This is a genomic window from Escherichia sp. E14S1, from assembly GCF_004211995.1.
Lineage (GTDB): Bacteria > Pseudomonadota > Gammaproteobacteria > Enterobacterales > Enterobacteriaceae > Escherichia.
Window position 1 is genome coordinate 403,700 of record NZ_RHJQ01000008.1, and the last position, 57,671, is coordinate 461,370.

A 57,671-nucleotide genomic window follows, 5' to 3' on the forward strand; every position below is an offset into this window, starting at 1 on the left:
TTTGGATTGCTCACGCATAAAGCGTGACACGCCGGTAATGGTGCCAGTTGTCCCCATGCTGGAGACAAAATGAGTGATACGCCCGCCGGTTTGCTGCCAGATTTCCGGCCCAGTGGTGGTGTAATGCGCATAAGGGTTATCGGGATTATTGAACTGATCGAGCAGCTTGCCTTCACCACGATTTGCCATTTCAAGCGCCAGATCGCGCGCTCCTTCCATGCCCTGTTCTTTGGTAACCAGAATCAGTTCCGCGCCGTAAGCCAACATCGCCGCACGACGTTCCTGACTCATGTTGTCGGGCATCAGCAACTTCATGCGATAGCCTTTTAGCGCGGCAATCATCGCCAGCGCAATGCCAGTATTGCCACTGGTGGCTTCAATCAGCACGTCGCCCGGTTTAATTTCCCCGCGCTTTTCCGCCTCGGCGATCATCGATAGCGCCGCACGATCTTTCACCGAGCCTGCCGGGTTATTGCCTTCCAGTTTTAACCACACTTCACTGCCGTTATCCGGCCCCATTCGCTGCAACTTCACCAGAGGCGTATTGCCAATTGTTTGTTCTAATGTACTCACGATCTCTGTCCATACGTGGTGTTGCCTGATGCGACGCTTGCGCGTCTTATCAGGCCTACAGGTTACAAACCTTGCCATTAAAAAGCCCGGATCGCGGGAAGCGCCTCCGGGCGTTTAACATTCACTCAACCTATCAGGCGCTTTGTGCGAGAGCAAGTTCCTCATCGCGGGTTTCAATACGCTCGTCGCCGTTATACAGCCGCGCATGTTGCAGGCCAACGAATAAACGCTCGCCACGCTGCGGGGCATCGTCGCCATGCATCACGACCGTCAGCGGATCTTCATACCACCCCAGTGGCTGCACGACTAATTGGGTGTAGTGGCCTTTCGGGCTGGCTTCCAGCACCTGTACCGGCAGCGGCGATTCAAGGCTGGTGCGGCGGCTGATATCCACTTCCCACGGGCGCAGGAAGAGATCCACCGGCCCCTGATACGCAGGTGTATACCCCAGCGGCCAGCGGTGCGCGCCAACGTGGAACTGCCCGCCGCGAATCGTTCCCTGCAGGCGGTTCACTTCGCCCATAAATTCGAGCACAAAACGGGTCGCCGGTTCGCGCCATACCTGATCCGGTTCATCGGCCTGTTCGATATTGCCCTGACTCATCACCACCACGCGGTTGGCGACTTCCATCGCCTCTTCCTGGTCGTGGGTAACGAATACACTGGTGAATTTCAGCTCTTCGTGCAGCTGACGCAGCCAGCGACGCAGTTCTTTACGCACCTGCGCATCCAGCGCGCCAAACGGTTCATCGAGCAGCAGAATTTGCGGTTCCACGGCAAGCGCACGCGCCAGCGCCACGCGCTGTTTCTGGCCGCCGGAAAGCTGGGCCGGATAACGATCCGCCAGATGGGCAAGCTGCACCATCTCCAGCAATTTTGTCACTTTCGCTTTGATCGCCGCGGCATTCGGGCGCTCGCGGCGCGGCAGCACCGTCAGGCCAAAGGCGATATTGTCGAACACCGTCATATGACGGAACAGCGCGTAATGCTGAAACACGAAACCGACTTTACGATCGCGCGCGTGCAGGCGGCTGACGTCGGTGCCGTGGAAGCGAATATGCCCACTGGTTTGATGCTCCAGCCCGGCAATAATGCGCAGCAGCGTGGTTTTCCCGGAACCGGACGGCCCCAGCAATGCGACCATCTGACCAGAAGGAATATCCAGTGAGATATCGTTCAGCACCTGGGTGCGACCAAACGACTTCTTAATATTGGCAATCTCAATGCTCATGATGTTCCTCCTGCTGCGCGCGTTTTTCCTGATTTTCCAGGCGCCACTGCAACATACTCTTTAAAAACAGGGTGATAATCGCCATCAGCGTCAACAGCGCAGCAGCGGTAAAGGAGCCGACGGTGTTGTAGTCCTGCTCCAGCAATTCAATCTGTAACGGCAGCGACAGGGTTTCGCCGCGAATCGAGCCGGAAACCACCGATACCGCGCCAAACTCGCCAATCGCGCGGGCGTTGGTCAGCACCACGCCATAAAGCAGCGCCCAGCGAATATTCGGCAATGTGACGCGGCGGAACATCTGCCAGCCAGACGCGCCAAGCAAAATCGCCGCTTCGTCTTCCTGGCTGCCCTGGCTTAACATCACCGGCACCAGTTCGCGCACCACAAACGGACAGGTGACGAAGATGGTGACCAGCACCATTCCCGGCCAGGAGAACATAATTTGCAGATTATGTTCATCCAGCCAGCCGCCCAGCGGGCCGTTAGAGCCGTAGAACAGCAGATACACCAGGCCTGCGACCACCGGAGAGACGGCAAACGGGATATCCAGCAGCGTCAGCAGCAACTGACGCCCAGGAAAATCAAAACGTGTTACCAGCCAGGCCAGCAGGATGCCGAACACCAGGTTTACCGGCACGGCAATCAGCGCAATCATCACCGTTAGCCAGATGGCGTGCAGCATGTCCGGGTCAGCCAGATTCTGTAAAACTGGCATCAGCCCTTTGCTGAATGCCTGCACGAAGATGTAAATCATCGGCACCAGCAGGATGAACGCCGAAACCAGCATCCCGATGCCAATCAGAAACCATTTGCCCCAGTTAATCGGGCGCGCGTCATAACGCTTCAATTGGGTAACTTCCGCCATTAATGACCTACCACACGCTGACCAAAGCGACTTTGCAGAGTATTAATTGAGAACAGCAGCAGCAGGGATGCCGCGAGGATCACCGAAGCAATCGCGCTCGCCGCCGGGTAATCAAACTCCTGTAAGCGAACAAAAATCATCAGCGACGTCACTTCCGTCTTCCAGGCGATGTTCCCGGCGATAAATATCACCGCGCCAAACTCACCGAGGCTGCGGGTAAACGACAGCGCCACGCCCGCCACCAGCGCCGGAGAGAGTTCCGGCAGCACCACTTTGCAGAAACTCTGCCAGCGCGTTGCACCGAGCGTTTCCGCCGCTTCTTCATATTCCGGGCCTAACTCTTCCAGCACCGGCTGCACGGTACGCACCACAAACGGAATGCTGGTAAAGGCCATCGCCACCGCAATCCCAAGCCAGGTGTAGGTGACTTTGATATCAAACTTCGCCAGCCATTCGCCGTAAAAACCGTTCACAGAAAAGAGCGAAGCCAGCGTCAAACCGGCAACTGCCGTTGGCAGCGCAAAGGGTAAATCCATCAGTGCATCAAGCAGCGTGCGGCCAGGGAAGCGATAACGGGTTAAAATCCACGCCATCAGCAGGCCGAAAACGCCGTTAAAAATCGAAGCCACAAACGCCGACAGCAGCGTCACTTTGTAGGCCGCGACCACCTGCGGGTTGGTGATCACTTCCCAGTACTGCGCCCAGCTCATCTCAGAGAGCTGCATCACCAGCGCGGAGAGCGGCAGCAATAAAATCAGGCACACAAACAGCAGACTGGTGCCGAGGCTTAAGGTAAAGCCCGGCAGCACGCGTCTTGATGAAACTGCAAACATCAGTTACGCCCCGCAGCTAACAGCTTGTCTAACTCGCCGCCGCTGGTGAAGTGGGTTTTCATCACTTCCGGCCAGGAGCCAAATTTGTCTTCCACGCGGAACAGCTCGGTCTGCGGGAATTTATCTTTCAGTTTGTCCATGACTTCCGGGTTATTCACGCGGTAGTAATAGTCGGTGATAATGGTCTGCGCCTGCGGGCTGTAGAGCCAGTTCAGGTAGGCTTTTGCGGCTTTTTCTGTGCCGTTGGCCTGCACGTTTTTATCGACCCATGCCACCGGAAATTCCGCCAGAATATTGGTTTTCGGAATCACCACTTCGAAGCCCTGCGCTTCATACTGTTTACGGATGTTGTTCACTTCCGATTCAAAGCTAATCAGCACATCGCCCAGGCCGCGCTCGGCAAAGGTGGTAGTTGCGCCACGACCGCCGGTATCGAACACTTCAACGTTTTTCAGGAACTGCGTCATAAACTGTTCGGTTTTGGCTTTATCGCCACCGTCGGCTTTATCCGCTGCGCCCCACGCGGCTAAATAGGTGTAACGCGCGTTACCGGACGTTTTCGGGTTCGGGAAAATCAGCTTCACGTCGGAGCGCACCAGATCGTTCCAGTCGTGGATATTCTTCGGGTTGCCCTTACGCACCAGGAAGCCCATGGTGGAGTAGAACGGCGAGCTATTATTCGGCAGGCGCGACTGCCAGTCTGCCGGGATCAGCTTGCCTTTGTCGTGCAGGATTTGTACGTCGGTCACCTGGTTATAAGTGACAACGTCTGCTTTTAAGCCCTGTAAAATCGCCAGCGCCTGTTTTGATGACCCGGCATGAGATTGTTTAATCGTCAGTTTGTCGCCGCCGTTATCTTTTGCCCATTGCTGTTCAAACGGCGGGTTCAGGGCGGCAAACAGCTCGCGGGAGACGTCATAAGAACTGTTCAGCAGTTCTGTTGCCTGTACATGGCCTGCCAGCAGCAGAGAAGCGACCAGCGCGAGTGAGTTCTTTTTCAGTAAGTTAACGGCCATTGCGCACCCTTATATATTTAATGACTTTCTAATAGCCATCATATTTATAACGGGCATGAAAGGAGTAACGGTTTTATATACCGTTTGGTGATTTGGAAGTTGAAAAGGGAATAAGAACCGGGTTCAAAACGAAATCCTCCCCACACAAATGCAGGGAGGAAACAGAGGTGAATCAGATGCCGACGCTAACCGTCTCCGGCAGTGTGCTGCCGCCATCGATCACATTCTGTGTACCGGTTAAATAGCTGGATTCATCGGATGCGAGGAAGGCCGCGAGTTCGCCGACTTCCAGCGGATCGGCGAGGCGACGCATCGGGATTGCTTTTGCCATTTCAGTCAACACCGATTCTGGATCTTCCGGGTTCGACTGACGGGCAATACTTTCTGCCATTGGCGTGCGCACGTAGCCCGGACAAATCGCATTTACGCGAATACCAGACTGCGCGTACTCCACCGCCAGCGATTTAGTCAGGCCAACAATCGCCGCTTTCGTTAAGGCATACGCCGTTTCGCCAGGATCGGCCACCATATCGCCAGTGACCGAAGACATCATCACAATGCGGCCATCTTTGCGGGCAATCATCTCCGGCAGCACCGCCTTTGTGACGTTCCATACGCCTTTAATATTGATATCAATATGGAAATCGCGATCGTCATCGCTCATATCGAGGAAACTGCCCAGGCGACAAACGCCTGCGTTATTCACCAGGATATCAATGCGCCCTTCTTTTTCCTTCGCGCGCTTGATAGCAGCGGCTACCGACGCCGGGTCTCGCACATCGGCGACAACCGCCGTACAGCGATGACCACGACCACACAGTTCGTCCGCCAGCTTTTCGATCTCAGGGGAGATATCCAGCAAGATTAGATTCGCGCCATGACGTGCAAAAGTTCTGGCAATTCCTTCGCCAATTCCCTGCAATGCGCCTGTAATCAGTGCTGTCTTGCCCGTGAGTTTACCCATTTTAATGCTCTCCTTGTTAATACAGAGCGTTACACTCCATTCCCTCTGAAAATACAGGATAAACAAAATATTGCTGCGTATCAGCTCACTAATTCAGGAAAATCTCAATCCAGTCGCTGCTTTATGCATCATTTCAGGCGTTGTGTTAGCTCACTGCTGCGCTCAATCATTTTCAATGACTCCACATCATTGAGTTGCACAAGGCCAACAAACAGTAAATCGGTAACAGAATTTTGCGCCGTGCGGGTCGACATTGACGAGCTACGCCATTCGGTTTCGCCGGAAACGGTATCGAGCGTGAAATGCGCCAGCCGCCGCAGCGGAGAGTCAGTCAGAGAAGTAATGGCAATCACCGTTGCCCCCTGCTTTCGTGCCGCTTCTGCGCACAAGACAATCTCTTTTTTACTGCCGCTGTAAGAGATAGCGATTTGTACATCGCCTTTTTTTAACGCCTGGGAAACGGTGGCTTGTACGTGCGTGTCGGCTTCGCAGGCCACGCGATAGCCAATTTTCATCAGTTTGAACGACAGATCGCGCCCCACCAGCGCCGATCCGCCCAGGCCCGTTATCTGGATAAACGGTGCTTTACTGATGACATCAATGATTTTTTGCAGCCGCGCGTAATCGAGCAACGCGCAGGTTTGCTCCAGCGCCAGCTCTTTTTCGCGATTCAGTTTGCGCGCGATCACTTCCAGCGAATCATCACTGGTAATCGAACTGTGCAGGTGTAGTGCCGTGGCATTCGTTTTCTCCCGGCTGGCACTGTATTCGCCAATTAACGCCATACGCAATTCAGTAAACCCTTGCGCGCCGAGTTTCTGAGCGAACTTCACAATACTCGACTGGCTAATACCGAGCTGTTTCGCCATATTTCGTGAAGAAACAGATTTCAGTTCGCTCACCCTGGCCTGCAGAAAGTCGGCTATCTTTTGCTCATTTTCAGTAAAGCCACTTTCTGCATTGCGTAATTTTGTCAGGTACAACATCTTCCACTCCCTCACCACATCCTGCGCGCAGCATAGCACACGGATTTTGCCCTTTGACGCTCTTCACACTCTGTGATTTCAGACTCAATGATTCCTTTAAAACTAGCAAATTGAGATATATGATTCCATCAATATGCAATTATTTGATTGTGAATACTAAGGTCACCACTGATGCAACTTGAAAAGATGATTACAGAAGGCTCGAATGCCGCCTCGGCTGAAATTGACCGCGTTTCGACACTGGAGATGTGCCGGATTATCAACGATGAAGATAAAACCGTACCACTCGCCGTTGAGCGCGTACTGCCAGATATTGCAGCGGCGATCGATGTTATTCACGCCCAGGTGAGCGGCGGCGGCCGTCTGATTTACATCGGTGCGGGGACCTCTGGTCGTCTGGGTATTCTTGATGCCAGTGAATGTCCGCCGACCTACGGCGTGAAACCGGGCCTGGTAGTTGGTTTGATTGCTGGCGGCGAATATGCCATTCAGCACGCGGTGGAAGGCGCGGAAGATAGCCGGGAAGGCGGCGTTAACGATCTGAAAAGTATTAATTTAACGGCACAGGATGTGGTGGTTGGTATTGCCGCCAGCGGTCGTACGCCGTATGTGATTGCCGGACTGGAATACGCCCGCCAGCTCGGTTGCCGCACAGTGGGAATTTCCTGTAATCCGGGGAGCGCCGTTTCAACCACCGCAGAGTTTGCTATTACGCCGATTGTTGGGGCCGAAGTGGTCACGGGTTCTTCGCGAATGAAAGCTGGCACGGCGCAGAAACTGGTGCTCAATATGCTCTCCACCGGGTTGATGATTAAGTCAGGCAAAGTGTTCGGTAACCTGATGGTCGATGTGGTCGCCACCAATGAAAAACTGCATGTACGCCAGGTCAATATCGTCAAAAACGCCACCGGATGTAGCGCTGAGCAAGCGGAAGCGGCATTGGTTGCCTGCGACCGCCACTGTAAAACGGCTATTGTGATGGTGCTGAAAAATCTCGATGCCGCAGAAGCTAAAAAACGCCTGGATCAACATGGCGGCTTTATTCGCAAAGCTCTGGAAAAGGAATAACCCATGGCTAAAGAGATCAGCAGTGAACTTCTGAACACCATTCTTACCCGGGTCGGTGGCCCGGGAAACATCGCCAGCTGTGGTAACTGTATGACGCGTCTGCGTCTGGGTGTACATGACAGTTCACTGGTTGATCCCGATATCAAAACCCTGGAAGGTGTAAAGGGCGTCATTTTGACCAGCGATCAGGTGCAAGTGGTCTTTGGGCCGGGCAAAGCGCATCGTGCCGCAAAAGCCATGAGCGAGTTGCTGGGCGAAGCACCCGTGCAGGATGCCGCGGAGATCGCCGCCCAGAATAAACGCCAGTTAAAAGCCAGACAAACTTCCGGCGTGCAACAATTTCTCGCCAAATTCGCCACCATCTTTACACCGCTGATCCCCGGTTTTATTGCTGCGGGTCTGTTGCTGGGGATAGCGACGCTAATCGCCACGGTGATGCACGTTCCGGCAGATGCTCAGGGAACGCTGCCCGATGCGCTGAATTTTATGAAGGTGTTCAGCAAAGGCTTGTTCACCTTCCTGGTAATTCTGGTGGGCTATAACGCGGCCCAGGCGTTCGGCGGCACGGGCGTCAATGGCGCAATTATTGCCGCGCTCTTTTTGCTCGGTTATAACCCTGCTGCCACCACTGGTTACTACGCCGGATTTCACGATTTCTTCGGTCTGCCCATCGATCCGCGCGGCAATATTATCGGCGTGTTGATTGCCGCTTGGGCCTGCGCCCGCATTGAAGGCATGGTGCGCCGCTTTATGCCGGACGATCTCGACATGCTGCTGACCTCGTTAATCACTCTGTTGATCACCGCTACGCTTGCGTACCTGATCATTATGCCGCTGGGCGGCTGGTTATTCGAAGGTATGTCGTGGCTGTTTATGCACTTGAATAGTAATCCGCTCGGTTGTGCGGTTTTAGCCGGGCTGTTCCTGATCGCCGTGGTGTTTGGCGTGCATCAGGGCTTCATTCCTGTTTATCTGGCTTTAATGGACAGTCAGGGATTCAACAGCTTATTTCCCATCCTTTCGATGGCGGGCGCGGGCCAGGTGGGCGCGGCGTTGGCGCTCTACTGGCGAGCGCAACCGCACAGTGCACTACGCAGTCAGGTGCGCGGGGCGATAATTCCCGGTCTGCTGGGCGTTGGTGAACCGTTGATTTACGGCGTCACCCTGCCCCGCATGAAGCCGTTTGTTACCGCCTGTTTAGGCGGCGCGGCGGGCGGTTTGTTTATCGGGCTGATAGCCTGGTGGGGTCTGCCAATGGGCTTAAACAGCGCCTTCGGACCGTCTGGCCTGGTGGCACTACCGCTGATGACTTCCGCTCAAGGTATCCTTCCGGCAATGGCGGTATATGCAGGTGGGATTCTGGTGGCATGGGTTAGTGGGTTTATTTTCACCACGTTCTTTGGCTGCCGTAACGTCAATCTGGACTGATTATGAAACGGACAATGCTCTATCTTTCTCTGCTGGCTGTCAGCTGTAGCGTCAGCGCCGCAAAATACCCTGTTCTGACAGAAAGTTCGCCAGAGAAAGCAGGGTTCAATGTCGAACGGCTTAACCAGATGGATCGCTGGATTAACCAGCAAGTTGATGCCGGTTATCCCGGCGTAAACCTACTGATTATTAAAGATAATCAGATTGTGTATCGCAAAGCCTGGGGGATGGCGAAAAAGTACGATGGCAGCGTGTTGATGGCGCAGCCTGTAAAAGCCACCACCGAGACGCTGTATGACCTGGCCTCAAATACCAAAATGTACGCCACTAACTTCGCTCTGCAAAAGCTGATGAGCGAAGGCAAACTACATCCTGACGATCTGATTGCGAAATATATTCCAGGGTTTGCCGACAGTCCAAATGACACCATCAAAGGCAAAAACACGTTGCGGATTTCTGATCTGCTGCATCACAGCGGCGGTTTCCCGGCGGACCCACAATACCCGAATAAAGCGGTCGCGGGCGCGTTATATTCCCAGGATAAAGGCCAGACGCTGGAGATGATCAAGCGCACGCCGCTGGAGTATCAGCCCGGCAGCAAACATATCTACAGCGATGTCGATTATATGTTGCTTGGATTTATCGTCGAGTCAGTTACTGGCCAGCCGCTTGACCGCTATGTTGAAGAGTCGATTTATCGACCACTCGGCCTGACGCATACGGTATTTAACCCGCTGCTGAAAGGCTTTAAACCGCAGCAAATTGCCGCGACGGAACTGAACGGCAATACCCGCGATGGCGTGATCCACTTTCCGAATATCCGCACCTCCACTATCTGGGGTCAGGTGCACGATGAAAAAGCGTTCTATTCGATGGGCGGCGTTTCCGGACACGCAGGTTTGTTTTCCAATACCGGCGATATTGCGGTGTTAATGCAAACGATGCTGAACGGCGGTGGCTATGGTGATGTGAAGCTGTTCAGTGCGGAAACGGTGAAGATGTTCACCACCAGCTCAAAGGAGGACGCCACTTTTGGCCTTGGCTGGCGCGTGAATGGTAATGCCACCATGACGCCGACGTTTGGCACGCTGGCAAGCCCGCAAACGTACGGTCACACGGGCTGGACCGGGACGGTAACCGTTATCGATCCGGTCAATCATATAGCGATTGTGATGTTAAGCAACAAGCCCCATTCGCCAGTTGCCGATCCACAAAAAAATCCCAATATGTTCGAAAGCGGTCAGTTACCGATTGCAACTTATGGTTGGGTGGTTGATCAGGTGTATGCGGCGTTAAAGCAGAAGTAATAAAAAGGCCAGTCAGTTTTGTTACTGGCTGGCCTGAGACTGCTGACAAACGCAATACTGCCTGATGCGCTACGCTTATCAGGCCTACGCGGCCCCTGCAATGTATTGAATTCGCACGATTTGTAGGCCGGATAAGACGTTTACGTCGCATCCGGCGTGTACAACGCGTACTTTATCAACAATCTGAGGCCAGTCAGTAATGCTATTGGCTGGCCTTTAATCATCGAATCAGAAACGCTTACAACGCCATCAACTTGTCCAGCGACGGCGCGAAGTAGTAGCCGCCAGTGACCGGTTTGGTAAAACGCAACATCGCATCACGCTTACCATCGGTATCGCCAAACATGCTCAGCAGTTGCTGCTCAATGTTATGCAGACGCGCACAGTAGGCGCAGAAGTACAGACCGTGAGTGCCACTGGCGGTGCCGTACGGCAGGCTCTGGCGAACAATCTTCAGTCCTTTGCCATCTTCTTTCAGATCAACACGGGTCAGGTGAGAAGTTTCCGGACGTTCGTCGCCATCAATCTCTTCGTTGGCTTCTTTGGTACGGCCGATCATCATCTCTTGATCGTGAACGCTCATCCGGTTGAGCTGCTTCAGGTTGTGCTCCCAACGCTGCACAAACACATAGCTGCCGCCCGCATCCACGCCGTCTTTGATAACCGCAACTTCGCGACGCGTCTCTTCACCCGCCGGGTTTTCTGTGCCGTCAACAAAGCCGCTCAGGTCACGCTCTTCCACCCAACGGAAGCCGTGGATCTCTTCTTTCACTTCAATGCAGTCGCCAAAGGCTTCCATCGCCGCCTGGGCGACAGAAAAGTTTACGTCATGACGCAGAGAAAGAATGTGGATTAACACATCGAACTGAGTGGTCGGCGCAAGACCTTTGCCGTAGCCCGGAAAATCTTTCAGCTCTTCGGCACCAACGCCACCGCTCAGAGCGCGCCAGGTGTTGTTACCAAAGGCAACGACTGCACCAAGATGTGCGTCCGGGAATTTCGCTTCAAAAGTCGCCAGTTTGTCGGCAAATGTTTTACTGGCCGCACGCAGGGCATCAACTTCCCCTTTTACGTTGGCTTCGATCCAAATCGCCGCGCGGCAATGTTCTGGCAAAATGCCACTCTGAACCTGAGACATTGTTCCTCCTGAAAATAATAATGCCACGCAATCCGTGGCATTGTTGGGCGCTATTTTACGTGTTTTTTGTGATTAGCGGTTTGCTCAGACGCAAATTAACGTCGCCAGATAATTTTACTGACTTTCCAGTTTTTCAAGGTATCGTCCGAAGGCATTAACCCTTCAGGACCACTCCATTCACCGCTGAACTGGTAGCTAATATGTTGACTGCCTTCAGCTTTACATTCGACAGCACGATCATCACCATCTGCTTTTTGGCAATTGCCAAATGCTTTGCTGTAAAGGTCGCTAAACGGTGTACCGATTTTAACACCGGAGTCCGCAGGAATATCGCTATCTGAAACGTCAATGCGGCTGATTGTACCTTGATCACCATTGATGACCATCGCCACGCTGTCGCCTTTCATCACTTCAAAAAAGCGCACTACATTACCGTTAGCGGTTTTCATTCCGCTGCGCAGGCGATAATCACCATCAAGCGCATCGGCAATAGCTTGTTCTTGTAATGGTGTGGACGCCGTTAATTCACCCACGCCCTGCTCGCTCACTTTGGTAGATGAACCAAACCAGTTCCACGGATTAGCGGCAGACCAGTTAACTGACGACATAGTGGAACAGCCGGTCAGCATCAACGGCATAGCGCATAACATTAAACGCAGCGATTTCATCTCACTTCCTTTGGTTATTCAATAACGTTGCTTGGAGTGCAAATTTGCAAAAAAGTGCCGTTAGAGGTAGATGACAAACACAAAATTGCCTGATGCGCTACGCTTATCAGGCCTGCTTTTTCCTGCAATATCTTGAATTTTCGATGTTTTGTAGGCCGGATAAGGCGTTCACGCCGCATCCGGCATAAACAAAGTGCACCTCTGCGTTATTCTTTTTCTTCATTAAAACAAGCGCGTAAACGTCGATTAGTCAGCAGCCAGATTAACGCCACAATATCCGCCACTACCAGCGCCAGACCGATTCCGCTAACCGATTCACCGTTCAACCACAGCCACGGTTGCCAGCAAAGTAAAACCACTTGCGCCAACAGCAACAGAAAATAGAGCCCATGCCAGATACGGGGAAACGTAGCCCGCCGACCACTCAGCAAAAACGCCAGCACTGCTGGAATGCCGGGAATTAACCCCAGCCAGAAATTATCATGATCGGGATAAAACAGATTCAGCAGCGCAGTACCCTGCTCACGCGACGCACCGGCAATCACAAACAGCACCCAGGTTCGCGCCTGAAGCAGTAGCACAAGCCAGAAAAGGAAGGGTAAACGCAAGCGTCCGTGCGCATCATAATGGACAGGATGAAACTCAGTACTCTTCATCTTCAATCAAACGCTTACCCAGACTCAGCACATCAGCGTGTTCATATCCCAGGCGTTCGTACATTCCGAGCACCATGTCATTGTCTTCCGGCACGTTGATCTGAATTTTCGGGCAACCGCGGGCAATCAGCTTTTTCTCCAGCCGATTAAGCAAGGCGTTAGCAATGCCGCGCCCGCGAAACTCCGGATGCACGCCAAGATAATAAGCAGACCCACGATGCCCGTCATAACCGCCCATCACCGTTCCCACCACTTCACCATTCACTTCCGCGACCAGGAACAAACTAACGTCATGGTTCATCTTGCGTTCGATGTCCATTTCCGGATCGTTCCACGGACGCAGCAAGTCGCAACGCTCCCAAAGGGTGATGACCTCTTCGAAATCTTCCTGGCGAAATACGCGTATCTCCATGGTATGAGTTACCTTTTTGGGGGTTAAAAGGGTGATTATGGCGTGAACGACCGAATTAGCCAATATCTGACGAAAATCGGTTGAAAAAGTGGCATAATGACGCGTTGTCATTTATTGAAATGAAAAGTAAAACAATTCTCACCAGCAAACCGTCGTAACGGATTACGCGATACGATATAACATCTGGAACTTCATTATTACAACTCAGGCCGTATGAGCACTTTTAAACCACTAAAAACACTCACTTCGCGCCGCCAGGTGCTGAAAGCCGGATTGGCTGCCCTGACGTTGTCAGGAATGTCACAAGCCATCGCCAAAGAAGAACCTTTAAAAACCAGCAACGGACACACTAAGCCGAAAGCCAAAAAAGCTGGGGGCAAGCGGATAGTCGTTCTCGATCCGGGTCACGGCGGGATTGATACCGGTGCGATTGGCCGCAACGGGTCAAAAGAAAAACACGTGGTGCTGGCAATCGCCAAAAACGTCCGTTCAATTTTGCGCAATCATGGCATTGATGCGCGGCTGACGCGTTCTGGCGATACCTTTATTCCACTGTACGATCGCGTTGAAATCGCCCATAAACATGGCGCTGACCTGTTTATGTCAATTCACGCCGACGGCTTTACCAACCCGAAAGCCGCTGGTGCATCGGTCTTTGCCCTCTCTAACCGTGGCGCAAGTAGCGCGATGGCAAAATATTTGTCGGAACGCGAAAACCGTGCTGATGAAGTTGCCGGGAAAAAGGCGACCGACAGGGATCACCTATTGCAACAAGTGCTGTTTGATCTGGTGCAAACAGATACCATTAAAAATAGTCTGACGCTCGGCTCGCATATTCTGAAGAAGATTAAGCCGGTGCATAAACTGCACAGCCGCAACACCGAACAAGCGGCATTTGTGGTGTTGAAATCACCGTCGGTTCCTTCGGTGCTGGTGGAAACTTCGTTTATCACCAACCCGGAAGAAGAACGGCTATTAGGCACGGCGGCGTTTCGTCAGAAAATCGCCACAGCGATTGCTGAAGGCGTGATCAGTTATTTCCACTGGTTTGATAACCAGAAAGCACACTCGAAAAAGCGGTAAGTTATGAAACCCGACGCACACCAGGTTAGACAGTTCCTCCTCGACCTTCAGGATACAATTTGCCAGCAACTGGCCGCCGTAGATGGCGCAGAGTTTGTCGAAGATAGCTGGCAACGTGAAGCTGGTGGCGGCGGGCGTAGTCGGGTGTTGCGTAATGGTGGTGTTTTCGAACAGGCGGGCGTCAACTTTTCTCACGTCCACGGCAACGCGATGCCCGCTTCCGCGACCGCTCATCGCCCGGAACTTGCCGGGCGCAGTTTCGAGGCGATGGGCGTATCGCTGGTAGTGCATCCGCATAATCCGTACGTTCCCACCAGCCACGCGAATGTGCGGTTTTTTATTGCCGAAAAACCGGGGGCCGATCCCGTCTGGTGGTTTGGCGGCGGCTTCGACTTAACTCCATTCTATGGTTTTGAAGACGACGCCATTCACTGGCATCGCACCGCCCGTGACCTGTGCCTGCCATTTGGTGAAGACGTTTATCCCCGTTACAAAAAGTGGTGCGACGATTACTTCTACCTCAAACATCGCAACGAACAGCGCGGCATTGGCGGGCTGTTCTTTGATGATCTGAACACGCCAGATTTCGACCACTGTTTTGCCTTTATGCAGGCGGTAGGCAAAGGCTACACCGACGCTTACTTACCGATTGTTGAACGGCGTAAAGCAATGGAATACGGCGAACGCGAGCGCAATTTCCAGTTGTACCGCCGCGGGCGCTATGTCGAGTTCAACCTGGTATGGGATCGCGGGACGCTGTTTGGCTTACAAACCGGCGGGCGCACCGAGTCTATTCTGATGTCGATGCCGCCACTGGTACGCTGGGAGTATGATTATCAGCCAGAAGCAGGCAGCCCGGAAGCAGCGTTGAGTGAGTTTATTAAGGTCAGGGATTGGGTGTAACTCCCTCATCCCAACTCCTGCATCCGCTGATGCAGTGTCAGTGACGGCTTCTCGGCAAACAGTTGCTGATAATCCGTGGCGAATTGCCCCAGATGCCAGAATCCCCACTGCATGGCGGCGTCTTTTACCGTCATACTTTGCGACCACGGACTAATCAGCTCACGGCGCACGGCGTTCAGGCGAATGCGTTTTAGCCACGCATTCGGGCCAATGCCCAAAATAGCGTGAAATGCGTTTTGTAAGGTGCGGCGGCTGACGTGCAGTTGATTACACAAGTCCAGTACGGTTACCGGTTCGGACATGTTTTCCAGCACATATTCACGGGCGCGGGAAAGCAAACGTCGGTAACTCTGATGACTAATACTTTCCGCTGTCACCATTGGTTGCGCTTCTTCCAGCATCGCCCCCATCGCCATCAGCAAATTATCCCCCAGCACTTTACGCACCGCAGGCTGATGAAGATTCTCCGGGTTCTCGCAAAATGTCGCCAACGCCTGTTGGACAAAGCCCCACAGCGCGGCTTTATGCTGATCTTTCACTTCCAGCGCCGACTGGTTACGTAACATATGCAGCACCCTTTCCGGGTTATGCAAAAAGTTAGCCTGCCGGGTAATGACATCTTCAGAAAGCACTACGCCAAGGATCGTATAATCATCTGGTGTACTCAGTTCAAACTCGGTGCCGCCAGGGCGCGTGGCAATTTCCGCGCGTCCCAGGCATTGTGAGCCGATAAATCCCTGTTCGCCGCGTGTCGCCGGAATACCAAACCAGAAAGAGTTCGGCCAGACCAGGCACGACTGACGCAGTGCCAGACCGGTGTATTCACGGAAAACCTGAATATCATCAAGCAGAATTTCCGTAAATTCACCATGAAACTTGCCCGGATGCAGCTGATCGTAAATCTGCTGCCAGGCGGTAATCGTCAAAGCATGTTCATAGACATCCGTTGTCTGTCGTTGATGAACATTATCCACTTCGACCTTCGGCGTAAGCTTCAGGTTTTCGGATAAGGGTTCATGATAAAGATGGTGCAAATTAGCTGTACGGGGCTTTTTCATGATGTTAATGCCGGGTGTTATATGACACCCGGCACCTCCGACAGATTAATGGGGCTTGAGACGATAACGACTACTGCGTTTACGTAACGTCCCGGCAGAAAAGAGCTGTTCGAGCGCATTTCTGGCTTTTTCCAACGGCCAGCCAAAGTGGGCAGCCACTTCTCCTGCCGTCATTCCCTGACGTACTGATGTTAACAGCGCCAACAACTCGTCAGCAGATTCCGCAACGATAGCTGGCACGCAGGGTTCCTTTACAGCTTGCTTCGGCTGGCGGTTAAAGCCAGTAACCAGCCACTGGGTGTCATCGTCTGGCCGACCGATCTCCTTGCGGCTAATGACGCGCCCGGTACGCATCGCAGCAGCACAACCTGCGTCCAGCGCCGCACGACACGCCGCCAGATCGCCTTCCACCACCAGCGTCAACCTGCCAGGGTCAAGTACTTCATGACTGAGCAGACGTACGTTGGCCGCTTTCAGCATCGCATCCGCCGCATCGATTGCTGCGACCATGCCGTCCACTTCCAGCAATCCCAGTGCATTGATCATCGGCAACCTCCGTTACGCACGCTGGATTGGATTCCGCGCGATTTCCAGCACTGCATCGGTAAAGGCATTACAGGCCGCTTTACACGCCGCCTGGCTTCCCGTTAAGAATGCGGCGGAATAGTTGGTTTCTGACGGCGGCGGGACATAAGTCACCAGTTGCACGTCGGCAGATTTTAACGCTGCATCAATGCCATAAGTCGCTTCCAGCGGCGGCGCCACCAGATACGCCATCGGATCGCCAAGCGTAATACCCGCAGTGGAAGAGAGATAAGAACCAGTGCGCGAAACCACATGTGCAAGGAATGCCGTATCTTGCGCATCGTTGGCCCACTGGAAGGCCGCACCGTTTTCAATATGCGCAACCATTGCATCCAGACCAGCACGCACTTCCGCCGGGTTTGGCCCGCCCAGCATAATCAGCACTTCACCGGCAGTCGGTGACGGGCCGTGTGCGGCTCCTGCATACAGCGAGCGGCCATACACCACTTCCACCATCGCCTGTTTGGTCGCTTCATCAGCGGCAATGTAGGTGACGTCATCGGAGTCGGCGGAAATCAGCCCAAGGCTACGAATATGCGGTGGCAATTTCAGCTCACGCGCAAAATCGGCGTTAACGGAGGCAATCACCCGCATGGCGGTGACCGACGGTCGAATCAAATCTAAAGCTGGCATGATGCCTCCTTATCGGGTCATGTTGATGCCGGATGCTTTCTGCTCCAGCATACGTTTCGCCAAATCCACAATAACTGCTGCGGCTTCAACTGGCGGCGTGCCGCCCTGGTGAATGTTAGAGATACAGGTGCGATCGGCCTCAACGGTGGTCGCCATACGCGGCGAGTAAACGGCGTAGCAGGAGAGACTTTCTGACTGCCCTAACCCCGGGCGTTCGCCCACCAGCAGGATCACCACTTTCGCGCCGAGGATCTCACCGATCTGATCTTCAATTTTCACGCGACCGTAACGCACAAAGAACGGCGTGCCGACTTTCAAACCAGCCTGTTTCAGGCCCGCCATCAGCGGTGGCAGGATCTCTTCATAGTTCACGGTGATCGCGTCAGTAGACAGGCCATCAGAAATAACGACCTGTACGTCCGGACTGGCGACACACTGTGATTTCAGGGCTTCAACAGCTTCTGCACACAGGCGGCGACCCATATCCGGGCGAGTCAGGTAGAGATTTTTGTCGCTAATTTCAGAGCGCACTTCCAGCAAGCCCTGCGCTTTCACCCACTCTTCCGGCACTTCTTTCAGTACGGTATCTTTCGAACGAGAGTGATCGGCCAGGAAACGCAGCAGCGCCTGGGTACGCGGACGCGGACCAGCACGACCGGTACAGACGCGGGCCACGGTGCTGCGGCGCAGTTCTGTTAATACGTCTGCGCGATGCGGATTTTCAACGCCAATCCACGCCTTCGCTTCAGCGGAACCTAAATCCAGCACACAGCTTTCCGAGGTCACCGGTGCCGAACAGGCTGTGGTGGTGCATTTGGCTTCTGATGGCGCGGGGGCTGCTTGTCCCATTGACGCCATCACGCTGCGTACAATTTCTTCAATCTGTTTTTGATCCATGATGTGTTATCTCCGCGTCATCAGAAGAACAGTGACGGATCGCCCGCCCGTTTGGTCAGGCGACCGTTTGCCATAATGCCCATGCTTTCCAGCCAGCGTTCAAACTCCGGTGACGGACGCAGGTTGAGTAACTGACGCACAGTGGCGGTATCGTGGAACGCCGTGGTCTGGTAGTTGAGCATGATGTCATCGCCCAGCGGCATCCCCATGATGTAGTTGCAGCCTGCGGTGGCGAGCAGGATCATCAGGTTTTCGTTGAGGTTCTGGTCAGCGTCAGCGTGGTTGGTGTAGCAGCAGTCACAGCCCATAGAGATGCCGCTCAGCTTGCCCATAAAGTGATCTTCTAAGCCCGCACGAATAATCTGGCGGTCGTTGTAGAGATACTCCGGCCCAATAAAGCCGACCACGGTGTTGACGATAAACGGATCGTAATGACGCGCCAGCCCATAGTTACGCGCTTCCATCGTCACCTGGTCAGCGCCGAAGTTAGCACCTGCGGACAGCGCAGAACCTTGTCCGGTTTCGAAGTAGAGGCAGTTTTCCCCGGCGATACGGTTGAACTCCGCGCCCACTGCGCGCGCTTCATCAAGCATCGCAAGTTCCACGCCAAACTCTTTCAGCCCTTTTTCGCTGCCGCAAATACTCTGGAAAATCAGCCCGCCCGGCGCGCCGCGACGAATCGCTTCAATCTGGGTAGTGACGTGCGCCAGCACGCAGCCCTGGGTCGGAATGTTGTATTTGTCGATCACGCCATAGATGGTATCCAACACGCGGCTTAAGTTTTCCACGTCGTCAGTCACTGGGTTAACGCCGATCACCGCATCGCCCACCCCGAAGGAAAGCCCTTCGTAGATTTGCGCGGCGATACTTTGCACGTCGTCACGGGTATCGTTCGGCTGCAAACGGGCGCTAAAGGTGCCCGGAATACCGATGGTGGTATTGGCCTTTTTGATCACCGGCATTTTCTTCGCGCCGTAGATCAGGTCCGCGTTGGAGCAAATCTTCGCTACCGCCGCGACCACTTCCGAGGTCAGCCCTTTGCGGGTAAAGGCAATGTCATCCACGCTGGTTTCATCGCTCAGCACATACTCACGCAGTTCGCTGATGCTCCAGTTTTTAATCTGGTTGTAGGCCGTTTCGTTAACGTCGTCCTGAATCAGCCGCGTGACGCAGTCATCTTCATAGGCAATCACCGGATTATTGCGGATGTCCGCTACGGTCATTTCCGACAACACCTGCTTTGCCGCCACGCGCTCCTGTGAGCTTGCCGCTGCAACGCCCGCCAGCACATCCCCCGAACGCAGTTCGTTGGCTTTAGCCAGCACCTCTTTTACATCCTTAAACTGATATACATTGCCGAACAATGTGGTCTTTAGTTTCATAAGTCGTTCCCTCAGGAAGGAAATGCGAGTGATTTCACCGTCACCGGCACAACCGATCCGCCAAAAAGAGGCGTACCAATGTCGATATAGTCCCCCGCGCGGACAATCACTTCGTCAATGACTGCCAACGGGAGTTGTTGTAGCTGTGGGCGCAACAACATGCCCAGAGCTTTACCAAAGTCCTGCCCGGCCACCACCAGCAGGGGATGCGGATTCGGAAAACGCGCGACGAAATCGACCAGCGCGTTGATGACCGTCAGTACCGCGGCGTAACGCACAGGCAGCGAGGCGGGAAGCGCCAGCACGTACGCGTCAGTTTTGGGATCAAGATCCAGCTGAATCAGCGCCTGTTGCCAGGCACTCACCAGATCCGTTTCATCAATTGGGATCGCCACCGGCAAATTACGCAGCGGCAGTTGTACGCCCTCCAGCCAGATTGTGCTGCCAGAGAGCGAAAGAGTATGTGCGCCCGCGCCAATCACCGTGGCGCGCACGGTTTGCGCCGGAAACTGCACGTTCATCTCACGCAGGCGCGGATGGTCATGCAGCGCCGTTGCCAGCAGCGGGCCAATATCGGCAAAACAGAACGGATCGGCGGGCTGGTGGCGATAACATTCGCCCACGCCGCCAGAAAGCGTAATGATTTCGGGCGTAACACCTGCGGGCAGTAAACCGGTTTGCATCAATGCCTGCGCGAGCGGCGAGAGCGTTCCGTCAATCACTTCGACAATCAGTTCCGCCATCCGCCGGGTAACCTGCACCAGCTGCGCGCCAGTCAGCGAACGGGCGTCAGTGCCTGCGCCGAAACACTCATCCACAATCATCTGCCCCGGTTTATGGGCGTACACCACGCGACCCTGGCTGTCGGTTTCCAGCAGGCGACCGCCAACGTTGAGGCAGGCAGTACCGCTGATTTTTCCGGCATCGAACAGGGCGTAGTTCGCCGTGCCGCCGCCGATATCGATATTCAGTACCCGACACAGCCGTTGTTCAGAGAGGGTTTGCGCCCCGGCACCGTGACCCGCAATCACGGATTCGAGATGCGGTCCGGCGCTGGCGACCACAAAATCGCCCAGCGACTGGGAGAGCGTCATCACCGCCAGACGAGCATTGCGGGTTTTTGCACTTTCGCCGGTGATGATGATGGCACCGGAATCAACGCTTTCCGGTGCAATGCCCGCAGCCTGATATTGCTCGAGGATTAAAGTTTTCAGCTCCGCTTCTTTTAAACCGCCCTGTTTATCGACAGGGGTAAAGAACACCGGACTTTGCCAGCTAATTTCGCGTTTGATGAATTCGTAGCGCGGCACCTGCGACACTGCCGCACGGTTAACCAGCTCCAGGTGGGAGAAAATCACCTGGGTGGTGGTGGTGCCGATATCGATACCGACGCTTAGTAGCTGGCGAGTGTTCACGATTGCGCCTCCGCTTCGGTTTTAGCCGCAGTCGCGTCTTCTTTTGGTACCAGCATCATCGCCACGCCAATCGCCGTTACGCCGCCGATCAACTTGCCGACAATCATTGGGAAGATCATGGCGTTCATGTTGGCAGCGGCGAAGCCTAAGTGGTCGCCCAGAGCGAAGGCTGCGGAAACGGCGAAGGCGCAGTTGATGACTTTGCCGCGAGTATCCATCTGCTTCATCATGCCGAACATCGGGATGTTGTTAGCAAGCGTTGCCACCATGCCAGCTGCCGCGATATTGTTCATATTCAGCACTTTACCGACGCTCATCAGCGGTTTTTCAAACCAGCGGGTCAGCAGCAGCACCATCGGATACGCACCTAACAGCACGCAGGAGATAGAGCCGATAACTTCAATGGCGCGCATCACCTCACCTGGTTTATCGCCAGGGGCCATGAAGATCGGATCCAGGCCCGGGATCAGTTCCCAGCCAAGCAGGAATTTCACCACCGCGGCAGCAAGGCCGAGGGTAATCAATACAACGAGGAATTTGGCGAAGATCTGGAAGCCGTTGATCATTTTTTCCGGGATGAATTTCAGCCCCAGCGCCACCAGTACCGCGACGATCAGTACCGGGATCATGTTCATCAGGATCAGGGCAAAGGTGAATTCCACAGGCTGGCCGTTGATTTGTACGCCGGAATACATAGCTACCAGACCACCAGCAATACAGCCAATTGGAATGGTCACAATGCCGGCCAGCACACCGAGCGCCAGATAACGACGGTCAGAAGGTTCGATAATGCCGAGCGCCACCGGAATGGAAAACACAATCGTTGGCCCCATCATCGACCCGAGAATTAACCCAGAGTATAGCCACGCTGCTACGTCGCCGCCCGCCAGCTCTTTGGCGAGGAAGAAGCCGCCCATATCGCACGCCAGCAGCGTTCCGGCGAACATTGACGGGTTGGCGCCGAGCATTTCGTAAACCGGGATGATCACCGGCCCGAGTACGTGGGCCAGTACCGGTGCCAGCGCGGTCATACCGACCATCGCCAGGCCCAGTGCGCCCATTGCCATAAAGCCTTCTTCGAACTGCCCGCCGGATCCTTCGATACTTTTACCGAACTTACCGAGGAAACGTGCAGAACCGCCGAACTGCGACAGGATCCTGTCTACGGCAGCTATCAGCATAAAGAACATCATGATGTACATGATGATTTCGTTAATTCCCATCGCCTTTACTCCCTGTTAGTTGTTATTTATTGGCGGATGTGGCGTAAACGCCTTATCCGCCCTACATGTGCAATCCTGTAGACCGGATAAGACGCGACAAGCGTCGCATCCGGCATTTATTGCGCCGCTGCGTACAGGCCGACAATCTGCTCCAGGCTGGCGGTACGCGGGTTGCTGCGCAGACAAATATCTTCCTGCGCGGCCTGCGCCCATGCACCGTAATGCGCAGATGTCGCACCAACATCGCCCAGTCGTTTACCAATCCCAACTTCCGCTATCAGCTCGCTTACCGCATTAATAGCGTCACGATCGTCGGATTTTTTAGTTCGCAGCGCCCGACCAACCTGGCTAAAGCGTTCGCGACAAACCATCCGGTTAAATTCCATCACCGTTGGCAGCAACATGGCGTTCGCCAGACCGTGCGGAATATGCAGCGCCGCCCCTGGCTGATGCGCCATCGCGTGGCATAACCCAAGCCCGGCGCTAGAAAACGCCATTCCCGCCATACATGAAGCCAGCAACATACTCTCGCGCGCGGCAAGGTCGTGACCGTAGCCCACCGCTTTCGGCAGCGATTGACCAATCATCGCAATGGCGCCAATCGCCAGGCTGTCGGTAAACGGGGTGGCGTTCAGCGCGCTATACGCTTCAATGGCGTGAGTTAACGCATCGATGCCAGTCATCGCCGTGACATGCGACGGCACGCCTTCGGTTAGCGCAGCGTCGAGAATCGCGACATCCGGCATCAGCGAGGCATGTGCTAACACCTGTTTGCGCCCGCTTACCGCATCGATGATCACCGTCACGTTAGTCGTTTCAGAGCCGGTTCCGGCGGTCGTTGGAATGGCAATCAGCGGCAATCGTGGTTGCAGAACGCTGGTTTCTGACATTTTTGCCAGCGTGCTATCGGAATTCGTCACCAGCAACGCTACGGCTTTCGCTGCATCGAGCACCGAGCCACCGCCAAACGCGATGACACCATCGCAGCCTGATTCACGCAGCTGCGCCACGGCTGCGCACACGTCTGTAATGCACGGTTCGCCCACCGGACACGGCCAGAGCGTCATAGCGATACCTTTGACGGTCAGACTGCGAATCAGCCCGGCGGTCATCCCCGACTGATGCAAAAAGCCATCCGCCATCACAAACAAATGTTTCAGCCCGCGCGTTTGCGCTTGCTGCCCGCAACTGCCCACCGCGCCCGGACCGCAAAGCGTCACCGGTGGAACGCTAAATGTTTTTACCCGTTGCAGATTCAGGGTATCGAACGCCTGAAAGAGCGCGGTCTGCAATTCATTTTGCATATATCCCCTCCGCTTTCTCTCGCCCACTACTGGCGATCGCCAGCGGGGTCATAAACAAACTGTGCTGCGGTAGATGCACCTGTAACGCCGGGAATTGTTTGCGAAACAGTTCCGCCACGCCCGGTTGCATACAGGAGCCGCCCGCCAGCCATAAATCAGTAATGCCCTGCCCTTCAATATGCCGGGCGACAATGTCCGCCATTTTTTCGTACACCGGTTTCACCGCGGGCCAAATCTCTTCACCATGTCCGCGCTTGTACTGCTCTGCCTCTTCCAGCGAAATACGGCGATTTCCGGCGAGAGTCAGAGAGATGTGATGTCCGCCGGTGGCTTCATCCGCCGAGTAAGTCACCTTGCCCTTTTTCACGATGGCAATGCCGGTGGTGCCGCCGCCGATATCCACTACACCTGCGTTATCCAGTTGCAGCAGATCCGCCACGGCAGTTGGCTCATCCAGCACATGGCTCACTTCCAGCCCGGCGGATTCCAGCACGTTGATGGATATACGCGGGTCCGTACCAGGAGGAAATGAGGTCGCCGCATGGCTAAAACGGCGACCGAATTGCTGCTCAAGCGTGTCGAGATGGCGACGAACAATGGTGACAGCGCCGAAGAAATCCCAGACGATGCCGTCGCGGACCACATCGGCCCAGTCGAGGCATACCGCCACCGGCTGACCGTCGCGATCGACAACCATCGACACCACATCGCAGGTGCCCAGATCCACCCCCAGCCACAGCGGAGATTCCGTCGCGGCGGGCGTCTGGTTACACAGCGTTACCGCCGTTTGCAAACGCGGGGTGAGCCATTGTTCGTCGTGCGCCATCGGTTACTCCTTAAACAATGCGAAACGCATCGACTAATACACAGCGACGCAGACGGACAAAAGTACGCGCGCTGGTTACCCCTTCACCGGTTGGCGTGGTGATGGTCATGGTGGTCCAACCTTCCCCGCCCAGCCCCAGCCCGGCAATGCACGGTCCGTTTTTGACGAAAATGCTGGTATCAATAGCGTTTGCCATCTGGTTCATGTTCTCGATATTGCGCGAGTGCATTGCCGCCGTGTGGTGGCAACCGCCTTCCAGTTTCACCACCAGCGCAATGGCATCCGCCACGTTGGCGACGCGCACGACGGGCAGCACCGGCATCATCAGTTCGGTCACGGCAAACGGATGTTCTGCGGTGGTTTCTACAAACAGCAATCGCGTTTCTGACGGGACGTTCAGGCCGATTGCCGCCGCGATTTTCGCCGCATCGCGACCAACCCAGTCACGGCTGACGGAGCCTTTTCCGCGCTCGTCGATATTTTTCAGCAACACCGGTTGCAGCTGCTGCGCCTGTTCTGCGGTCAGTTTCACCGCGTGCTGGCCTTCCATCAGACGCATCAGTTCATCGGCTACGCTATCAACAACAATCAGCACCTTTTCATCGGCACAGATGATGTTGTTATCGAAAGAAGCGCCTTTGACGATGGACTGAGCGGCACGGGCGAGGTCGGCGGTTTCATCCACCACCACTGGCGGGTTACCGGCACCTGCGGCAATCAGGCGTTTATTGGTGTGTTTGCGCGCCGCTTCCACTACCGCTTCGCCGCCCGTCACCACCAGAAGGCCGATGCCTGGAAACTTGAACAAGCGTTGCGCGGTTTCGATATCCGGATTTGCCACGGTAACCAATAAGTTTTCCGGCCCGCCTGCGGCAACAATCGCCTGGTTGAGCAGCGTAATCGCCCGCTGGGAGACTTTTTTCGCCGCCGGATGCGGGGCAAAAATGACGCTGTTGCCCGCGGCAATCAGGCTGATGGCGTTGTTAATTACGGTTGCCGCCGGGTTAGTGGAAGGCGTCACCGAAGCCACCACGCCCCAGGGCGCGTTTTCAATTAAGGTCAGGCCGTTGTCACCCGTCAGCACCTGCGGAGAAAGACACTCAATGCCTGGCGTACCGCGCGCCTGGGCGACGTTTTTGGCAAATTTATCTTCAACGCGGCCCATACCGGTTTCACTGACGGCAAGTTCCGCTAAATCTCTGGCGTGTTTTTCGCCTGCGTCACGAATGGCTGTTATCGCCAACTGGCGCATTGCCACGCTCTTTAACCCTTGCTGTGCAATTTTGGCTGCCGCAACGGCGTCATCCAGGGAAGCGAAAACGCCCATCTCATGAACGGCGGCGGGCGGCGTGTCACTGCTTTGCATTTTCAGCAGTACCGCTTTCACCACCTGTTCAATATCCTGTTGATTCATGATGTTCTGCCTTATTTGTGGAAAATAACCTGACCGCCAGACACCACCTCATCGACGATGCCAATCACGCACAGATCGACCGGTGACGTTTCGCTTTTATGCGCCTGGCGGGCGGAACTGCCACTCACCAGCAACACCCACTCCCCGGTTCCCGCGCCAATATTGTCGATGGCGACGGCACATTGCCCGTCAGGATTACCTTGTGGATCAATCATTTCCACCATCAGCAATTTGTCATGCGCCAGTCCGTGATGGCGTACGGTACAAACAATTTGTCCAGTGACGATTGCCAGTTTCATACCCGCCTCCGTGGCGTATTTCAGGTAAAAGCTCCCCCTACCCTCCGCGGAAGGTAAAATGAAAAAGGAGAGAGCGTGACGCCCGAATCGACGTCACACAGGGTGATTACAGGTTGCTGCTGTCGCCTTTCAGGCCGATCGGGAAGACTTCTTCCAGGTCGCCGTGCGGACGCGGGATAACGTGTACAGATACCAGCTCGCCAATACGCTGTGCCGCTGCGGCACCAGCATCGGTCGCGGCTTTACAGGCTGCAACATCACCGCGAACCATCGCAGTGCACAGGCCGCCGCCAATCTGCTTCACGCCGACCAGTTTGACGCGCGCAGCTTTCACCATCGCGTCAGAAGCCTCAATCAGTGCAACCAGGCCCCGGGTTTCGATCATTCCTAATGCTTCCATTGTGTTTTCCTCTTTATCAGGGTCCAGAACGGGACCGTTCATTCAACCAGTGTTTGTAAACTGCTTTCGCGGTTCACTTCTGTCTGACGCGGTACGGCTGCCACCAGCGCCAGTTCGATAATTTCCTGCACGCTACAACCACGAGAGAGATCGTGCATCGGCGCGGCAAGTCCTTGTATCAATGGCCCGACGGCACGATACCCGCCAAGCCGTTGTGCGATTTTGTAGCCAATATTTCCGGCTTCCAGCGACGGAAAAACCATCACATTGGCTTTGCCCTGTAGCGGGCTGGCAGGCGCTTTTTGCGCCGCCACTTCCGGCACGAAGGCGGCATCAAACTGCAACTCGCCATCGACTACCAGCTGCGGCGCGCGCTCACGGACGATTTCTGTCGCCTGCTGGACGTTGGCAACGCAGGGGTGACGGGCGCTACCGTTACTGGAAAACGACAGCATCGCCACGCGCGGCTCTTCTCCGGTGATGGCGCGCCAGGTTTCGGCGCTGGCAAGCGCGATATCCGCCAGTTGCGCCGCCGTCGGCTGCGGCACCACGCTGCAATCGGCAAAGCCCAACGCCGGACCGCTGTACTGTGGCAGCATCAGGAAAATGGAAGAGAGCGTTTTACAGCCAGACTGCAAGCCAATAATGCGTAATCCGGCACGCAGCACATTCGCCGTGGAAGAGAGGTTGCCCGCGATACAGACATCCGCTTCACCGGCGCTGACCATTGCGGCGGCGAACATCAGCGGTTCGGTGAGTTTTTCCAGCGCATCCGGCGGCGTTTTTTCGCCCGCGCGGGCCAGCCAGCGATGAGCAAATTCTTCCCGCATTGCGAGGTTGCCATGCGGATCAATCACCTGTAGCCCGTCCATCGCCACGCCGTGACTGAGCGCAAACTGACGAAGTTCAAACGGATTGGCGACCAGAATGGGCGTTGCCAGACCTTGTTGATGTAAATATTGCGCAGCTTTCAGTACGCGTTGGTCTAAAGCATCTGGAAAAACCACTCTGGCGGGCGCTCGCAACGCCAGTTCACGACAACGTTCAATAATCATTGCGTCTCCCCCAGTCGTTGTTGGATCTGCTTCACCGTTAGCGGCTGCTTCGTTACGCTCAGGATCATCATCACGTAAACCGTGCTCGAAAGGCGGTTCAGCGCCTGCAAGATGTCCGGGCGTAATACTTCAAAACTGCGGGTGATAAACACCTGCGCCGCTACGGTTTCGGTTTCACGCACTTTGGTGCGTAGCAGATTCAGCAACGCCGCATCGCGCCCGTGGCTGGCTTCCGGCACCAGATGATCGTGGTCGAGATAGCGCAGCGGCTGGTGAGAAAGTCGATGCAGATCTTCGTCAGAAAGCCCGACAATCGCCTGGCAGCCCAGCGGTTCCCCCAGCGCATCGGCACGCATAATGTTGCCAAGACGCGAGCGAATATCCGCCAGCCACGGCTGCCACGGTTCCGCCAGTTCAATTTGCAGCCACACAGCCAGCGCAATGGTGCTGTCGAGAACAGCGCGAAAACCCAGGCGCGGATCGCTTTTGGCAACCATTTTTTCCGCCGACAGATGAGTCAGTGTGTCTGGTTTTTTCGCCACCGGCTGGCGGCACAGTTCGCAGCACGCCTGCGGATGTTCATCGCTACTGATCAGCCCGTGAACGGGCTGCGGCTGCTGCTGTTCATCATCAACAAACAGGCTACCCTGTTCGTCAATAAACTTGATGCGCAGATGGCGGCTTTCCAGTAACTCCCGGGCAGAGGGCGTCAGGCGACTGTCCGCAGGGAGATGGATCTCTGCGCCTTCGCTGAGCGTATGGTTCGCTCTTAGCCATGCTTCGGTGATGAAATCTTTCATAGGGACTGCCAGTTAGCCGGCCAGGCGACATACAGGAATTTCACGCTGGATGTCGTACCAAATTCGATGCTGGATCCTTTCGGGATAAACATCACGTCGCCCGCTTTGGCAATCATGGTTTCGCCTTCGTGGCGAACATGCAGCTCCCCTTCCAGCACCATGTCGATTTCGTCGTAGTTCAGGGTCCACGGGAAGAAGGCGTTGTCCCACTGCATGAAACCAGCGGCCATACTGCTGCCGTCGTCTCCGGTCACAAGATCAGTTAAGCCCACGCAGTGCGGTTCAGCGCCATCGAAACGACCAAACTTGACGCTGCTGCCATCAATCACTTTGATGCCGCCTTTGCCGGTCACCGATTTGAAGCTCGGCTGCATTGCCCCCTGCTACAGTGACTGTTTTTCCTTCATCACTTTTTCCATCAGCTGCGCGACCAGGCTTTCGGTAAACTGGCCTTCCGGCAGCTGGGCAATGATGGTTTCGCGGATGCGCTGGCTTTCGGTTTTATCGGCTGATGCACTGGCGGGAACGGATGCCATTACAGGCGTCGATTCATCGCACTCGGTGATGGTAAAACCCAGTAGATCCGCCACTTCGCGCGCTTCAGGGGTAATAATGCTGGCGCGCAGAACCACGGACATTGCCTGTTCGCCGCGCGCGTGTGCTTCACGAATATCATTCGCTGTGATGAGTTTTTTCACCTGCTTCCTCCTGTTCGGTGAGAGATGTCAGATAATCCACCAGTTGCTGCACGCTTTGCGGGTCATGGTTGTTTAGCGCGAAAATTGGCTCCTCAAAGCCAGTCTCAAGCAATAACTGTCGCGTTGCGGTGACGTCAGCATCCGGCATGTCCGTTTTACTGATAATGGCGATTTGCCGTTTACTGGCGCCAATATCCAGCAGCCCGGCAGGTAATCGGCTTTCTGGATCATTTGCGCCGTGGACATATATCAGCATGTCCACATCCTGTAGCGTGGTTATTAAGGCGTGATACCAACGGGGATGGCTAAAATATTCACCAGGAGTATCAATATCGCCATTATCATTAAATTCCACGGCCTGTGTTTTTCTGGCGAGGGTATAATTCCCCTGCAACGCATTAAATAACGTTGTTTTTCCTGCCCCGACGCTACCCACAAACGCAATTCGTTTCATGAATGCCTCGTATTAACTTTTAGTCATTTCACACAGCGTATAATTTAATAAGCGTCCTAAACCACTGACGGTTTGTGATAACGCTTCTTCTACTGCGCCCACCGAGCCATAAATCACCAGCGCGCCGCTAAAACGGTCGAGAAAACCGATATGCACATCAGCGGCTTTCAGCGCTAAATCACCGGCGATCATCGCCGTTTCGCCGGGAGTTAGCGTCATAATGCCAATTGCGCCAGCATCCGGAACGCCGATTTTCTTCGCCAGTTCTTCACCCGGATGCGCAATCAAATGCGCCAGCGTGACCTGTTTCCCAGGTACAAATTCCTGAATGATGCGTTCTTTGTCCATGAGTCGCCGCCTGTAAAAAACGTGCGTGTATCGTGACAATTTTTCGTCAGAGTAAATAACAAAATTCGGCAAGCGTGTTTAAAAGGTGAGGTAGATCACTAAGAATGGAGAGATATTTACCGTGATACATAAACTTTCATATGCAGAGCATGAATAAATATAAAGATATTGCTTTATTTTATGTCGGGTAATTTATTTGCTATTAGTAAAAGCAGTAAGACGTATTAATAATATAAAAATCGCTTACCCCGAATTACTCAGGGTAAGCGTGATAGTTAAGCAAGAATTACAGCGGTTGGGTTTGCGCTTCAACCACGGCGAGCGCCACCATGTTGACGATACGACGCACTGACGCGATCGGTGTTAACACGTGAACCGGTTTCGCCACGCCCATCAGCACCGGGCCGACGGTGACACCTTCCGAGCTGGAAACGCGCAGTAAGTTGTAACTAATACGAGCAGCTTCCATGTTCGGCATCACCAGAATATTAGCGGAACCTTTCAGGGTGCTGTCCGGCATACGGTCGTTGCGAATCGCTTCTACCAGCGCCGCATCACCGTGCATTTCGCCATCAATCATCAGCTCAGGCGCACGTTCCCTGACCAGCTCGAGCGCTTTACGCATTTTGCTCGACGACGGGCAGTTGGAAGAACCGAAGTTGGAATGCGACAACAGAGCAACACGCGGCTCAATACCGAAACGACGGACAGTTTCTGCCGCCATCAGCGTGATCTCCGCCAGCTCTTCTGCGTCTGGGTCATCATTAACATAGGTATCAGCAATAAAGGTATTACCACTTGGCAGCAACAGCGCGTTCATTGCGCCTGCGGTGTGAACGCCATCGCGATAACCAAAGACATTTTTCACTACGCTAAAGTGTTCGTGATAATCGCCCACCGTTCCGCAGATCATCGCATCGGCTTCACCACGCTGAACCATGATCGCACCGATCACCGTCGGGTTACTGATCAGCGCACGTTGTGCCTGTTCCTGAGTGACACCACGACGCTTCATGATCTGGAAGTATTCGCTCCAGTACTCTTTAAAGCGTGGATCGGATTCGTTATTGACGATCTCAAAATCAACGCCCGCTTTGATCTGCAAGCCCAGTTTCTGAATACGCATTTCGATCACGTTCGGACGGCCAATAAGGATCGGTTTTGCCAGTCCCAGGGTTACCAGTTCCTGCGTCGCATGCAGAACGCGCGCCTCTTCCCCTTCCGGCAGAACAACGCGCTTCGGCGCTTTGCGAGCCTGGGAGAATATCGGCTTCATAAACAGGTTGGTTTTGTAAACGAACTCGGTCAGCTTGTCGATGTAGACGTCAAAATCGGCAATCGGGCGCGTCGCCACGCCGGACTCCATCGCCGCTTTAGCGACCGCTGGGGCGATCTTAACGATCAGACGCGGATCGAACGGTTTTGGAATGATGTATTCAGGGCCAAAGCTCAGATCCTGATCGCCATACGCAGAAGCCACCACTTCGCTCTGTTCGGCATGGGCCAGTTCCGCAATCGCGCGGACTGCCGCCAGTTTCATCTCTTCATTGATAGCCGTTGCGCCAACATCCAGCGCGCCTCGGAAGATGAACGGGAAGCAAAGCACGTTGTTAACCTGGTTCGGATAGTCGGAACGACCGGTACAGATGATGGCATCCGGACGCACTTCTTTCGCCAGCGGCGGCAGAATTTCCGGTTCTGGGTTCGCCAACGCCAGGATCATCGGCGCGCGGGCCATTTTCTTCACCATTTCCTGAGTCAGCACTTTCGGGCCGGAACAACCAAGGAAAATATCCGCGCCTTCAATCACATCGTCGAGGGTACGTTTGCCGTCATCCACCACCGCGTAAGCCGCTTTGGTTTCCGCCATGTTCGGCTCACGGCCCTGATAAATAACGCCTTTTGAGTCGCACACCACGATGTTATGTTTTTGCAGACCCAGCGCCACCAGCAGGTTCATACAGGCAATTGCCGCTGCGCCCGCACCAGAAACTACCATCCGTACGTCGGAGATATTTTTCTCTACTACGCGTAATCCGTTGAGAATGGCGGCGGTGCTGATGATTGCCGTCCCGTGTTGGTCGTCATGGAATACCGGAATGTTCATCCGCTGGCGCAGTTTCTGTTCAATATAGAAACATTCTGGCGCTTTAATATCTTCGAGGTTGATACCGCCGAAGGTCGGCTCAAGCGCGGCGACCACTTCGATAAATTTGTCCGGATCCAGCTCGTCAACTTCGATGTCAAACACATCTATCCCGGCGAATTTCTTAAACAGAACGCCCTTACCTTCCATCACCGGTTTGCCTGCCAGCGCGCCAATATTACCCAACCCCAGCACCGCCGTACCGTTAGAGATAACTGCCACCAGGTTACCGCGCGCGGTATATTTGTAGGCGTTTAACGGATCTTTTTCGATTTCAAGACAAGGCGCGGCGACACCCGGTGAATAGGCCAGCGCCAGATCGCGCTGCGTTGCCAGAGGTTTGGTCGGAGAAACCTGGATTTTTCCTGGTACAGGAAATTCATGGAAATCAAGTGCACTTTGTTTTAACTGCTCATCCATTTGGTTGTTCCTTTCACGTAACGTTCACAAAAATAGGTGTGGGCAACTGCCTCAGCCCACAACGTGGCGCACATTATTACCTTGCCGGAGCTTCGAGATTCTGAGCAAGCCCAAACTCTCTCCCATCAAATAATGTTTTGGTAATAATCCCATAACACTGATGTTACCTGCTTCATCCAGCAATACCATGCCTGTCTGCTATGCTTTTTTGATGCGTTTAGCGAAATTTCTCAGAAGTGTGAATTAACGCACTCATCTAACACTTTACTTTTCAAGGAGTATTTCCTATGAACGAGTTAGACGGCATCAAACAGTTCACCACTGTCGTGGCAGACAGCGGTGATATTGAGTCCATTCGCCATTATCATCCCCAGGATGCCACCACCAATCCTTCGCTGTTACTCAAGGCTGCCGGTTTATCACAATATGAACATTTAATAGACGATGCTATTGCCTGGGGTAAAAAAAATGGCAAGACCCAGGAACAACAAGTCATCGCGGCCTGCGACAAACTGGCTGTCAATTTCGGTACAGAAATTCTCAAAATCGTACCCGGTCGCGTGTCGACAGAAGTTGACGCACGCCTCTCTTTTGACAAAGAAAAAAGTATCGAAAAAGCACGCCATCTCGTGGAGTTGTACCAACAACAGGGCATTGAGAGATCTCGCATTCTGATCAAGCTGGCCTCCACCTGGGAAGGAATTCGCGCAGCAGAAGAACTGGAAAAAGAAGGCATTAACTGCAACCTGACGCTGCTGTTTTCCTTTGCTCAGGCACGGGCCTGTGCAGAAGCGGGCGTTTTTCTGATTTCGCCGTTTGTAGGTCGTATTTATGACTGGTATCAGGCGCGCAAACCGATGGACCCGTATGTAGTAGAGGAAGATCCGGGTGTCAAATCTGTGCGCAACATCTACGACTACTATAAGCAGCATCGCTACGAAACCATTGTGATGGGTGCCAGCTTCCGTCGTACCGAACAAATCCTCGCCTTAACCGGCTGTGACCGTCTGACCATCGCGCCGAATTTGCTGAAGGAGTTGCAGGAAAAGGTTTCGCCAGTGGTTCGCAAACTGATCCCGGCATCGCAATCCTTCCCTCGCCCCTCCCCGATGAGCGAAGCGGAATTTCGTTGGGAGCACAATCAGGATCCGATGGCGGTAGAAAAACTGTCTGAAGGCATCCGCCTGTTCGCCGTTGATCAACGCAAACTGGAAGATCTTCTTGCCGCCAAATTCTAAAACCAGCCACGGAGTGTTTTATGTCCCGAAAAGACCTTGCCAATGCGATTCGCGCGCTCAGTATGGATGCGGTGCAAAAAGCCAATTCTGGTCATCCCGGCGCGCCGATGGGCATGGCCGATATTGCCGAAGTGCTGTGGAACGACTTTCTCAAACATAACCCCACCGATCCGACCTGGTATGACCGCGACCGCTTTATTCTTTCCAACGGTCACGCCTCGATGTTGCTCTACAGTTTGCTACATCTGACTGGTTATGACCTGCCGCTGGAAGAACTGAAGAACTTCCGTCAGTTGCATTCGAAAACCCCAGGTCACCCGGAGATTGGCTATACGCCAGGTGTTGAAACCACCACCGGTCCACTTGGACAAGGTTTGGCGAACGCGGTTGGACTGGCGATAGCGGAGCGCACGCTGGCAGCGCAGTTTAACCAGCCGGATTATGAGATTGTCGATCACTTCACCTACGTGTTTATGGGCGACGGCTGTCTGATGGAAGGTATCTCTCACGAAGTCTGTTCACTGGCAGGAACGTTGGGACTCGGCAAGCTGATCGGCTTTTACGACCACAACGGTATTTCGATTGATGGTGAAACCGAAGGCTGGTTTACCGACGATACGGCAAAACGGTTTGAAGCCTACCACTGGCATGTTGTCCACGAGATCGACGGCCACGATCCGCAGGCGGTCAAGGAAGCGATCCTCGAAGCACAAAGCGTGAAAGATAAGCCGTCGTTGATTATCTGCCGCACGGTGATTGGCTTTGGTTCGCCTAATAAAGCGGGTAAGGAAGAGGCCCACGGCGCCCCGCTGGGCGAAGAAGAAGTCGCGCTGGCACGGCAAAAACTGGGCTGGCATCATCCACCATTTGAGATCCCCAAAGAGATTTATCACGCCTGGGATGCCCGCGAAAAAGGTGAAAAAGCCCAGCAGAGCTGGAATGAGAAGTTTGCCGCTTATAAAAAGGCCCATCCACAACTGGCTGAAGAGTTTACTCGCCGAATGAGCGGTGGTCTGCCGAAGGACTGGGAGAAAACGACTCAGAAATATATCAATGAGTTGCAGGCGAATCCGGCGAAAATCGCTACCCGTAAAGCGTCGCAAAATACGCTTAACGCCTACGGCCCTATGCTGCCGGAGCTGCTTGGCGGTTCGGCGGATCTGGCCCCAAGTAATCTCACCATCTGGAAAGGGTCTGTGTCGCTGAAGGAAGATCCCGCAGGGAATTATATTCACTACGGGGTACGCGAATTTGGTATGACTGCTATTGCCAACGGCATTGCACACCACGGTGGCTTTGTGCCGTATACCGCAACGTTTCTGATGTTTGTTGAATACGCCCGTAATGCCGCGCGGATGGCGGCACTGATGAAAGCGCGGCAGATTATGGTTTATACCCACGACTCAATTGGTCTGGGCGAAGATGGTCCGACGCACCAGGCGGTGGAGCAACTGGCAAGTCTGCGCTTAACGCCGAATTTCAGCACCTGGCGACCGTGCGATCAGGTGGAAGCAGCGGTGGGCTGGAAGCTGGCGGTTGAGCGCCACAACGGACCGACGGCGCTGATCCTCTCCAGGCAGAATCTGGCACAGGTAGAACGAACACCGGATCAGGTTAAAGAGATTGCTCGTGGTGGTTATGTGTTGAAAGACAGCGGTGGCAAGCCGGATATCATTTTGATTGCTACCGGTTCAGAGATGGAAATCACCCTACAGGCCGCAGAGAAACTGGCGGGAGAAGGTCGCAATGTTCGCGTGGTTTCCCTGCCCTCGACCGATATTTTCGACGCCCAGGATGAGGAATATCGCGAGTCGGTGTTGCCTTCTAACGTTGCGGCCCGCGTGGCGGTAGAAGCGGGTATAGCCGATTACTGGTACAAATATGTTGGTTTGAAAGGGGCGATTGTCGGAATGACGGGTTACGGGGAGTCTGCTCCGGCGGATAAGCTGTTCCCGTTCTTTGGCTTTACCGCCGAGAATATTGTGGCAAAAGCGCATAAGGTGCTGGGAGTGAAAGGTGCCTGATGCTGATTGCCGGATGCGTCTTATCCGGCCTACCTGTCCCCGCCATGATGTTTAACGGGTGATCCACAACGTGGGCCAGGCGTCTGGCCCATGCCAGTTATCGCAGGTCGGTTCTGCGGCGTAACGCACCAGGCGAAAACGCTGGCCGTCAAAACGCCAGCGCGCCTGAATGCCACAATCGCTTAATCCGCGACCTTTCGCTAAGGTCACCAGTTCACGCGTTTTTTCATCAAATGTTGCGTTCATCAACTCCAGTTCATTCGTCTCCTGACCGTTGTTGAACGGCAAACGTAACCGTACCGGGCGCGAGGCCAGTGGCTTTTTACGCGATACAATCCATGCCAAATCAATGGTGTTATAAGCACCTGCCTCACAGCTAATCATCATTAATGCTTTATCATCGGTCAGTGCCGTAACGCTCACTTCACGACGCAACGGATCAAGCGAGCAGCGCAGACCATTCATCCGCCAGTTACCATAATCCAGCAAATCGTTACGTTCTTCACGAGAAAGCGGTGTCGGCGTTGGGTTAACCACCGCGACCTCTTTCAGCGCAGGCGCGGGCGGTACGCTGAGCGGCGGTTCGTCCCCTTTCTTTATCCACGCGGTTTCACTGCCAACGCGCTTTTGCTGGGCATCAATAAACAACAACGCCGCTTTTAATCCATTTAAAGAAATGGTCTGATCGCCATCGTGTAAGGTGATTGCCTTCCCTTCCTGAATCATCTGCAAAAACGTGGTGATGGTTGCCGTATCATCGGTTACTAATAACCATGGTGAAATCCGCCACTTGTCACCACTTAACGCCAACGGCTCACCATCTAACAGCAGCCGTGGCGCTATTTCCCCTTCCGACACATCCGGTGATTTCAACCCGCCGCGCTCAATACGTAAAACGGCGTCGGTATGCGCCCCGGCGCTGCGGCTCAGGGTCATCACCAGTCCATTATGATCGCCAGTATTGCGTGCCACACAGAAGTTTTGGTTATTACAGGTGACCTGCCAGTCGGAAAACGCCCGTTGCGCTGGTGCCGCCCACGCCAAAGACGTCGGCAACAAAGCGAAAAAAAAGAGAAGAAAAATGCGATAGCGCATGGACGGTACGACCCCAGAAGTTCAAACAAACAGCACAAGTCGTATCTTCGTTGCGCAGGTAGCGCGGCTCAATCGGATTTATCGGATTGAGCCAATAATAAACAACGAAATATTATTGTTATTTTTCAGTCCATTAAATGTGACGTTTGCAAATAGTTAAGCAATAACACCGTCTTACCGTCACGTATCTCGCCGGTTTTGATCATCTCCAGCGCCTGGCTGAACGGCAGCTCGAGCACTTCAATATCTTCATCTTCGACACCGCCACCGGCGTTAGCGCGCTGATTGTCACTGTATTCGGCGATAAAAAAGTGGATTAGCTCAGTCACACCGCCTGGCGACATATACAGTTCAAATAATTTGCGCACTTCGCCCACTTCATAGCCCGTCTCTTCAATCGCTTCTTTGCGAATACAGACTTCCGGTTCGTCGTTATCCAGCAGCCCGGCGCAGGTTTCAATCAGCTGCCCGCTTTCATTGCCATTAACCCAGGTAGCGACGCGGAACTGACGAATCAGAACTACGGTCTTTTTCTTCGCGTTGTAGAGGAGGATCGTCGCACCATTACCGCGATCGTAAACTTCACGTTTATGGCGGATAACTTCGCCATCTTTGCGCGTGAGATCGTAAGTAATGTTGTGCAGGGTGAAATAGTTATCGGAGAGAATTTTGTCTTTAATGAGGGTGATTTGTTGCGTCATACCGACTCCACAGCGCGAAATGAACAATTATCTTACGCTGTGAAGTCGGGTTTGTCTGCGTAGGCTATCAGTGAGATTTGACTGATTTTACACCTAGCCAGTCAATGATCCCCTGTGCCGCATGACGTCCTTCTGCCATTGCGGTAACCACCAGATCCGCGCCACGCACGGCGTCGCCACCGGCGAAGATTTTCGGATTGGTGGTCTGGTAACGGTACTGGCTTTCAACGTCCGCCACGATGCGGCCCCACTTATCCACCGTTACACCGTGCGACTCCAGCCACGGCATCCCGTGCGGGTTGAAGCCAAATGCCATGATCACCGCGTCGGCTGGCATCACAAATTCACTGCCCTCAATCGGTACCGGACGCCGACGCCCTTGTGCATCCGCTTCGCCAAGACGCGTGCGCAGGAAACGAATCCCGCAGACGTGACCTTGTTCATTCAGCTCAATCGCCACTGGCTGAACATTAAACTCAAAGTTCGCCCCCTCTTCGCGGGCGTTCTTCACCTCTTTCTTCGAGCCTGGCATGTTGGCTTCATCACGACGGTAGGCACAGGTGACGTTGCTCGCGCCGTGGCGCAGCGCAGTACGTACACAATCCATCGCGGTATCCCCACCGCCCAGTACTACCACATTCATCCCGGCGGTATTAATAAATGGCTCTTCCGGTAACTCTTCAAGTCCCATCACCTGTTTGGTGTTGGCAATGAGGAACGGCAGCGCGTCATAAACGCCCGGCGCCTCTTCATTAGGTAAACCCGCTTTCATGGAACGGTAAGTGCCTACGCCAACGAAGACCGCGTCGTATTGTTCCAAAAGCGAACCCAAAGAGACATCTTTACCCACTTCACAATTGAGTTCGAAGTGAATCCCCATCGCGCTGAAGATCTCCCGGCGGCGTGCCAGCAGGGATTTATCCAGTTTGAAAGAAGGAATGCCGAAAGTGAGCAAGCCACCGATTTCTGGATGGCGATCGTACACCGTCACCGCCACGCCATTGCGGGTCAGAACATCCGCACAGGCCAGCCCTGCCGGCCCCGCGCCAATAATCGCCACTCGCTTGTCGACTTTGGTGACATGACTTAAGTCAGGACGCCAGCCTTTCGCCAGCGCCTGATCCGAAATGTAGCGTTCAATATTGCCGATAGTCACCGCACCGTGCTCATCGCGAATAGTACAGGCACCTTCGCACAGACGGTCTTGCGGGCAGACGCGTCCGGTAATTTCCGGCAGGGTGTTGGTCTGGTGAGAAAGCTCAACGGCGGCGTCGATGTTTCCAGATTTCACCAGTTCAATCCATTGTGGAATGTGGTTATGCAACGGGCAGGTCCATTCACAGACGCTATGCTCGCCGCACTTCAGGCAGCGCGAGGCTTCCTGTTGTGCCTGGTCGGCACGAAACGGCAGATAAATTTCATCAAAACCAGTTTTGCGCGCTTCAATCGCCAGTTTATCCGGCTCGCCACGCGCGGGCGTTGCCTGCATTTGCTCGACTTTACTCATTACCGGCATTTCTTGTGCCGCGGTACTGGCATGCCACGGTTGATGTTCCTGGCGCGCGGTGCGCAGGCGGCGGGATTTCGCCATGCCGGAGAGTGCAGCGTCAGTGACCAGTTGCAGCGCGTCCGCCGGGCAATTCTCGACACAGGCAGGGCCGTTTTCGCGCCCTGCACACAGGTCGCATTTATGCGCGGTGGCTTTAACTTTGCCCTCCGCGACGGGCGTCAGGACGATTTGCATCGTACCAAATGGACAGGCCACCACGCAGGATTTACAGCCAATACACTTTTGCTGATTGACCTGAATGCTGTCATCAACGTGGCTGATCGCGCCATTAGGGCAGCTACGGGCGCAGGGCGCATCTTCACAATGGTGACAAGTCACTGCGCTACGTTGCTGCTGATGTTTAATAACCGTAATTCGGGGGTGGAAATGGTGCTGACTCAACACGTGTTGCTCATCATTGTGAGCCATCACACAGGCCACTTCACAAGCATGGCACCCCAGACATTGCTGACTGTTGGCCATAATAAAACGATTCATAACGACCTTCTTTTTTGGTTGTAAAAACCTTATTCTTTATATGAGTGTTGTTATTACCCGACTTAGACGGGGATCGGCAATGTTCATGTGCCCAGAACAAGTAACTATTTCGCTATAAACTGTGGCAGATCAAATAATCTCATCGCTTATCAAATTGCGTTTCAGCGAGCTGTAACATTCATTATTTTATGTGGAGAAGACGCGTGTGATTGTCAAACGCCCCGTCTCGGCCAGTCTGGCCCGGGCCTTTTTTTACATTGTGCTGCTGTCGATTCTTTCCACGGGTATCGCTCTGCTAACTCTGGCGAGCAGTTTGCGCGACGCTGAGGCTATCAATATTGCCGGATCGCTGCGTATGCAGAGTTATCGTCTGGGTTACGATCTGCAAAGCGGAAGTCCACAGCTTAACGCACACCGCCAACTGTTCCAGCAGGCACTGCATTCACCGGTATTAACCAATCTCAACGTCTGGTATGTGCCAGAGGCAGTAAAAGCCCGCTATGCGCATCTGAATGCCAACTGGCTGGAGATGAATAATCGGCTCATCAAGGGTGATTTGCCGTGGTATCAGGCCAATATTAATAATTATGTTAATCAGATAGACCTGTTTGTGCTGGCTTTACAGCACTACGCTGAACGCAAAATGCTGCTGGTAGTGGCGATTTCACTGGCTGGCGGCATCGGTATTTTCACGCTGGTCTTTTTTACTTTGCGCCGCATACGCCATCAGGTGGTAGCCCCGCTGAATCAACTGGTTACCGCCAGTCAGCGTATTGAACACGGGCAGTTCGACTCGCCGCCGCTGGATACCAGCCTGCCCAATGAACTGGGCCTGCTTGCAAAAACCTTTAACCAGATGTCGAGCGAGCTGCATAAGTTGTACCGCTCGCTGGAAGCGTCAGTAGAAGAAAAAACCCGCGATCTCCACGAGGCCAAGCGTCGCCTGGAGGTGTTGTATCAGTGTTCGCAGGCACTGAACACCAGCCAGATTGATGTGCATTGTTTCCGCCATATTTTGCAGATTGTTCGCGACAATGAGGCTGCTGAATATCTGGAGCTGAACGTTGGAGATAACTGGCGGATTAGCGAAGGGAAGCCAAACCCTGAGCTGCCAATGCAGATTTTACCGGTCACCATGCAAGAGACGGTTTACGGCGAGTTGCACTGGCAAAATAGCCACGTGTCATCATCAGAACCACTGCTTAACAGCGTTTCATCGATGCTGGGACGCGGTTTGTACTTTAATCAGGCGCAGAAGCATTTTCAGCAGTTGCTGTTGATGGAAGAACGCGCGACCATCGCCCGCGAACTGCACGACTCGCTGGCCCAGGTGCTTTCTTACTTACGTATACAGTTGACGTTACTGAAGCGTTCGATACCCGAAGATAACGCCACTGCACAAAGTATCATGGCCGATTTCTCCCAGGCGCTGAATGATGCTTATCGGCAGTTACGCGAGCTGTTAACCACTTTCCGACTGACGCTACAGCAAGCGGATCTTCCCTCTGCGCTGCGTGAAATGCTGGATACATTACAAAACCAAACCAGCGCCAAACTGACGCTCGACTGCCGTCTGCCAACCCTGGCGCTGGATGCGCAGATGCAGGTGCATTTGTTGCAAATTATTCGCGAAGCGGTGCTGAACGCCATGAAGCACGCCAACGCCAGCGAAATTGCCGTTAGCTGCGTCACCGCGCCGGATGGCAATCACACAGTTTATATTCGCGACAACGGTATTGGCATCGGTGAACCGGAGGAACCCGAAGGTCATTATGGTCTGAATATCATGCGCGAGCGCGCGGAAAGATTGGGTGGGACGCTGACTTTTTCGCAACCTTCCGGCGGCGGCACGTTAGTGAGTATTAGCTTTCGCTCTGCGGAGAGCGAGGAAAGCCAGCAGATATGATGCTGCCTACTATTCATTAAATACTGGCATTTTAGGTTCAGTATAAAAGGGCATGATAATTTACATTATCTCCTTTTTTTCTCCACGATTGGCTCGTACCTTGCCGCTACAGTGAAGCAAGGCATGCCCATAACGATACGCAGAACTACGAGGTCCTCTTTTAATGGCGAATTTCTTTATTGATCGCCCCATTTTTGCCTGGGTGCTGGCAATTCTGTTGTGTCTGACAGGAACCCTGGCCATTTTCTCATTGCCCGTTGAACAGTACCCGGATCTCGCGCCCCCCAACGTGCGAGTGACCGCTAACTATCCTGGCGCATCGGCCCAGACGCTGGAAAACACCGTGACCCAGGTTATCGAACAGAATATGACTGGCCTCGATAACCTGATGTATATGTCATCACAAAGCAGCGGTACTGGACAGGCGTCAGTAACGCTCAGTTTTAAAGCTGGTACAGATCCGGACGAAGCAGTGCAACAGGTGCAGAACCAGTTGCAGTCGGCCATGCGTAAACTACCGCAGGCGGTGCAAAATCAGGGCGTGACGGTGCGTAAAACCGGCGATACCAACATTCTGACCATTGCCTTCGTCTCAACCGATGGTTCGATGGATAAACAGGATATTGCCGATTACGTTGCCAGTAATATTCAGGACCCGTTAAGCCGCGTGAACGGCGTTGGTGATATCGACGCTTACGGTTCGCAATATTCGATGCGTATCTGGCTGGATCCGGCAAAACTGAACAGTTTCCAGATGACCGCCAAAGATGTCACTGACGCCATTGAGTCGCAGAACGCACAGATTGCGGTTGGGCAGCTTGGCGGTACGCCGTCTGTCGATAACCAGGCACTCAACGCCACCATTAACGCCCAATCACTGTTGCAAACGCCAGAACAGTTTCGTGATATCACTCTGCGGGTAAATCAGGACGGTTCGGAAGTGAAACTGGGTGATGTCGCCACCGTCGAAATGGGAGCGGAGAAATACGATTATCTTAGCCGTTTCAACGGTAAACCAGCCTCGGGGCTGGGGGTAAAACTGGCCTCCGGTGCGAACGAAATGGCAACGGCAGAACTGGTGATCAACCGTCTGGATGAACTGGCGCAGTATTTCCCGCCCGGACTGGAGTACAAGGTGGCGTATGAAACCACCTCGTTTGTTAAGGCCTCCATTGAAGACGTAGTGAAAACTCTGTTAGAAGCTATCGCGCTGGTTTTCCTCGTCATGTATCTGTTCCTGCAAAACTTCCGCGCTACGCTGATTCCAACTATCGCCGTGCCGGTAGTGTTGATGGGAACCTTCTCGGTGCTTTATGCCTTCGGCTATAGCGTCAACACCTTAACCATGTTCGCGATGGTGCTGGCTATCGGCCTGCTGGTGGATGACGCCATCGTGGTGGTGGAAAACGTCGAACGTATTATGAGTGAGGAAGGACTCACTCCTCGCGAAGCCACACGTAAATCGATGGGGCAAATCCAGGGCGCACTGGTCGGGATTGCAATGGTGCTTTCTGCTGTATTTGTGCCAATGGCCTTCTTTGGCGGCACCACCGGGGCTATCTACCGCCAGTTCTCTATAACCATTGTTGCGGCAATGGTGCTGTCGGTTCTGGTGGCGATGATCCTGACTCCGGCATTGTGCGCTACGCTACTTAAGCCACTGAAAAAAGGTGAACATCACGGGCAGAAAGGCTTTTTTGCCTGGTTTAACCAGATGTTCAACCGCAACGCCGAACGCTACGAAAAAGGGGTGGCGAAAATTCTCCACCGCAGCCTGCGCTGGATTTTGATTTACGTCCTGCTGTTAGGCGGCATGGTGTTCCTGTTTCTGCGTCTGCCGACGTCGTTCCTGCCTCTGGAAGACCGTGGCATGTTTACCACCTCGGTACAGTTACCCAGCGGTTCGACTCAGCAACAGACTCTGAAAGTGGTGGAACAGATCGAGAAGTATTACTTCACCCATGAGAAAGACAACATCATGTCGGTGTTTGCCACTGTCGGCTCTGGCCCAGGGGGGAACGGGCAAAACGTGGCACGAATGTTTGTCCGCCTGAAAGACTGGAGCGAACGCGACAGTAAAACAGGCACCTCGTTTGCCATTATCGAACGTGCAACAAAAGAATTTAATAAAATCAAAGAAGCTCGCGTTATCGCCAGTAGCCCGCCTGCTATCAGCGGTCTTGGCAGTTCCGCTGGATTTGATATGGAGTTGCAGGACCACGCCGGGGCTGGTCACGATGCGCTGATGGCCGCGCGTAATCAGCTGCTGGCGCTCGCGGCGGAAAACCCAGAACTTACTCGTGTGCGCCATAACGGTCTGGACGACAGCCCGCAATTGCAGATTGATATCGACCAGCGCAAAGCGCAGGCACTGGGCGTTGCCATTGACGATATTAACGACACGCTGCAAACCGCGTGGGGCTCGAGCTATGTGAATGACTTTATGGATCGCGGTCGCGTGAAGAAAGTCTATGTGCAGGCTGCCGCGCCGTATCGCATGCTGCCAGATGACATTAACCTGTGGTATGTGCGTAACAAAGACGGCGGCATGGTGCCTTTCTCCGCCTTCGCGACCTCTCGCTGGGAAACAGGCTCGCCGCGTCTGGAACGCTATAACGGCTATTCTGCGGTAGAAATTGTCGGGGAAGCCGCCCCGGGCGTCAGTACGGGTACCGCGATGGATATTATGGAATCGTTGGTGAAGCAGTTGCCGAACGGCTTTGGACTGGAGTGGACAGCGATGTCGTACCAGGAACGACTTTCCGGAGCACAAGCTCCGGCGCTGTACGCCATTTCATTGCTGGTGGTATTCCTGTGTCTGGCTGCACTTTATGAAAGTTGGTCAGTACCGTTCTCGGTAATGCTGGTTGTACCGCTGGGGGTTATCGGCGCGCTGCTGGCAACCTGGATGCGTGGGCTGGAAAACGATGTGTACTTTCAGGTTGGCCTGCTAACAGTCATTGGTTTGTCGGCGAAAAACGCCATCCTAATTGTTGAGTTTGCCAACGAGATGAATCAAAAAGGCCACGACCTGTTTGAAGCGACACTCCACGCCTGCCGTCAGCGTTTACGTCCGATTCTGATGACATCGCTGGCGTTTATCTTCGGCGTATTGCCGATGGCGATCAGCAGTGGTGCCGGTTCCGGTGGTCAACACGCCGTCGGTACTGGCGTAATGGGCGGGATGATTTCTGCCACCATTCTGGCGATTTACTTCGTGCCGCTATTCTTTGTGCTGGTGCGTCGTCGCTTCCCACTGAAGCCTCGACCAGAATAAGCAATAAAAAAGGCGACATACGTATGTGTCGCCTTTTTCAACTCTCTGATAAAGAACCTGACGTCAGGTTCTTTCATTTCCTGTTCTGAAAATTACTTACGAAGCATAACTTCGATAAAGTCTTTCCAGTTCCCCAGTTCACGTTCAATCATAACAACCTCTCTTATAATTATGGGTATTCTACGGAAACAATATACCGTGGTGAAGCTAATTTATTCGATTGCTGTGATTACTACCTCCGGGGTAAAGCCTACGTTAATACTATGGCCCTGTGACAGGGATTTTTATGTGATGAACAGCAACATTTCGACATATTCATACGGATTCTAATACTGAATTAATTCTGTTTAAAATACAAAAATATACCAAGAGGAACATTCTTAATAATTGCATTAAAATTGCTCACAACCATTTAATAATTGTTAAGTTAAATACCTTAATAATGTTATATTGCCTGATAATCATTTGCGGGAAATATGTATTGACCGTTAAATGATTAGTTATTCTTAATAATCGCAAAAGGATTCATTATGGTTACCCTTTACGGTATCAAAAATTGTGACACCATTAAAAAAGCACGTCGTTGGCTGGAAACCAATAACATCGACTTTCGCTTTCACGATTACCGTGTTGATGGCCTGAACAGTGAATTGTTGAACTCTTTTATCAATGAATTAGGCTGGCAAGCGTTACTTAACACCCGTGGCACCACCTGGCGCAAGCTGGACGAAGCTACCCGCAACAATATCACCGATGCGGCCTCCGCTATGGCATTAATGACTGAAATGCCTGCAATCATCAAACGCCCATTGCTCTGTGCGCCAGGGAAGCCTATGCTGCTGGGTTTCAGTGAATCCAGTTATCAGCAATTTTTCCATGAGGTGTAGTCTATGTCGTGTCCGGTTATTGAGCTGACACAGCAGCTTATTCGCCGCCCATCCTTAAGTCCTGATGATGCAGGATGTCAAGCAATCATGATCGACCGTCTGCAGGCAATCGGTTTTACCATTGAACGCATGGATTTTGCGGATACGCAGAATTTTTGGGCGTGGCGTGGACAGGGAGAAACCCTGGCCTTTGCCGGACATACTGACGTAGTCCCTCCAGGCGATGCCGATCGTTGGATCAACCCACCATTTGAGCCAACCATTCGCGATGGCATGTTGTTCGGGCGCGGCGCGGCTGATATGAAAGGCTCGCTGGCGGCAATGGTAGTGGCAGCAGAACGTTTTGTCGCGCAACATCCCAACCATAAAGGCCGACTGGCATTTCTGATTACCTCAGACGAAGAAGCCAGCGCCCACAATGGCACGGTCAAAGTAGTCGAAGCGTTAATGGCGCGTAATGAACGGCTGGATTACTGCCTGGTCGGTGAGCCGTCGAGTATCGAAGTGGTTGGCGATGTAGTGAAAAATGGCCGTCGCGGATCGTTAACCTGCAACCTCACCATTCATGGCGTGCAAGGGCATGTGGCCTACCCGCATCTGGCAGATAACCCGGTACATCGTGCTGCGCCATTTCTCAATGAGTTAGTAGCTATTGAATGGGATCAGGGGAATGAATTTTTCCCGGCAACCAGTATGCAGATTGCCAATATTCAAGCGGGAACCGGCAGTAACAATGTTATTCCGGGTGAGCTGTTTGTGCAGTTTAACTTCCGCTTCAGTACTGAATTGACCGACGAAATGATCAAAGCGCAGGTGCTTGCCCTGCTTGAAAAACATCAACTGCGTTATACAGTGGATTGGTGGCTTTCCGGGCAGCCATTTTTGACCGCCCGCGGTAAACTGGTGGATGCGGTGGTGAACGCCGTTGAGCACTATAATGAAATTAAACCGCAGCTATTGACCACAGGCGGAACGTCCGACGGGCGCTTTATTGCTCGCATGGGGGCGCAGGTGGTGGAACTCGGGCCGGTCAATGCTACCATTCATAAAATTAATGAATGTGTGAATGCTGCCGACCTGCAGCTACTTGCCCGTATGTATCAACGTATCATGGAACAGCTCGTCGCCTGATGAGTCGTTCTGTAAGAGGAAATAAGCATGGACTGGCTGGCTAAATATTGGTGGATTCTGGTGATTGTCTTTTTGGTGGGCGTCCTGCTGAACGTGATTAAAGATCTCAAGCGCGTCGACCATAAGAAATTTCTCGCCAACAAGCCGGAGCTTCCCCCGCATCGTGATTTCAACGATAAGTGGGACGATGACGACGACTGGCCGAAAAAGGATCAACCGAAGAAGTAAGCTGAGGGGCCGGATAAGGCGTTAACGCCGCATCCGGCAACGGTGAACAATGCCTGATGCGACGCTCACGCGTCTTGTCAGGCCTACGCAGCTGTTATTACATCATTTCAATCACATCATCGCCAGGCTTACCACCACTTAGCGCTTCGTCGAAATAATGTTTCGGAATGGTATAACGCAAGTGATCCAGGGCAAATTGCATACTACGATTGTCGATCGCATGGCCCAAATTCTCCACGATATCCAGCGTTACATCACCACCGGCACTGATTAACGCTTCCTGCGCCGCAACCGCATGCGCCAAATCGATAACCGGATCTTCACCACCATGAATCAAGTGAATTGTCGTGGCTGTAGACGCGGTTTCCGGCAGGCTGGCATAGCGTCCGTTAAAAGCAATGACGCGTGAGGCAAGGCCCGGTTCGGCTTTAATGCTCTCCAGCGCCATAATCGCGCCTTGGGAGAAACCGATTAGCGCCGTGGCGTTAGCCGCTACTCCGCTCTGTTTCTGCCAGTAGCGCACCGTCTCAATAAAGGTCGGCATGATGGCATCCACACGCGCCTGGCGATTATCTTCCGTTATGCCCTGCACCGAAAACCACTGACGCCCCGCCGGATTACCGCTCGGCTCCGCGCCACCGACACTCACCACCAGCGCATCCGGGAACAGCGGCGCAAACCAGCTGCCGATCTCCCCCATCGCTACCGGGTTATCGCCGACACCGTGAAAAAGCAGCAACAACTGTTGCGCAGGTTTATCCAGGCTTTGAACAACAAAATGGTCATGTTTCATGGCGAACTCCTTAACTGATGTCATTAATTTTACGCCGCTGACTCACAATGACCATGGGATAAAATTGAAGGAGTCAGTGAAAAAATTGCCATTGCGTTATGCGATCGCGCAGGCGTTCAGTGCGGGTATCACCAAGCGCGAATAGCGCCTGTGCCGCCTCTTCACGCTGACGGGCCAACAACGCCTTACGCCCCGAAAGTTTAAGTGTGGTACATAACTGCGCGTCGCTGACGTTTTTCTGCAAGCGCCCACGCAGCGCTGGTAATGTCAGTTCGCTGATTTGCAGCAGACGCATTAAACAGCCTAATGACGTTAAAAGCGGACGATGAGCGAAAGCAAAACCAGCCAGTTCCAGCCAGTCGCCGTCAGTAACCACGATATCGTTAAGCGGATCGACTGGAATAGTTTCGCCATTCCACTGCGCGATAATTTGCGCATCGCGGCGTAAACGAAAATGCTCACGTTCTGCCAGCTGTTTACCCGCTTCGCTAATCGGTAACAACGCCATCGCCGTATAACAGCCGCTGCTGGCTTCGCGATGATTGCCCATCCGCACCAACACAAAACCGCATCGTTGCCAGAAACGCCATAATTCCTCGGTGTAGCCAAAGCTTACCGAAAGGTAGTCGAGGCCATGCGTATATTGCAAAGCGCTGGCAATGAGCTGTTGCCCAACACCTTCGCGCTGACGCGCCGGATGGACTGCAATCCGGCTGACCCGCCGTCCGCGCAATGTCGCCGCCTGTGGATTGCTGCCGTGCGCCGCCAGCGACTGGGCCACCAGATTACCCCGCGGGCGACGAAAACCCGCCCATACCGCCTGACTGAGTTCTTGAGATAATCCGCCCTCATCCACCAGCCACAGCGCCCCGGCGATCTCGTTTTCGCCAGCCGCCTTTAAAAAATGTTGCCCTGGTGCATCCATCATCCGGCGTAAATCCAGCGGTGATGTCCGGTAATGCGCGCCAGACAATAGCTGATATACCTTTAACGGCGTTTCTGGTTCGCTTCGCCATAACGTCTGTTCAAAAGCAGAAATGACGATGTCACCTTGTGGTTCGTGAGTGAAGTTTTCGTCGTCAAAAACCAGTGCCTCACTGACTATTTTTTCCAGCGGGCATCCCTGCGCCCAGCGGATCGGCTGTTGCAGTTCAAAACGGTGTAAATGCGGAAAGCGGGCGCAAAATTTCAGCAAAAAACCACGTCCGGTGCCTTCATAGCCCTGTACCGTTGTAGTTAACAAAGTGCGTGAGAAACGCGATACAAGCTGATGCAACAGTGGTGCAGGAATGGCTGCGGCTTCGTCAACCACCAGCCAGTCGGCTTTTTCATCACTGGCTAATAAGGCATCTGGCGCCACAAAGCGATACTTCTCGCCCGCAAACTGCGCCAGCACATCCGTTGCAGCCTTCGCAGGTGCTGTAACAATCGCACTGCCAGAGATACGGGAAATGAGTTGCCCCGCCAGCGCCGACTTACCGCGCCCGCGCGCAGCAGTTACCGCAGCCACGCCCGGCGGCATGGTCAGCAGTTGCTGTAATATGTGCTGTTGTTCTGGTTGCGGCTCGCCAGTAGCAGGACGCCAGTCTGGATAAGGAGCAAAATGCGCCAACTTGAACGGCTGATTTTGTCGCCAGAGGATAGCGTTGTTATCCGCCGCAAGTACGCGTTTGAGATGTTGGACAAAATGCGGAGTCGCAATAGGACCTGGGCAATCACTCCAGCGCAGCGAATCGACATCAGGATGGTTTTCCCATTCTTCCCACGCAGGGAGCAACAACACCAGCCAGCTTCCCGCGTTCAGCGTTCCGCTAAGTGCCGCAAAAGCGGCGGCATCAAAACCCTGGCGGGCGTCGAATACCGCATGCTGAAACTCGCGCCCAAGTAAAGTTTGTAGCGCTGATGGCGTACAGTGGTTTTCAGAAGCTGGCTGCGGCGAAACCCACAGCCAGTCGCCCGGTAATACGTCACGCAGCTTAAGCGCATACTCACCGCACCAGCTTCCTTCACCGCTCAACACTAACAAGCGGCGAATCCCTTCACGTTTCATTTGCGCTGTTAATGTGTGAAGCGCAGTCAGTTCAGCCATCCCTGCCCCGGAAGTTAAATGCTTTTACCAAAAGTATTGCATTGTGCCGGATCGCCGCTGTCGAAACCACGTTTAAACCAGCTGTAGCGCTGCTGAGATGTACCATGGGTAAAGCTGTCTGGCACCACCTGCCCCTGACTTTGCTGTTGTAAACGGTCATCGCCGATGGCCTGCGCCGCGTTCAGCGCCTCTTCCAGATCGCCGGTTTCCAGAACGCCTTGCTGCTGCATGCTATGCCCCCAGACACCGGCAAAGCAGTCGGCCTGGAGTTCCATACGCACAGATAAGCGGTTGGCTTCCGCTTGCGTCGCGTTTTGTTGTAGTTGACGGACTTTCGGCTCGATACCTAACAGTTTCTGCACGTGATGACCGACTTCATGGGCGATAACGTACCCTTGAGCAAAATCACCATCCGCGCCCAGTTTGTCTTTCATGTCATCATAGAAGGAGAGATCGATATAGACTGTGCCATCCGCCGGGCAATAAAACGGTCCCATAATGGACTGCCCCGCCCCGCAACCGGTGCGAGTCATTCCACGGTACATGACCAGCTTCGGTTGCTGGTAGGTCTTACCCATCTTCTCGAATTGCTGTCCCCAGGTGTCTTCCGTGGTTGCCAGAATCACCGAAGTGAATTTTGCCGCTTCGTCTTCATTTGGGCTAATTGAACGCGTTGATTGCTGTTGGGAAACGGGCTGCCCGGTCATCAATCCAGTTAAATCAACACCATAGTAGCCAGCGACCAACACAACCACCAGTAAAATTAACCCGCCTTTACCGGTTGGTAGGCGAAAACCGGGACCGCCCATTGACGGACCACCGGAACTGTTTCGCCTGTCTTCAACATTGTCACTTTCACGACGCCCTTGCCAGCGCATAGATACCTCAACAATATATTCATTATAGGAATGATCGTAGGTGGTTCAGGGGAAGATTACCACAGGAAAACGGGAGGAAATGATGGAGGAATGAGCGTTCAATGCACATCTTACGAGAGCGGTTGTCGTGCCGTGCCAGCAGCACGGCAAGACGATGAACAGAAAAATCAGTCCAGCTGTACACCCAGGCGGCGGGCGACGGCTTCATAGGCTTCGATCAGGCCACCGAGGCTCTGGCGGAAACGGTCTTTGTCCATTTTCTCCAGCGTTTCTTTGTCCCACAGGCGGCTACCGTCCGGGGAGAACTCATCACCCAGTACCACTTCGCCTTTGTACAGACCAAACTCCAGCTTGAAATCGACCAGAATCAGACCGGCATCGTCGAACAGTTTTTTCAGCACGTCGTTCGCTTTGTAGGTCAGCTCTTTCATGCGCGCCAGGTTCTCTTTGCTTACCCAGCCAAAGGTTTCGCAGTAAGATTCGTTGACCATCGGATCGTGCATGGCGTCGTTTTTCAGGAACAGATCGAACAGCGGTGGGTTCAGCTCAATACCTTCTTCGATTCCAAGACGTTTCACCAGAGAGCCAGCAGCACGGTTACGCACGACACATTCAACCGGCACCATATCCAGTTTTTTCACCAGACATTCGGTATCAGAGAGCAGACGCTCCATTTGAGTCGGGATACCCGCTTCAGTCAGTTTGCTCATAATGAAGTAGTTGAACTTGTTGTTCACCATACCTTTGCGATCAAACTGCTCAATGCGCGCGCCATCCCCTGCTGACGTATCATTGCGGAATTCGAGCACCAACAGATCCGGGTTTTCCGTGCTGTATACGGTTTTCGCTTTACCACGATACAACTCAGCTTGCTTTTGCATCTTTATCACTCCTGGGTGTGAATTAACGTTTTAAAATCTTTTGCTGTCTGGTGTGCCTGTCGTTTTGTCGGCTGTACCGTGAACGCCTTAACCGACCTACGCCGACAAACAAATTTCGTGCGAATTAACGCTAAAATCGCGTTTTTCTGCTGACGCACACGTTTGCGTATCATATCAGAAAAAAGGGCCGGATGACTCCAGCCCTGTATTTTTACTTGCTAAACGCAGCCTGGAAGACTGATACCAGTGCGTCGTTTTGGCTTTGGGTCAGCGTATGACCTTTTGGATCAATAAACTGTAAGCTGCTGCGGTTATCTAAATCACCGACCTGCAATTTGTAGTCGCCGGATGCCAGTTCAGGATCACGGGCGCCCAGTTCCTGCCAGTCGCTGTCAGACAGTGGCTTGTAAGTTACGGCCATGCTGCCCTGTGAACGAGTGCTGTCGGTCACTTTCATGCCCACTTTTTCCAGCGCAGCAGGCAGACGTTGCCATACTACGTTGAACGGACCACGCACGACCAGCATCGGTAAACCAGTGTCGTCAGCGCCGCTTTGTACATCCATTGTTGTGGAAGCACGGTTTTGCGCCGCATTAGCCGCGTCAGTGACGGATTTATCCAGGCCAGCGGAAATGACGTTCATCATCTCAGCACTGTAACGCTGCATAGACGCCGCATCTGCAACCGGCTTGCCAGCCTGCTCCAGGTTCAGCAATTTCACCGTTACCGCCTGCTGGTAACCCTGCGGTTTAACGGAGATTTGATAACGACCACGATATTGCTCGTCTTCGTCAAGACGGTTCCATTGTACCCAATCGGTGGTCAGAGTCTGACCGGCATCATCGCGTTGGGTAATGGTATAGTTTTTCGCCTGCAGCACGCTAACGACCTGCGGCCACAGAGTATTGCCACGACCATTTTCCACCAGCAGCGAAGCGGTATCGCCCGTGAACTGGGTACGCGCACCTGAAACCAGCGCCAGCGGCTGGGCTGGTGGACGAATATCTAACGCTTTGCCAACTGCGCCACTACCGTTAGTTACTGGAATCGCATAGTCGCCGGAGGTCACCGGCAAAATCATTCCTGCCGGGGCGTGAAGTTCTGCAAGCGGTGCCGCTTCCAGGTAGGCTTCATCGCCGCTCACCTGACGCTTATAACGTGAGTCCGAACTACAGGCTGCGAGTAAAAGAACAAGCGAAACACCCGCAACCTTCGCCAGGCGCGACTTTTGTACAGAGTAAGCCATCAAATCTCCCTAAACTTTACAGCAAACCGGCATGCTTAAGCGCCGCTCTGACCGTCTCACGACCACTGTCGGTGATTGGCGTCATTGGCAGGCGTAGCGTATCGGTCGCCACAAGACCCAGTTCCTTACATGCCCATTTCACAGGGATTGGATTGGGTTCGACAAATAGTTTGTTGTGTAATGGCATCAGACGCTGATTAATAACGCGAGCCTCGGCAAAATGCCCTTCTGCCGCCAGTTTGCACATCTGGGCCATATCTCGCGCTGCGACGTTAGCCGTAACGGAAATTACGCCATGACCGCCTAACTGCATGAAATCCAGCGCGCTCGCATCATCGCCGCTCAGCAGAACAAAATCGTCTGAAACCAGCTCTTTGATCTGGTTTACCCGCGTTAAGTTCCCTGTTGCTTCTTTGATTCCGACAATATTTTTTACTTTCGCCAGACGGCCCACCGTTTCTGGTAGCAGATCGCAACCAGTACGGGACGGCACATTATACAGAATTTGCGGCAGGTCAGTATGTTCAGCGATGGCTTTGAAATGCTGATACAGACCTTCTTGCGATGGGCGGTTGTAATAAGGGGTTACCGTCAGGCAGCCAACAACACCGCTGTCGTTGAAGCGCTGCGTCAGGTTAATGGCTTCTGTGGTGGCGTTAGCACCGGTCCCGGCAATCACCGGAATGCGCCCATCAGCCAGCTCCAGCGTCATCATCACGACATCGACATGCTCGTCATGGTTCAGAGTGGCGGACTCACCAGTAGTACCAACAGAAACGATCGCCGAAGTACCGCTGGCGACATGATAATCAATCAGTTTTTTTAAGCTAGCCCGACAGACATTACCTTTTTCATCCATCGGAGTAACAATCGCGACAATACTTCCCGTGAACATGGGCCATCCTCTGTGCAAACAAGTGTCTCAATGGTACGTTTGGTATGGCATTAAAAGCAAGCAAACAGAACCGTTCTGATTGTTGTATGCATGTTTTTTTTATGCTTTCCTTAGGAACATCTCACCCCCTTAAAGGAATAACCAGTTTGACACTGTCATCGCAACATTATCTGGTGATCACTGCGCTGGGTGCCGATCGCCCAGGAATTGTGAATACCATCACCCGTCATGTCAGTAGTTGCGGCTGTAATATCGAAGACAGTCGCCTGGCGATGTTGGGAGAAGAGTTCACGTTTATCATGCTGCTTTCCGGTTCATGGAACGCCATCACCTTGATTGAATCAACGTTACCGTTGAAAGGCGCCGAGCTGGATCTTTTAATCGTGATGAAACGAACGACCGCTCGCCCACGTCCACCTATGCCCGCATCTGTCTGGGTTCAGGTCGATGTGGCGGACTCCCCGCATTTAATTGAGCGCTTCACAGCACTTTTCGACGCGCACCATATGAACATTGCAGAACTGGTGTCACGCACGCAACCTGCTGAAAATGAAAGGGCTGCGCAGCTACATATTCAGATTACCGCCCACAGCCCGGCGTCTGCGGACTCAGCAAATATTGAGCAAGCGTTCAAAGCACTATGTACAGAACTCAATGCGCAAGGCAGTATTAACGTCGTCAACTATTCCCAACATGATGAACAGGATGGAGTTAATTAATGAATCCACTGAAAGCCGGTGACATCGCACCGAAATTTAGCTTGCCGGACCAAGACGGAGAACAAGTTAATTTGACCGACTTCCAGGGACAGCGTGTTCTGGTTTATTTCTACCCGAAAGCCATGACCCCCGGCTGTACCGTACAGGCCTGCGGCTTACGCGATAACATGGAAGAGTTAAAAAAAGCGGGCGTTGATGTGCTCGGTATCAGCACCGATAAACCTGAAAAACTTTCCCGTTTCGCAGATAAAGAACTGCTTAACTTTACGCTTCTGTCCGATGAAGACCACCAGGTATGCGAACAATTCGGCGTCTGGGGCGAGAAGTCTTTCATGGGCAAAACCTACGATGGTATTCACCGTATCAGCTTCCTGATCGATGCCAACGGCAAAATCGAACACGTATTTGACGATTTCAAAACCAGCAATCACCACGACGTAGTGCTTAACTGGCTAAAAGAACACGCCTGATTACTTTGCTCCATTCCGTGCTGGCTGCGCTTGCGGCCAGCACATTTCACATCCGGTGATGTAAATCACGCCCTGCGACACTCGTTTCAAAGCCCTTTTCGCTGAAGATTACTCTTGCGGGATTTGACCATCCGGCCAGGCATGGATTACTGCTTTGATTAGCGTTGCCAGTGGGATAGCGAAGAATACGCCCCAGAATCCCCACAGCCCGCCGAAAATCACCACCGATAAAATAATCACTAGCGGATGCAGGTTCACGGCTTCAGAGAACAACACCGGTACGAGTAAGTTACCGTCCAGCGCCTGGATAATCAGATACACCGCGAAGCAGCTCCAGAACTCGGTGCCAGCGCCAAACTGGAATAGCGCCACGCCGACCACCGGAATGGTCACCACAAATGCGCCAATGTACGGAATAAGCACCGAGAAACCAACCAGCACCGCCAGCAGCAGCGAATAGTTCAGCCCAAAGAGTAAGAATCCCAGCCAGGTGGCGATCCCCACCACGATCATCTCCAGTACCTTGCCACGGATGTAGTTGGTGATTTGCTGGTTCATCTCCTTCCACACCTGCCCTGCCAGCCCACGGTTGCGCGGCAGCACCCGACGAACGGCATTCAGCATTTGCTCTTTGTCTTTCAGCAGGAAGAAGACCATCAATGGCACCAGCACCAGATAGACGGCAATGGTCAGCAAACCGACCAGCGAGGCGAGGGAGATTTTCACCACTGAATCGCCCATGGTAAGCATCCGGCTACGCATATTCTCAGCCATCGCATCAATAATGCCCGCGTCCATCAACGCCGGATAGCGGCGCGGCAACGTGGCGGCAAAATCAGAAAGCTTATTGAGCATGCCCGGCATATCGCGGATTAAATAAATGCCCTGTTGCCAGGCGATAGGCATGACCACAAATGCCATCAGTAGCAGGATGCCAACAAACAGGACCAGCACAATCGACGTCGCCCAACGGCGGGAACAGCCAATAGATTGCAGGCGCACAGTGGGCCATTCCAGCAAATAGGCCAGCACAATAGCCACCAGCAGCGGCGCGAGTAATCCACTAAAGAAAAAGATAATGCCAAAACCGGCAACTAAAATAACCAGCAAGGCAATCGCTTCCGGGTCGCTAAAACGGCGGCGATACCATTGCATCAACATTTCGAGCATAAAGACCTTCCCTGAACCTCAAGAGGGGGATTGCGATCCGCAATTGTATCGAAATGTCACAAAAAAGACTTCGCTTTTTATGACGGATTCAGGAAACTAAAAAGTCATTTGAGTGGGTTAATCTTCACCGTTACACTCAAAGACGGCGCGGTGGGAACGATATTTCACAGTATCGGTCAAATGACTATCTCCAGAAATACAGGACAGAGGTTATGTTCAGGCAGTTGAAAAAAAACCTGGTTGCTACCCTCATTGCTGCTGTGACCCTCGGTCAGGTAGCCCCGGCGTTTGCCGATAGCGCAGACACCTTGCCGGATATGGGAACCTCCGCAGGAAGCACGCTTTCCATTGGTCAGGAAATGCAAATGGGCGACTATTATGTTCGCCAGTTACGCGGCAGCGCGCCGTTAATTAATGATCCGCTATTAACGCAATACATTAACTCGCTGGGGATGCGTCTGGTTTCGCATGCCAATTCAGTTAAGACGCCATTCCATTTCTTTCTGATCAATAACGACGAAATTAACGCCTTTGCTTTCTTTGGCGGCAACGTAGTGCTGCATTCTGCCCTGTTCCGTTATTCCGATAACGAAAGCCAACTGGCTTCGGTTATGGCGCATGAAATCTCCCACGTCACCCAGCGACACCTGGCGCGAGCGATGGAAGATCAGCAACGTAGCGCACCACTCACCTGGGTCGGGGCGTTAGGTTCTATTTTACTGGCGATGGCCAGCCCCCAGGCGGGAATGGCAGCGCTGACCGGTACGCTGGCGGGAACACGCCAGGGGATGATCAGCTTCACCCAGCAAAACGAACAGGAAGCAGACCGCATTGGGATTCAGGTGCTGCAACGCTCGGGGTTCGATCCGCAGGCGATGCCGACCTTCCTCGAAAAATTGCTCGATCAGGCGCGTTACTCTTCGCGTCCGCCGGAAATTTTGCTGACTCACCCGTTGCCGGAAAGCCGTCTGGCTGATGCTCGTAACCGTGCTAATCAGATGCGCCCGATGGTGGTGCAATCGTCAGAAGATTTCTATCTGGCGAAAGCGCGTACTCTAGGGATGTACAATTCCGGACGTAATCAGCTCACCAGCGACTTGCTGGATGAATGGGCGAAAGGCAATGTTCGTCAGCAACGGGCGGCACAGTATGGCCGTGCTTTACAGGCGATGGTAGCCAATAAATTCGATGAAGCACGGAAAACGCTTCAGCCATTATTGGCGGCAGAACCGACTAACGCATGGTTTCTCGATCTGGCAACCGATATTGACCTTGGGCAACACAAAGCCAATGACGCGATCAATAGGCTGAAAAATGCCCGCGATTTACGCACCAGTCCGGTGTTGCAGCTCAACCTGGCAAACGCGTATCTGCAAGGCGGTCAACCGCAGGAAGCGGCCAATATTCTGAATCGCTATACTTTTAATAATAAAGATGACAGCAATGGCTGGGATTTGCTGGCACAGGCGGAGGCCGCGCTAAATAACCGCGATCAGGAACTGGCTGCG

Annotated in this window: 54 protein-coding genes and 1 pseudogene (2 of these 55 running past the window's edge); 15 read left to right on the top strand and 40 right to left on the bottom strand. The window is 53.5% G+C overall.

Annotated features, from left to right (window positions below):
• From cysM to murR, 7 genes are all read right to left on the bottom strand, one after another.
• Nucleotides 1-573, bottom strand: the 5' portion of a protein-coding gene (gene cysM, locus D9734_RS10830; protein ID WP_130207378.1) for a cysteine synthase B. It extends 339 nt beyond the left edge of the window; 573 of the gene's 912 nt are visible here — the first part of the coding sequence; the start codon lies at nucleotides 571-573; its stop codon lies beyond the left edge, outside the window.
• A 133-nt stretch (nucleotides 574-706) separates the two neighbouring features.
• Nucleotides 707-1,804 carry a sulfate/thiosulfate ABC transporter ATP-binding protein CysA gene (gene cysA, locus D9734_RS10835; RefSeq protein ID WP_130207380.1) on the bottom strand — a complete coding sequence of 366 codons (1,098 nt, stop codon included), beginning with the start codon at nucleotides 1,802-1,804 and terminating at the stop codon, nucleotides 707-709.
• Nucleotides 1,794-2,669, bottom strand: a complete 876-nt coding sequence (cysW, locus tag D9734_RS10840; RefSeq protein WP_064526347.1) for a sulfate/thiosulfate ABC transporter permease CysW — start codon at nucleotides 2,667-2,669, stop codon at nucleotides 1,794-1,796. The genes cysA and cysW overlap by 11 nt, the downstream gene beginning before the upstream one ends.
• Nucleotides 2,669-3,502 (bottom strand): sulfate/thiosulfate ABC transporter permease CysT, encoded by an 834-nt coding sequence (gene cysT, locus D9734_RS10845; RefSeq protein WP_130207382.1) that lies wholly within the window; start codon nucleotides 3,500-3,502, stop codon nucleotides 2,669-2,671. The genes cysW and cysT overlap by 1 nt, the downstream gene beginning before the upstream one ends.
• On the bottom strand, nucleotides 3,502-4,518 hold the full coding sequence (gene cysP / locus D9734_RS10850; protein ID WP_000290223.1) for a thiosulfate/sulfate ABC transporter substrate-binding protein CysP: 1,017 nt from the start codon (nucleotides 4,516-4,518) through the stop codon (nucleotides 3,502-3,504). The genes cysT and cysP overlap by 1 nt, the downstream gene beginning before the upstream one ends.
• A gap of 172 nt (nucleotides 4,519-4,690) precedes the next feature.
• Nucleotides 4,691-5,482, bottom strand: coding sequence for an SDR family oxidoreductase UcpA (gene ucpA, locus D9734_RS10855; RefSeq protein WP_000517431.1), 792 nt, complete (start codon nucleotides 5,480-5,482; stop codon nucleotides 4,691-4,693).
• A gap of 128 nt (nucleotides 5,483-5,610) precedes the next feature.
• Nucleotides 5,611-6,468, bottom strand: coding sequence for an HTH-type transcriptional regulator MurR (gene murR, locus D9734_RS10860; protein WP_130207384.1), 858 nt, complete (start codon nucleotides 6,466-6,468; stop codon nucleotides 5,611-5,613).
• 171 nt (nucleotides 6,469-6,639) lie between these two features.
• Here murR and murQ point away from each other — a divergent pair, with 171 nt between their 5' ends.
• From murQ to pbp4b, 3 genes are read left to right on the top strand one after another with little or no spacing between them, the layout of a single operon-like run.
• Nucleotides 6,640-7,536 (top strand): N-acetylmuramic acid 6-phosphate etherase, encoded by an 897-nt coding sequence (gene murQ / locus D9734_RS10865; protein WP_130207386.1) that lies wholly within the window; start codon nucleotides 6,640-6,642, stop codon nucleotides 7,534-7,536.
• 3 nt (nucleotides 7,537-7,539) lie between these two features.
• The gene (gene murP / locus D9734_RS10870; RefSeq protein WP_130207388.1) at nucleotides 7,540-8,964 is read left to right on the top strand and encodes a PTS N-acetylmuramic acid transporter subunit IIBC; all 1,425 of its coding nucleotides are present in this window, start codon (nucleotides 7,540-7,542) and stop codon (nucleotides 8,962-8,964) included.
• A 2-nt stretch (nucleotides 8,965-8,966) separates the two neighbouring features.
• A complete protein-coding gene (pbp4b, locus tag D9734_RS10875; protein ID WP_130207390.1) occupies nucleotides 8,967-10,271 on the top strand; it encodes a penicillin binding protein PBP4B in 1,305 nt (434 codons plus the stop codon).
• Between the two features lie 238 nt (nucleotides 10,272-10,509).
• Here the strand turns inward: pbp4b and yfeX are convergent, their stop codons facing one another.
• The 4 genes from yfeX to D9734_RS10895 form a co-directional block, all read right to left on the bottom strand.
• Nucleotides 10,510-11,409 carry a porphyrinogen peroxidase gene (yfeX, locus tag D9734_RS10880; protein ID WP_000084590.1) on the bottom strand — a complete coding sequence of 300 codons (900 nt, stop codon included), beginning with the start codon at nucleotides 11,407-11,409 and terminating at the stop codon, nucleotides 10,510-10,512.
• A 95-nt stretch (nucleotides 11,410-11,504) separates the two neighbouring features.
• Nucleotides 11,505-12,077 carry an RpoE-regulated lipoprotein gene (locus tag D9734_RS10885; RefSeq protein ID WP_130207392.1) on the bottom strand — a complete coding sequence of 191 codons (573 nt, stop codon included), beginning with the start codon at nucleotides 12,075-12,077 and terminating at the stop codon, nucleotides 11,505-11,507.
• Nucleotides 12,078-12,283: 206 nt separating this feature from the next.
• Entirely contained in the window at nucleotides 12,284-12,733 is a 450-nt protein-coding gene (locus D9734_RS10890) for a DUF2919 domain-containing protein (RefSeq protein ID WP_130207394.1), read from the bottom strand.
• Nucleotides 12,720-13,145, bottom strand: a complete 426-nt coding sequence (locus tag D9734_RS10895; protein WP_000406000.1) for a GNAT family acetyltransferase — start codon at nucleotides 13,143-13,145, stop codon at nucleotides 12,720-12,722. The genes D9734_RS10890 and D9734_RS10895 overlap by 14 nt, the downstream gene beginning before the upstream one ends.
• 213 nt (nucleotides 13,146-13,358) lie before the next feature.
• Between D9734_RS10895 and amiA the strand changes: the two genes are divergently transcribed.
• Both amiA and hemF read left to right on the top strand, forming a co-directional pair.
• On the top strand, nucleotides 13,359-14,228 hold the full coding sequence (amiA, locus tag D9734_RS10900) for an N-acetylmuramoyl-L-alanine amidase AmiA (protein ID WP_130207396.1): 870 nt from the start codon (nucleotides 13,359-13,361) through the stop codon (nucleotides 14,226-14,228).
• 3 nt (nucleotides 14,229-14,231) lie between these two features.
• Nucleotides 14,232-15,131 carry an oxygen-dependent coproporphyrinogen oxidase gene (gene hemF, locus D9734_RS10905; protein WP_130207398.1) on the top strand — a complete coding sequence of 300 codons (900 nt, stop codon included), beginning with the start codon at nucleotides 14,232-14,234 and terminating at the stop codon, nucleotides 15,129-15,131.
• Between the two features lie 5 nt (nucleotides 15,132-15,136).
• Here hemF and eutR read toward each other — a convergent pair whose 3' ends face one another.
• The 18 genes and pseudogenes from eutR to maeB all read right to left on the bottom strand — a co-directional run bounded on the left by eutR (nucleotide 15,137) and on the right by maeB (nucleotide 32,488).
• Nucleotides 15,137-16,189, bottom strand: a complete 1,053-nt coding sequence (gene eutR, locus D9734_RS10910; protein ID WP_130207400.1) for an HTH-type transcriptional regulator EutR — start codon at nucleotides 16,187-16,189, stop codon at nucleotides 15,137-15,139.
• Nucleotides 16,190-16,234: 45 nt separating this feature from the next.
• Nucleotides 16,235-16,735, bottom strand: coding sequence for an ethanolamine utilization microcompartment protein EutK (eutK, locus tag D9734_RS10915; protein ID WP_130207402.1), 501 nt, complete (start codon nucleotides 16,733-16,735; stop codon nucleotides 16,235-16,237).
• Nucleotides 16,736-16,747: 12 nt separating this feature from the next.
• Nucleotides 16,748-17,407, bottom strand: a complete 660-nt coding sequence (gene eutL / locus D9734_RS10920; RefSeq protein ID WP_001111027.1) for an ethanolamine utilization microcompartment protein EutL — start codon at nucleotides 17,405-17,407, stop codon at nucleotides 16,748-16,750.
• A 9-nt stretch (nucleotides 17,408-17,416) separates the two neighbouring features.
• Entirely contained in the window at nucleotides 17,417-18,304 is an 888-nt protein-coding gene (eutC, locus tag D9734_RS10925; protein WP_130207403.1) for an ethanolamine ammonia-lyase subunit beta, read from the bottom strand.
• A 20-nt stretch (nucleotides 18,305-18,324) separates the two neighbouring features.
• Nucleotides 18,325-19,686 carry an ethanolamine ammonia-lyase subunit alpha gene (gene eutB, locus D9734_RS10930; protein WP_000769975.1) on the bottom strand — a complete coding sequence of 454 codons (1,362 nt, stop codon included), beginning with the start codon at nucleotides 19,684-19,686 and terminating at the stop codon, nucleotides 18,325-18,327.
• Nucleotides 19,687-19,697: 11 nt separating this feature from the next.
• Entirely contained in the window at nucleotides 19,698-21,101 is a 1,404-nt protein-coding gene (gene eutA, locus D9734_RS10935) for an ethanolamine ammonia-lyase reactivating factor EutA (RefSeq protein WP_130207405.1), read from the bottom strand.
• Complete coding sequence (gene eutH, locus D9734_RS10940) at nucleotides 21,098-22,324, bottom strand: ethanolamine utilization protein EutH (RefSeq protein WP_130207407.1); 1,227 nt, start codon at nucleotides 22,322-22,324, stop codon at nucleotides 21,098-21,100. The genes eutA and eutH overlap by 4 nt, the downstream gene beginning before the upstream one ends.
• A gap of 116 nt (nucleotides 22,325-22,440) precedes the next feature.
• A complete protein-coding gene (eutG, locus tag D9734_RS10945; protein WP_130207409.1) occupies nucleotides 22,441-23,628 on the bottom strand; it encodes an ethanolamine utilization ethanol dehydrogenase EutG in 1,188 nt (395 codons plus the stop codon).
• On the bottom strand, nucleotides 23,618-24,454 hold the full coding sequence (gene eutJ / locus D9734_RS10950; RefSeq protein WP_130207411.1) for an ethanolamine utilization protein EutJ: 837 nt from the start codon (nucleotides 24,452-24,454) through the stop codon (nucleotides 23,618-23,620). Before eutJ ends, eutG begins: the two co-directional genes overlap by 11 nt.
• Before the next feature lie 10 nt (nucleotides 24,455-24,464).
• Entirely contained in the window at nucleotides 24,465-25,868 is a 1,404-nt protein-coding gene (locus D9734_RS10955) for an aldehyde dehydrogenase family protein (RefSeq protein WP_130207413.1), read from the bottom strand.
• A gap of 11 nt (nucleotides 25,869-25,879) precedes the next feature.
• On the bottom strand, nucleotides 25,880-26,167 hold the full coding sequence (gene eutN, locus D9734_RS10960; protein ID WP_130207415.1) for an ethanolamine utilization microcompartment protein EutN: 288 nt from the start codon (nucleotides 26,165-26,167) through the stop codon (nucleotides 25,880-25,882).
• A 106-nt stretch (nucleotides 26,168-26,273) separates the two neighbouring features.
• A complete protein-coding gene (eutM, locus tag D9734_RS10965) occupies nucleotides 26,274-26,567 on the bottom strand; it encodes an ethanolamine utilization microcompartment protein EutM (protein WP_000387713.1) in 294 nt (97 codons plus the stop codon).
• Nucleotides 26,568-26,605: 38 nt separating this feature from the next.
• Nucleotides 26,606-27,622 (bottom strand): phosphate acetyltransferase, encoded by a 1,017-nt coding sequence (gene pta / locus D9734_RS10970; protein WP_130207417.1) that lies wholly within the window; start codon nucleotides 27,620-27,622, stop codon nucleotides 26,606-26,608.
• Nucleotides 27,619-28,422: an ethanolamine utilization cob(I)yrinic acid a,c-diamide adenosyltransferase EutT gene (gene eutT / locus D9734_RS10975; RefSeq protein WP_130207419.1), complete on the bottom strand. Its 804-nt coding sequence runs from the start codon at nucleotides 28,420-28,422 to the stop codon at nucleotides 27,619-27,621. Before eutT ends, pta begins: the two co-directional genes overlap by 4 nt.
• A pseudogene (gene eutQ, locus D9734_RS10980) lies at nucleotides 28,419-29,120 on the bottom strand (ethanolamine utilization acetate kinase EutQ). Before eutQ ends, eutT begins: the two are co-directional and overlap by 4 nt.
• Nucleotides 29,095-29,574 (bottom strand): ethanolamine utilization acetate kinase EutP, encoded by a 480-nt coding sequence (gene eutP, locus D9734_RS10985; protein WP_130207421.1) that lies wholly within the window; start codon nucleotides 29,572-29,574, stop codon nucleotides 29,095-29,097. The pseudogene eutQ and the gene eutP overlap by 26 nt, the downstream one beginning before the upstream one ends.
• 12 nt (nucleotides 29,575-29,586) lie before the next feature.
• The gene (eutS, locus tag D9734_RS10990; RefSeq protein ID WP_000356956.1) at nucleotides 29,587-29,922 is read right to left on the bottom strand and encodes an ethanolamine utilization microcompartment protein EutS; all 336 of its coding nucleotides are present in this window, start codon (nucleotides 29,920-29,922) and stop codon (nucleotides 29,587-29,589) included.
• Nucleotides 29,923-30,208: 286 nt separating this feature from the next.
• Nucleotides 30,209-32,488: an NADP-dependent oxaloacetate-decarboxylating malate dehydrogenase gene (maeB, locus tag D9734_RS10995; RefSeq protein ID WP_130207423.1), complete on the bottom strand. Its 2,280-nt coding sequence runs from the start codon at nucleotides 32,486-32,488 to the stop codon at nucleotides 30,209-30,211.
• Between the two features lie 287 nt (nucleotides 32,489-32,775).
• Between maeB and tal the strand changes: the two genes are divergently transcribed.
• Nucleotides 32,776-33,726: a transaldolase gene (gene tal, locus D9734_RS11000; RefSeq protein WP_130207425.1), complete on the top strand. Its 951-nt coding sequence runs from the start codon at nucleotides 32,776-32,778 to the stop codon at nucleotides 33,724-33,726.
• A gap of 20 nt (nucleotides 33,727-33,746) precedes the next feature.
• Nucleotides 33,747-35,750, top strand: coding sequence for a transketolase (gene tkt, locus D9734_RS11005; RefSeq protein WP_130207427.1), 2,004 nt, complete (start codon nucleotides 33,747-33,749; stop codon nucleotides 35,748-35,750).
• A 51-nt stretch (nucleotides 35,751-35,801) separates the two neighbouring features.
• On the opposite strand, the gene D9734_RS11010 is transcribed toward tkt, so the two are convergent.
• The 3 genes from D9734_RS11010 to aegA form a co-directional block, all read right to left on the bottom strand.
• On the bottom strand, nucleotides 35,802-36,845 hold the full coding sequence (locus tag D9734_RS11010) for a DUF1176 domain-containing protein (protein WP_130207429.1): 1,044 nt from the start codon (nucleotides 36,843-36,845) through the stop codon (nucleotides 35,802-35,804).
• Nucleotides 36,846-36,970: 125 nt separating this feature from the next.
• A complete protein-coding gene (gene nudK, locus D9734_RS11015) occupies nucleotides 36,971-37,546 on the bottom strand; it encodes a GDP-mannose pyrophosphatase NudK (RefSeq protein WP_000193711.1) in 576 nt (191 codons plus the stop codon).
• 67 nt (nucleotides 37,547-37,613) lie between these two features.
• Nucleotides 37,614-39,593: a formate-dependent uric acid utilization protein AegA gene (gene aegA, locus D9734_RS11020; RefSeq protein WP_130207431.1), complete on the bottom strand. Its 1,980-nt coding sequence runs from the start codon at nucleotides 39,591-39,593 to the stop codon at nucleotides 37,614-37,616.
• 205 nt (nucleotides 39,594-39,798) lie between these two features.
• On the opposite strand from aegA, the gene narQ reads away from it, so the two are divergent.
• Nucleotides 39,799-41,499, top strand: coding sequence for a nitrate/nitrite two-component system sensor histidine kinase NarQ (gene narQ, locus D9734_RS11025; RefSeq protein WP_130207433.1), 1,701 nt, complete (start codon nucleotides 39,799-39,801; stop codon nucleotides 41,497-41,499).
• A 163-nt stretch (nucleotides 41,500-41,662) separates the two neighbouring features.
• Nucleotides 41,663-44,776: a multidrug efflux RND transporter permease AcrD gene (gene acrD, locus D9734_RS11030; protein ID WP_130207435.1), complete on the top strand. Its 3,114-nt coding sequence runs from the start codon at nucleotides 41,663-41,665 to the stop codon at nucleotides 44,774-44,776.
• Nucleotides 44,777-44,868: 92 nt separating this feature from the next.
• On the opposite strand, the gene ypfM is transcribed toward acrD, so the two are convergent.
• Nucleotides 44,869-44,928 (bottom strand): protein YpfM, encoded by a 60-nt coding sequence (gene ypfM, locus D9734_RS11035; RefSeq protein ID WP_001386977.1) that lies wholly within the window; start codon nucleotides 44,926-44,928, stop codon nucleotides 44,869-44,871.
• 378 nt (nucleotides 44,929-45,306) lie between these two features.
• On the opposite strand from ypfM, the gene D9734_RS11040 reads away from it, so the two are divergent.
• Genes D9734_RS11040 through D9734_RS11050 form a run of 3 tightly spaced genes read left to right on the top strand, consistent with a single transcriptional unit; the run spans nucleotide 45,307 to nucleotide 47,022 of the window.
• Nucleotides 45,307-45,663: an ArsC family reductase gene (locus D9734_RS11040; RefSeq protein WP_130207437.1), complete on the top strand. Its 357-nt coding sequence runs from the start codon at nucleotides 45,307-45,309 to the stop codon at nucleotides 45,661-45,663.
• Between the two features lie 3 nt (nucleotides 45,664-45,666).
• Nucleotides 45,667-46,794, top strand: a complete 1,128-nt coding sequence (gene dapE, locus D9734_RS11045) for a succinyl-diaminopimelate desuccinylase (RefSeq protein ID WP_130207439.1) — start codon at nucleotides 45,667-45,669, stop codon at nucleotides 46,792-46,794.
• A 27-nt stretch (nucleotides 46,795-46,821) separates the two neighbouring features.
• Entirely contained in the window at nucleotides 46,822-47,022 is a 201-nt protein-coding gene (locus D9734_RS11050; protein ID WP_000383836.1) for a YpfN family protein, read from the top strand.
• A 97-nt stretch (nucleotides 47,023-47,119) separates the two neighbouring features.
• On the opposite strand, the gene ypfH is transcribed toward D9734_RS11050, so the two are convergent.
• From ypfH to dapA, 6 genes are all read right to left on the bottom strand, one after another.
• Nucleotides 47,120-47,815 (bottom strand): esterase, encoded by a 696-nt coding sequence (gene ypfH, locus D9734_RS11055; protein WP_130207441.1) that lies wholly within the window; start codon nucleotides 47,813-47,815, stop codon nucleotides 47,120-47,122.
• A gap of 73 nt (nucleotides 47,816-47,888) precedes the next feature.
• Nucleotides 47,889-49,904 carry a tRNA cytosine(34) acetyltransferase TmcA gene (gene tmcA / locus D9734_RS11060; RefSeq protein WP_130207443.1) on the bottom strand — a complete coding sequence of 672 codons (2,016 nt, stop codon included), beginning with the start codon at nucleotides 49,902-49,904 and terminating at the stop codon, nucleotides 47,889-47,891.
• Nucleotides 49,905-49,918: 14 nt separating this feature from the next.
• The gene (locus D9734_RS11065; RefSeq protein ID WP_130207445.1) at nucleotides 49,919-50,782 is read right to left on the bottom strand and encodes a neutral zinc metallopeptidase; all 864 of its coding nucleotides are present in this window, start codon (nucleotides 50,780-50,782) and stop codon (nucleotides 49,919-49,921) included.
• Nucleotides 50,783-50,949: 167 nt separating this feature from the next.
• Nucleotides 50,950-51,663 carry a phosphoribosylaminoimidazolesuccinocarboxamide synthase gene (gene purC, locus D9734_RS11070; protein ID WP_065225426.1) on the bottom strand — a complete coding sequence of 238 codons (714 nt, stop codon included), beginning with the start codon at nucleotides 51,661-51,663 and terminating at the stop codon, nucleotides 50,950-50,952.
• 211 nt (nucleotides 51,664-51,874) lie between these two features.
• Complete coding sequence (gene bamC / locus D9734_RS11075) at nucleotides 51,875-52,909, bottom strand: outer membrane protein assembly factor BamC (protein ID WP_130207447.1); 1,035 nt, start codon at nucleotides 52,907-52,909, stop codon at nucleotides 51,875-51,877.
• A 16-nt stretch (nucleotides 52,910-52,925) separates the two neighbouring features.
• On the bottom strand, nucleotides 52,926-53,804 hold the full coding sequence (gene dapA / locus D9734_RS11080; protein WP_130207449.1) for a 4-hydroxy-tetrahydrodipicolinate synthase: 879 nt from the start codon (nucleotides 53,802-53,804) through the stop codon (nucleotides 52,926-52,928).
• A gap of 146 nt (nucleotides 53,805-53,950) precedes the next feature.
• Here dapA and D9734_RS11085 point away from each other — a divergent pair, with 146 nt between their 5' ends.
• Complete coding sequence (locus D9734_RS11085) at nucleotides 53,951-54,523, top strand: glycine cleavage system transcriptional repressor (RefSeq protein ID WP_130207451.1); 573 nt, start codon at nucleotides 53,951-53,953, stop codon at nucleotides 54,521-54,523.
• Nucleotides 54,523-54,993 (top strand): thioredoxin-dependent thiol peroxidase, encoded by a 471-nt coding sequence (gene bcp / locus D9734_RS11090; protein WP_130207453.1) that lies wholly within the window; start codon nucleotides 54,523-54,525, stop codon nucleotides 54,991-54,993. Before D9734_RS11085 ends, bcp begins: the two co-directional genes overlap by 1 nt.
• A gap of 108 nt (nucleotides 54,994-55,101) precedes the next feature.
• On the opposite strand, the gene D9734_RS11095 is transcribed toward bcp, so the two are convergent.
• Nucleotides 55,102-56,163, bottom strand: a complete 1,062-nt coding sequence (locus D9734_RS11095) for an AI-2E family transporter (protein WP_130207455.1) — start codon at nucleotides 56,161-56,163, stop codon at nucleotides 55,102-55,104.
• 212 nt (nucleotides 56,164-56,375) lie between these two features.
• Here D9734_RS11095 and bepA point away from each other — a divergent pair, with 212 nt between their 5' ends.
• Nucleotides 56,376-57,671, top strand: partial view of a beta-barrel assembly-enhancing protease gene (gene bepA, locus D9734_RS11100; RefSeq protein ID WP_130207457.1) — the 5' portion only. It continues 168 nt past the right edge of the window; the window shows 1,296 of its 1,464 coding nt (coding positions 1-1,296); its start codon is at nucleotides 56,376-56,378; its stop codon lies beyond the right edge, outside the window.

Coding starts and splice junctions, on each gene's coding strand:
- acrD (WP_130207435.1), top strand. CDS start 41,663: ATGGCGAATTTCTTTATTGATCGCCCCATTTTTGCCTGGGTGCTGGCA.
- eutH (WP_130207407.1), bottom strand. CDS start 22,324: ATGGGAATTAACGAAATCATCATGTACATCATGATGTTCTTTATGCTG.
- cysA (WP_130207380.1), bottom strand. CDS start 1,804: ATGAGCATTGAGATTGCCAATATTAAGAAGTCGTTTGGTCGCACCCAG.
- D9734_RS11095 (WP_130207455.1), bottom strand. CDS start 56,163: ATGCTCGAAATGTTGATGCAATGGTATCGCCGCCGTTTTAGCGACCCG.
- ucpA (WP_000517431.1), bottom strand. CDS start 5,482: ATGGGTAAACTCACGGGCAAGACAGCACTGATTACAGGCGCATTGCAG.
- D9734_RS11040 (WP_130207437.1), top strand. CDS start 45,307: ATGGTTACCCTTTACGGTATCAAAAATTGTGACACCATTAAAAAAGCA.
- eutL (WP_001111027.1), bottom strand. CDS start 17,407: ATGCCAGCTTTAGATTTGATTCGACCGTCGGTCACCGCCATGCGGGTG.
- purC (WP_065225426.1), bottom strand. CDS start 51,663: ATGCAAAAGCAAGCTGAGTTGTATCGTGGTAAAGCGAAAACCGTATAC.
- dapE (WP_130207439.1), top strand. CDS start 45,667: ATGTCGTGTCCGGTTATTGAGCTGACACAGCAGCTTATTCGCCGCCCA.
- cysP (WP_000290223.1), bottom strand. CDS start 4,518: ATGGCCGTTAACTTACTGAAAAAGAACTCACTCGCGCTGGTCGCTTCT.
- tal (WP_130207425.1), top strand. CDS start 32,776: ATGAACGAGTTAGACGGCATCAAACAGTTCACCACTGTCGTGGCAGAC.
- D9734_RS11010 (WP_130207429.1), bottom strand. CDS start 36,845: ATGCGCTATCGCATTTTTCTTCTCTTTTTTTTCGCTTTGTTGCCGACG.
- cysT (WP_130207382.1), bottom strand. CDS start 3,502: ATGTTTGCAGTTTCATCAAGACGCGTGCTGCCGGGCTTTACCTTAAGC.
- eutJ (WP_130207411.1), bottom strand. CDS start 24,454: ATGGCGCACGACGAACAATGGCTCACCCCGCGTTTGCAAACGGCGGTA.
- eutP (WP_130207421.1), bottom strand. CDS start 29,574: ATGAAACGAATTGCGTTTGTGGGTAGCGTCGGGGCAGGAAAAACAACG.
- yfeX (WP_000084590.1), bottom strand. CDS start 11,409: ATGTCTCAGGTTCAGAGTGGCATTTTGCCAGAACATTGCCGCGCGGCG.
- eutG (WP_130207409.1), bottom strand. CDS start 23,628: ATGCAAAATGAATTGCAGACCGCGCTCTTTCAGGCGTTCGATACCCTG.
- tmcA (WP_130207443.1), bottom strand. CDS start 49,904: ATGGCTGAACTGACTGCGCTTCACACATTAACAGCGCAAATGAAACGT.
- ypfH (WP_130207441.1), bottom strand. CDS start 47,815: ATGAAACATGACCATTTTGTTGTTCAAAGCCTGGATAAACCTGCGCAA.
- dapA (WP_130207449.1), bottom strand. CDS start 53,804: ATGTTCACGGGAAGTATTGTCGCGATTGTTACTCCGATGGATGAAAAA.
- eutS (WP_000356956.1), bottom strand. CDS start 29,922: ATGGACAAAGAACGCATCATTCAGGAATTTGTACCTGGGAAACAGGTC.
- eutT (WP_130207419.1), bottom strand. CDS start 28,422: ATGAAAGATTTCATCACCGAAGCATGGCTAAGAGCGAACCATACGCTC.
- eutC (WP_130207403.1), bottom strand. CDS start 18,304: ATGGATCAAAAACAGATTGAAGAAATTGTACGCAGCGTGATGGCGTCA.
- D9734_RS10885 (WP_130207392.1), bottom strand. CDS start 12,077: ATGAAATCGCTGCGTTTAATGTTATGCGCTATGCCGTTGATGCTGACC.
- tkt (WP_130207427.1), top strand. CDS start 33,747: ATGTCCCGAAAAGACCTTGCCAATGCGATTCGCGCGCTCAGTATGGAT.
- D9734_RS10895 (WP_000406000.1), bottom strand. CDS start 13,145: ATGGAGATACGCGTATTTCGCCAGGAAGATTTCGAAGAGGTCATCACC.
- maeB (WP_130207423.1), bottom strand. CDS start 32,488: ATGGATGAGCAGTTAAAACAAAGTGCACTTGATTTCCATGAATTTCCT.
- murR (WP_130207384.1), bottom strand. CDS start 6,468: ATGTTGTACCTGACAAAATTACGCAATGCAGAAAGTGGCTTTACTGAA.
- D9734_RS11050 (WP_000383836.1), top strand. CDS start 46,822: ATGGACTGGCTGGCTAAATATTGGTGGATTCTGGTGATTGTCTTTTTG.
- eutK (WP_130207402.1), bottom strand. CDS start 16,735: ATGATCAATGCACTGGGATTGCTGGAAGTGGACGGCATGGTCGCAGCA.
- eutN (WP_130207415.1), bottom strand. CDS start 26,167: ATGAAACTGGCAATCGTCACTGGACAAATTGTTTGTACCGTACGCCAT.
- bcp (WP_130207453.1), top strand. CDS start 54,523: ATGAATCCACTGAAAGCCGGTGACATCGCACCGAAATTTAGCTTGCCG.
- D9734_RS10890 (WP_130207394.1), bottom strand. CDS start 12,733: ATGAAGAGTACTGAGTTTCATCCTGTCCATTATGATGCGCACGGACGC.
- bamC (WP_130207447.1), bottom strand. CDS start 52,909: ATGGCTTACTCTGTACAAAAGTCGCGCCTGGCGAAGGTTGCGGGTGTT.
- pbp4b (WP_130207390.1), top strand. CDS start 8,967: ATGAAACGGACAATGCTCTATCTTTCTCTGCTGGCTGTCAGCTGTAGC.
- D9734_RS10955 (WP_130207413.1), bottom strand. CDS start 25,868: ATGAATCAACAGGATATTGAACAGGTGGTGAAAGCGGTACTGCTGAAA.
- cysW (WP_064526347.1), bottom strand. CDS start 2,669: ATGGCGGAAGTTACCCAATTGAAGCGTTATGACGCGCGCCCGATTAAC.
- eutB (WP_000769975.1), bottom strand. CDS start 19,686: ATGAAACTAAAGACCACATTGTTCGGCAATGTATATCAGTTTAAGGAT.
- D9734_RS11065 (WP_130207445.1), bottom strand. CDS start 50,782: ATGCGCTGGCAAGGGCGTCGTGAAAGTGACAATGTTGAAGACAGGCGA.
- aegA (WP_130207431.1), bottom strand. CDS start 39,593: ATGAATCGTTTTATTATGGCCAACAGTCAGCAATGTCTGGGGTGCCAT.
- eutM (WP_000387713.1), bottom strand. CDS start 26,567: ATGGAAGCATTAGGAATGATCGAAACCCGGGGCCTGGTTGCACTGATT.
- nudK (WP_000193711.1), bottom strand. CDS start 37,546: ATGACGCAACAAATCACCCTCATTAAAGACAAAATTCTCTCCGATAAC.
- murP (WP_130207388.1), top strand. CDS start 7,540: ATGGCTAAAGAGATCAGCAGTGAACTTCTGAACACCATTCTTACCCGG.
- eutR (WP_130207400.1), bottom strand. CDS start 16,189: ATGAAAAAGCCCCGTACAGCTAATTTGCACCATCTTTATCATGAACCC.
- murQ (WP_130207386.1), top strand. CDS start 6,640: ATGCAACTTGAAAAGATGATTACAGAAGGCTCGAATGCCGCCTCGGCT.
- hemF (WP_130207398.1), top strand. CDS start 14,232: ATGAAACCCGACGCACACCAGGTTAGACAGTTCCTCCTCGACCTTCAG.
- pta (WP_130207417.1), bottom strand. CDS start 27,622: ATGATTATTGAACGTTGTCGTGAACTGGCGTTGCGAGCGCCCGCCAGA.
- amiA (WP_130207396.1), top strand. CDS start 13,359: ATGAGCACTTTTAAACCACTAAAAACACTCACTTCGCGCCGCCAGGTG.